At 67.2% G+C, this 57,671-nt stretch carries 44 protein-coding genes and 4 pseudogenes (1 of these 48 only partly in view); 21 read left to right on the top strand and 27 right to left on the bottom strand.

Annotated features, from left to right (window positions below; translation table 11 throughout):
• The 7 genes from E5671_RS01840 to E5671_RS01810 all read right to left on the bottom strand — a co-directional run.
• On the bottom strand, positions 1 to 596 hold the 5' portion of the coding sequence (locus tag E5671_RS01840; protein ID WP_160502233.1) for a type III polyketide synthase. The gene continues 475 nt to the left of window position 1, outside the view; 596 of the gene's 1,071 nt are visible here — the first part of the coding sequence; its start codon is at positions 594 to 596; its stop codon lies off the left edge, out of view.
• A gap of 502 nt (positions 597 to 1,098) precedes the next feature.
• Positions 1,099 to 3,201 (bottom strand): condensation domain-containing protein, encoded by a 2,103-nt coding sequence (locus E5671_RS01835; protein WP_160502073.1) that lies wholly within the window; start codon positions 3,199 to 3,201, stop codon positions 1,099 to 1,101.
• A 235-nt stretch (positions 3,202 to 3,436) separates the two neighbouring features.
• Positions 3,437 to 4,393, bottom strand: coding sequence for an SRPBCC family protein (locus E5671_RS01830; RefSeq protein ID WP_160502072.1), 957 nt, complete (start codon positions 4,391 to 4,393; stop codon positions 3,437 to 3,439).
• A 146-nt stretch (positions 4,394 to 4,539) separates the two neighbouring features.
• The gene (locus E5671_RS01825) at positions 4,540 to 5,361 is read right to left on the bottom strand and encodes a BTAD domain-containing putative transcriptional regulator (protein WP_160502071.1); all 822 of its coding nucleotides are present in this window, start codon (positions 5,359 to 5,361) and stop codon (positions 4,540 to 4,542) included.
• A gap of 123 nt (positions 5,362 to 5,484) precedes the next feature.
• Complete coding sequence (locus E5671_RS01820; protein ID WP_160502070.1) at positions 5,485 to 6,324, bottom strand: BTAD domain-containing putative transcriptional regulator; 840 nt, start codon at positions 6,322 to 6,324, stop codon at positions 5,485 to 5,487.
• A gap of 298 nt (positions 6,325 to 6,622) precedes the next feature.
• Complete coding sequence (locus E5671_RS01815; protein WP_160502069.1) at positions 6,623 to 8,215, bottom strand: acyl-CoA carboxylase subunit beta; 1,593 nt, start codon at positions 8,213 to 8,215, stop codon at positions 6,623 to 6,625.
• A 139-nt stretch (positions 8,216 to 8,354) separates the two neighbouring features.
• Positions 8,355 to 8,564 (bottom strand): acyl-CoA carboxylase epsilon subunit, encoded by a 210-nt coding sequence (locus tag E5671_RS01810; protein ID WP_160502068.1) that lies wholly within the window; start codon positions 8,562 to 8,564, stop codon positions 8,355 to 8,357.
• 223 nt (positions 8,565 to 8,787) lie between these two features.
• On the opposite strand from E5671_RS01810, the gene sigJ reads away from it, so the two are divergent.
• On the top strand, positions 8,788 to 9,717 hold the full coding sequence (gene sigJ, locus E5671_RS01805; protein ID WP_160502067.1) for an RNA polymerase sigma factor SigJ: 930 nt from the start codon (positions 8,788 to 8,790) through the stop codon (positions 9,715 to 9,717).
• Positions 9,718 to 9,817: 100 nt separating this feature from the next.
• Here the strand turns inward: sigJ and E5671_RS01800 are convergent, their stop codons facing one another.
• Positions 9,818 to 10,294, bottom strand: a complete 477-nt coding sequence (locus E5671_RS01800) for a carboxymuconolactone decarboxylase family protein (protein ID WP_160502066.1) — start codon at positions 10,292 to 10,294, stop codon at positions 9,818 to 9,820.
• Positions 10,295 to 10,794: 500 nt separating this feature from the next.
• On the opposite strand from E5671_RS01800, the gene E5671_RS01795 reads away from it, so the two are divergent.
• A complete protein-coding gene (locus tag E5671_RS01795; RefSeq protein ID WP_336605626.1) occupies positions 10,795 to 11,667 on the top strand; it encodes a ScbA/BarX family gamma-butyrolactone biosynthesis protein in 873 nt (290 codons plus the stop codon).
• Between the two features lie 96 nt (positions 11,668 to 11,763).
• On the opposite strand, the gene E5671_RS01790 is transcribed toward E5671_RS01795, so the two are convergent.
• The 4 genes from E5671_RS01790 to E5671_RS01775 form a co-directional block, all read right to left on the bottom strand.
• Positions 11,764 to 12,183, bottom strand: coding sequence for a GAF domain-containing protein (locus E5671_RS01790; RefSeq protein ID WP_160502064.1), 420 nt, complete (start codon positions 12,181 to 12,183; stop codon positions 11,764 to 11,766).
• Positions 12,180 to 13,499 (bottom strand): MFS transporter, encoded by a 1,320-nt coding sequence (locus E5671_RS01785; protein ID WP_160502063.1) that lies wholly within the window; start codon positions 13,497 to 13,499, stop codon positions 12,180 to 12,182. The genes E5671_RS01790 and E5671_RS01785 overlap by 4 nt, the downstream gene beginning before the upstream one ends.
• 157 nt (positions 13,500 to 13,656) lie before the next feature.
• The gene (locus E5671_RS01780) at positions 13,657 to 14,058 is read right to left on the bottom strand and encodes a DUF6009 family protein (RefSeq protein WP_160502062.1); all 402 of its coding nucleotides are present in this window, start codon (positions 14,056 to 14,058) and stop codon (positions 13,657 to 13,659) included.
• 127 nt (positions 14,059 to 14,185) lie between these two features.
• The gene (locus E5671_RS01775; protein ID WP_160502061.1) at positions 14,186 to 15,649 is read right to left on the bottom strand and encodes a DNA primase family protein; all 1,464 of its coding nucleotides are present in this window, start codon (positions 15,647 to 15,649) and stop codon (positions 14,186 to 14,188) included.
• A gap of 1,302 nt (positions 15,650 to 16,951) precedes the next feature.
• Between E5671_RS01775 and E5671_RS45885 the strand changes: the two genes are divergently transcribed.
• The 6 genes and pseudogenes from E5671_RS45885 (at position 16,952) to E5671_RS01750 (ending at position 26,561) form a co-directional block, all read left to right on the top strand.
• A complete protein-coding gene (locus E5671_RS45885) occupies positions 16,952 to 17,485 on the top strand; it encodes a hypothetical protein (protein ID WP_237329994.1) in 534 nt (177 codons plus the stop codon).
• A complete protein-coding gene (locus E5671_RS01770) occupies positions 17,449 to 19,605 on the top strand; it encodes a DNRLRE domain-containing protein (protein WP_336605625.1) in 2,157 nt (718 codons plus the stop codon). The genes E5671_RS45885 and E5671_RS01770 overlap by 37 nt, the downstream gene beginning before the upstream one ends.
• A 9-nt stretch (positions 19,606 to 19,614) precedes the next feature.
• Complete coding sequence (locus E5671_RS01765) at positions 19,615 to 19,962, top strand: hypothetical protein (RefSeq protein WP_160502060.1); 348 nt, start codon at positions 19,615 to 19,617, stop codon at positions 19,960 to 19,962.
• A 1,545-nt stretch (positions 19,963 to 21,507) separates the two neighbouring features.
• Positions 21,508 to 22,070: pseudogene (locus E5671_RS45880) on the top strand (hypothetical protein); the annotation flags it as partial.
• 148 nt (positions 22,071 to 22,218) lie between these two features.
• Positions 22,219 to 24,723: an alpha-L-rhamnosidase-related protein gene (locus E5671_RS01755; RefSeq protein ID WP_160502058.1), complete on the top strand. Its 2,505-nt coding sequence runs from the start codon at positions 22,219 to 22,221 to the stop codon at positions 24,721 to 24,723.
• Between the two features lie 377 nt (positions 24,724 to 25,100).
• Positions 25,101 to 26,561 (top strand): alpha/beta fold hydrolase, encoded by a 1,461-nt coding sequence (locus tag E5671_RS01750; RefSeq protein WP_160502057.1) that lies wholly within the window; start codon positions 25,101 to 25,103, stop codon positions 26,559 to 26,561.
• Positions 26,562 to 26,666: 105 nt separating this feature from the next.
• Here the strand turns inward: E5671_RS01750 and E5671_RS01745 are convergent, their stop codons facing one another.
• From E5671_RS01745 to E5671_RS01735, 3 genes are all read right to left on the bottom strand, one after another.
• On the bottom strand, positions 26,667 to 27,554 hold the full coding sequence (locus tag E5671_RS01745) for a hypothetical protein (RefSeq protein WP_160502056.1): 888 nt from the start codon (positions 27,552 to 27,554) through the stop codon (positions 26,667 to 26,669).
• Between the two features lie 71 nt (positions 27,555 to 27,625).
• Entirely contained in the window at positions 27,626 to 29,059 is a 1,434-nt protein-coding gene (locus tag E5671_RS01740; protein WP_160502055.1) for a hypothetical protein, read from the bottom strand.
• Positions 29,060 to 29,257: 198 nt separating this feature from the next.
• Positions 29,258 to 29,545 carry a hypothetical protein gene (locus E5671_RS01735; protein ID WP_160502054.1) on the bottom strand — a complete coding sequence of 96 codons (288 nt, stop codon included), beginning with the start codon at positions 29,543 to 29,545 and terminating at the stop codon, positions 29,258 to 29,260.
• Between the two features lie 352 nt (positions 29,546 to 29,897).
• On the opposite strand from E5671_RS01735, the pseudogene E5671_RS47665 reads away from it, so the two are divergent.
• A pseudogene (locus E5671_RS47665) lies at positions 29,898 to 30,008 on the top strand (IS630 family transposase); the annotation flags it as partial.
• A gap of 260 nt (positions 30,009 to 30,268) precedes the next feature.
• Here E5671_RS47665 and E5671_RS01730 read toward each other — a convergent pair.
• A complete protein-coding gene (locus E5671_RS01730) occupies positions 30,269 to 31,393 on the bottom strand; it encodes a Vgb family protein (RefSeq protein WP_160502053.1) in 1,125 nt (374 codons plus the stop codon).
• A 652-nt stretch (positions 31,394 to 32,045) separates the two neighbouring features.
• Between E5671_RS01730 and E5671_RS45875 the strand changes: the two are divergent.
• Positions 32,046 to 32,521, top strand: a pseudogene (locus tag E5671_RS45875) (site-specific integrase); the annotation flags it as partial.
• Here the strand turns inward: E5671_RS45875 and E5671_RS01720 are convergent.
• Positions 32,423 to 33,061 (bottom strand): S1 family peptidase, encoded by a 639-nt coding sequence (locus E5671_RS01720; RefSeq protein WP_443032552.1) that lies wholly within the window; start codon positions 33,059 to 33,061, stop codon positions 32,423 to 32,425. The pseudogene E5671_RS45875 and the gene E5671_RS01720 overlap by 99 nt on opposite strands.
• Before the next feature lie 711 nt (positions 33,062 to 33,772).
• Here E5671_RS01720 and E5671_RS01715 point away from each other — a divergent pair.
• The 7 genes from E5671_RS01715 (at position 33,773) to E5671_RS01680 (ending at position 41,931) form a co-directional block, all read left to right on the top strand.
• Positions 33,773 to 34,159 carry an ectoine synthase gene (locus E5671_RS01715; protein WP_160502051.1) on the top strand — a complete coding sequence of 129 codons (387 nt, stop codon included), beginning with the start codon at positions 33,773 to 33,775 and terminating at the stop codon, positions 34,157 to 34,159.
• A gap of 51 nt (positions 34,160 to 34,210) precedes the next feature.
• Positions 34,211 to 34,780 carry a nucleoside 2-deoxyribosyltransferase gene (locus tag E5671_RS01710; protein WP_202120930.1) on the top strand — a complete coding sequence of 190 codons (570 nt, stop codon included), beginning with the start codon at positions 34,211 to 34,213 and terminating at the stop codon, positions 34,778 to 34,780.
• Positions 34,777 to 35,778: a dihydroorotate dehydrogenase gene (locus E5671_RS01705; RefSeq protein ID WP_336605624.1), complete on the top strand. Its 1,002-nt coding sequence runs from the start codon at positions 34,777 to 34,779 to the stop codon at positions 35,776 to 35,778. The genes E5671_RS01710 and E5671_RS01705 overlap by 4 nt, the downstream gene beginning before the upstream one ends.
• Complete coding sequence (locus E5671_RS45870; protein WP_237329993.1) at positions 35,760 to 37,919, top strand: creatininase family protein; 2,160 nt, start codon at positions 35,760 to 35,762, stop codon at positions 37,917 to 37,919. The genes E5671_RS01705 and E5671_RS45870 overlap by 19 nt, the downstream gene beginning before the upstream one ends.
• Before the next feature lie 7 nt (positions 37,920 to 37,926).
• On the top strand, positions 37,927 to 39,498 hold the full coding sequence (locus E5671_RS01690) for an MFS transporter (protein ID WP_160502050.1): 1,572 nt from the start codon (positions 37,927 to 37,929) through the stop codon (positions 39,496 to 39,498).
• Positions 39,499 to 40,571: 1,073 nt separating this feature from the next.
• Positions 40,572 to 41,567 (top strand): hypothetical protein, encoded by a 996-nt coding sequence (locus E5671_RS01685; RefSeq protein ID WP_160502049.1) that lies wholly within the window; start codon positions 40,572 to 40,574, stop codon positions 41,565 to 41,567.
• Positions 41,568 to 41,619: 52 nt separating this feature from the next.
• The gene (locus tag E5671_RS01680; protein ID WP_336605623.1) at positions 41,620 to 41,931 is read left to right on the top strand and encodes a hypothetical protein; all 312 of its coding nucleotides are present in this window, start codon (positions 41,620 to 41,622) and stop codon (positions 41,929 to 41,931) included.
• Between the two features lie 440 nt (positions 41,932 to 42,371).
• On the opposite strand, the gene E5671_RS01675 is transcribed toward E5671_RS01680, so the two are convergent.
• From E5671_RS01675 to E5671_RS01665, 3 genes are all read right to left on the bottom strand, one after another.
• A complete protein-coding gene (locus tag E5671_RS01675; protein ID WP_160502047.1) occupies positions 42,372 to 43,178 on the bottom strand; it encodes an IS5 family transposase in 807 nt (268 codons plus the stop codon).
• A 2-nt stretch (positions 43,179 to 43,180) separates the two neighbouring features.
• Positions 43,181 to 43,411, bottom strand: a complete 231-nt coding sequence (locus tag E5671_RS01670) for a hypothetical protein (RefSeq protein WP_160502046.1) — start codon at positions 43,409 to 43,411, stop codon at positions 43,181 to 43,183.
• 188 nt (positions 43,412 to 43,599) lie between these two features.
• On the bottom strand, positions 43,600 to 44,337 hold the full coding sequence (locus E5671_RS01665) for a DUF6192 family protein (RefSeq protein WP_336605622.1): 738 nt from the start codon (positions 44,335 to 44,337) through the stop codon (positions 43,600 to 43,602).
• Positions 44,338 to 44,906: 569 nt separating this feature from the next.
• On the opposite strand from E5671_RS01665, the gene E5671_RS01660 reads away from it, so the two are divergent.
• Positions 44,907 to 45,353: a hypothetical protein gene (locus E5671_RS01660; protein WP_160502044.1), complete on the top strand. Its 447-nt coding sequence runs from the start codon at positions 44,907 to 44,909 to the stop codon at positions 45,351 to 45,353.
• A 208-nt stretch (positions 45,354 to 45,561) separates the two neighbouring features.
• On the opposite strand, the gene E5671_RS01655 is transcribed toward E5671_RS01660, so the two are convergent.
• Both E5671_RS01655 and E5671_RS01650 read right to left on the bottom strand, forming a co-directional pair.
• A complete protein-coding gene (locus tag E5671_RS01655; protein WP_160502043.1) occupies positions 45,562 to 45,933 on the bottom strand; it encodes a fic family toxin-antitoxin system, toxin component in 372 nt (123 codons plus the stop codon).
• Positions 45,930 to 46,193 carry a hypothetical protein gene (locus E5671_RS01650; RefSeq protein ID WP_160502042.1) on the bottom strand — a complete coding sequence of 88 codons (264 nt, stop codon included), beginning with the start codon at positions 46,191 to 46,193 and terminating at the stop codon, positions 45,930 to 45,932. The genes E5671_RS01655 and E5671_RS01650 overlap by 4 nt, the downstream gene beginning before the upstream one ends.
• Before the next feature lie 876 nt (positions 46,194 to 47,069).
• On the opposite strand from E5671_RS01650, the gene E5671_RS01645 reads away from it, so the two are divergent.
• The gene (locus E5671_RS01645) at positions 47,070 to 48,845 is read left to right on the top strand and encodes a TerD family protein (RefSeq protein ID WP_237329992.1); all 1,776 of its coding nucleotides are present in this window, start codon (positions 47,070 to 47,072) and stop codon (positions 48,843 to 48,845) included.
• 269 nt (positions 48,846 to 49,114) lie between these two features.
• On the opposite strand, the gene E5671_RS01640 is transcribed toward E5671_RS01645, so the two are convergent.
• The 5 genes from E5671_RS01640 to E5671_RS01620 form a co-directional block, all read right to left on the bottom strand.
• Complete coding sequence (locus E5671_RS01640) at positions 49,115 to 49,672, bottom strand: GerMN domain-containing protein (RefSeq protein WP_160502040.1); 558 nt, start codon at positions 49,670 to 49,672, stop codon at positions 49,115 to 49,117.
• Positions 49,669 to 51,120 (bottom strand): sensor histidine kinase, encoded by a 1,452-nt coding sequence (locus E5671_RS01635; protein ID WP_160502039.1) that lies wholly within the window; start codon positions 51,118 to 51,120, stop codon positions 49,669 to 49,671. The genes E5671_RS01640 and E5671_RS01635 overlap by 4 nt, the downstream gene beginning before the upstream one ends.
• Positions 51,117 to 51,809, bottom strand: a complete 693-nt coding sequence (locus E5671_RS01630) for a response regulator transcription factor (RefSeq protein ID WP_160502038.1) — start codon at positions 51,807 to 51,809, stop codon at positions 51,117 to 51,119. Before E5671_RS01630 ends, E5671_RS01635 begins: the two co-directional genes overlap by 4 nt.
• Before the next feature lie 110 nt (positions 51,810 to 51,919).
• Complete coding sequence (locus tag E5671_RS01625; RefSeq protein WP_443032542.1) at positions 51,920 to 53,161, bottom strand: acyltransferase family protein; 1,242 nt, start codon at positions 53,159 to 53,161, stop codon at positions 51,920 to 51,922.
• 52 nt (positions 53,162 to 53,213) lie between these two features.
• Positions 53,214 to 54,038: an SGNH/GDSL hydrolase family protein gene (locus E5671_RS01620; protein ID WP_160502037.1), complete on the bottom strand. Its 825-nt coding sequence runs from the start codon at positions 54,036 to 54,038 to the stop codon at positions 53,214 to 53,216.
• A gap of 229 nt (positions 54,039 to 54,267) precedes the next feature.
• Between E5671_RS01620 and E5671_RS45865 the strand changes: the two are divergent.
• A pseudogene (locus E5671_RS45865) lies at positions 54,268 to 54,841 on the top strand (ABC transporter ATP-binding protein); the annotation flags it as partial.
• Positions 54,842 to 54,872: 31 nt separating this feature from the next.
• A complete protein-coding gene (locus tag E5671_RS01615; protein ID WP_160502036.1) occupies positions 54,873 to 57,407 on the top strand; it encodes an ABC transporter permease in 2,535 nt (844 codons plus the stop codon).
• Positions 57,408 to 57,671: the final 264 nt, after the last annotated feature.

The raw sequence follows: 57,671 nt of genomic DNA, 5'->3' as shown, positions 1-57,671 counted from the left end.
CCCCGGACCACGGCGGCCGCGACCGCGTCACCGAACAGCCCGTCGGACAGCAGCGAACCGATGTCGTCCTCGTCGGGCTGATAGCACAGCGAGCACAGCTCGCACGAGACGATCAGGACGTTGGTGCCGGGGTGCGCCGTGCAGAAGTCGTGGGCCCTGTTGATCGCTGCGCCACCCGCGGCGCATCCCAACTGCGCGATGGGTATCTGCCGGGTGTCGCTCCTGAATCCCATGCGGTTGATCAGCCACGCGGTCAGCGACGGCATGAGGAATCCGGTGCACGACACGTAGATGATGGCGTCGATGTCGTTCGCCGTCACTTCGGCGTTTTCCAGGGCTTGTTCGATGACTTCGGGGCACCGCTTCTTGGATTCGATCTCGTAGATGCGGTTGCGCTCGGTCAGTCCCGGGTGCTGGAGCGTCTTCTCGATGGGCTGTACGATATGCCGCTTCAACACCCCCGTGTTCCGAATCAGGCGAAGCGCCAGAGGGAGCTGCGGCTTCCCGGCGTGGACCCTTTCAGCGAATGCGAGGGTCTCTTCCGCTGTGATGACGTATTCCGGCACTCTCACCGAGGGCTTGCAAAGCCTTGGCATATCGGAGTCCACTTTCTCTAGAGTCCGGCTTCGGACCCGTTCCGTTGTGCGGATCAGGGCACGGATGCCGGTGGAGGTGTCGCGCGGATGGACTGCCAGGTCTGGGGTGGGCACGTTGCAGCCGGCGCCGACCTGTCCAGTACGGCGGAAGTGGTGTGAGTCGACGATCGTCGGACACAGCCCCGGATCGGGGGTTCCCTGCCGAAACGGTGGGCTGTGGAGCGCGCCTGGGCGCTCATGCTTCACCGCCGCCCGGGGGAAGCATCGAAAAACAGAACAACCCCGCTGCCGTTTTCGGGCAGGGGGGAAGTGCGGAAATCGTGACACGGCAGATGCCGCCGAGCCAAGAACTCTTCGAAGTGACTTGGGTCACGTTACGCAGCGTCGCGCAGGGTTGAGCCTCTGACGTGGCCATCTACCGCACAGGCGGGCCGGGTTCGGCTCGGAGTCAGTGAACTCGCGTACAGGGGGCGGGAGTTGGAGCGTAGTGAGCCGCTCGGCCCTAGGCCTGCCGGGCCGCGGTGGCGAGCGCACGTGCCAAGTCGTGCACCCTGCCGTCACCGCCATCACCGCCATCACCGCCGTCACCGCCCGCGCCACCCGCGCCGAGTACCACCAGCGGCGCTCTGCCCCCGTGCGCCGCGACGTGCCGGGCGAGTTGGCAGGCGAGGGCTCCGGCCCCGGAGAATCCGCCCAGGACCAGGCGCCCGCCCGCGGCGAGCAGGGGCCGCAGAGCCGCCGCGGCCCCAGACATCCTGGCCGGGTCCACCCGCAGCACGGTGACCGCCTCGGGCCCCGGGAACCACCGGGCCAGCGCGGCATGGCTTCGGTCAGGTGCCCCGGGCGGTGCGATCAGGCACACGGCCCCGGCACCGGGGCGAGCCGGCTCGCGCAACCACACCAGGCGTTGGGCGTCCTGGCCCGCGGGGTGCTCGTGCAGGCGCGGTACATCGGCGCCTGCAAGGCCCCCCAGCACCTCGGCGACGGTGGTCGAGCGCTCGACGCCGTCGGGCAGTTCGCGCAGCAGCCGGGCGCTGTGGGCGAGCATCCCCCTCGCGTGGTCGTCGCGCAGCCGCCCGCGGTCGTGGACCGCGGTCAGGACGAGTCCGCCACGGCTGTCGAACCGGGCGACGACACTCATCGCGAACGCGGTGCCCCCGCCCGCCGGGTCGACGTCCGCCACATCGACGCCCTGCGCGGCGAGTTCCGTGCTCAGTCCCTTCAGAGGGCTCAGCCGGCGCTCGAAGGAGATCAGCGTTTCGGCAGGCGCCGCGTCAGCGTCGTACCCGAGCCACTGCCTGACCTGCCCGGCGGTGACCCACTCGTGCTCGGCCATGCCCAGGTACCGGTCGCGTACCGCCCGCAGCAGACCGGGCACCGTACCCGCCGGGTCCACTTCAAGGGCCATCGGCAGCGGGTTGTCGAAGGGCCCGGGGACGTACGCGATGCTCTCCATCGGGATGCCACGGCCGGACACGCTGACGTTGAAGCTCACCGGGGCCGGGCCACGGGCCGCGATGTCCGAACGGAAGAGGATCATCGCCCAGACCGCCTGCAGCGCGCTGCTCTCGGTGGCCCCCCATTGTGCCGCCCACTGCGCGAGGCGCGTCGTCTCGGTACGGGTGAGCCGCACCTGGGAGCGGCCCGTGCCGTGCCGGCCGGTGACGGTGCCGGGACGGGCGCGGGGCAGGCCTGCGGCCAGGTCGCCGCCCGTGCGGGTCCAGAAGTCCCGGGCCGGTGCCGGGTCTTGTGCGTCCAGCCAGCGTCGGTAGTCCCGCAGGTCGGGGCGGCGCTCGCCGCCGCGTGAGGGTGCCTCGGCGAGATAGCCGCGGTAGAACTCCCGCGCCAGCAGGCCCACGCTCGCGCTGTCGAGCAGGCCACGGTGGTAGGTGAGTACGACGTCTGTGGGCGGGACTTGGCCTGGGGGTGCCTGCTGCGGTGCCCCGTCCAGGAGGGCGAATCGAAGCAGCCCGGGCCGGCTCAGGTCGAAGCCGCGCGCCCGCTCCTGTTCCATGAGGGCCTGTCGGGTGAGGGTGCCGTATGCGTGGCGTACGACGTCGGGGTGAGCACGGGCATGCAGGGCGACCCGGGGCTGGGGGTCCCAGGCGAACGCCGCGCGCAGCACCGCCTCGTGGTCGAAGACGCGTCGCCACGCGGCGGTGAACCGGGCGGTGTCCAGCGGGCCGTGCCACCGCCAGGAGAGCTGCCCGACCTGCTGGTGAGGGCGGTGCGCGGCGCCGGTGAGGAGCTCCCGCTGGAGAGGGGTGAGTGCCAGCGGCTCCGGCAGGTCCGTGACCGACCACCGCCGGGCGAGCCCACCGGCCGGCCCGGGTGCGCAGGCGGCGGCGGTGAGCATGTCGGCGAGGACGCCGACAGGGTAGGGCGCCGCGAGTTCGAGGGAATGGCGACCGGGGCCGTGCCTCTCGATCCGGGGGTGCACCTCGCGCAGCTCGGGCCGGTCGACGGCGACGCGGGCGAGGGCGGCGTCGAGGAGCAACGGGTCGAGCGGGCCGTGCAGTTCGAGAGTGGTCGGGTCCCCCTGCTCGGCGCCGTGGAGGGCGAGCACCGCGGTCACCGAACCGGTCACGTCGCGTGTGACGGTCATCGTCTCTTCGGGGCCCATGCCCTCGCGCGGGACGAAGGCGCGGACCCCACCCCCTCTCCTGCGGGTGCGGCGGTCTCACGACGGCCTGCCGGGAGCGGGCCGGTGGGGATGTCCCATGCAAGAGGCAGCCACCGGAGCCTTGCTCGAAGGATCGCGGGCGGCCGATCGAGTGGCGGCCCTCTCACAAGTCGTTCCCGGGCGCGCATGGGCCAGCTGTCGAGGACGGCTCCGGGCGTCAGAGCACGCGTACGGCCGATTCGGCGTGTTTCCGGGCCGAGTACAGCGTCTGCAGGCTTTCGTCGCCCAGCTCCTGACGCACCCGGCGGCGGGCGTCCTCGAGGGTGGCTCCCGCGCCGAGCACGTGCTCGATGTCCTGCTCCCGCAGCACGACGTGGTGCTGGGACGTCACGGTGACGCCCTCCTCGTCGGAGACGACCGACCACTCGCCGCAGTGCGCCGCGAGCAGCTTCCTGGGCGTCGTCTCCTTGTGCACGATGCGTCCGGCGTGCGGGAAGCACAGCCGCACGGACGCGATGTCGTGGACGGCGCCGTCGGCCGCGTTTAGCTCCATGGCGACCTTCTGTACGCCGACTTGGGGCTCGTCCAGGCTGACCCGGCGCACGTGGGAGAGCTGTCCGGGCCAGCTCTCCACGTCGTAGAGGAAGCTGTGCACCAGCTCGGCGGGCCCTTTGACGCGTATCGACTCCTCGAACGACAGGAGCAGTTCGTCGAGCCGTGTCCAGCGCTCCGCCAGGAACCTCAGGTGCTGCAGGTCGGAGCGGTTGGTTTCGGCGACGTTCCACTCCAGCCACTCCATGTTGTCGCGACGGCCGTCCAGGGGGGTGAACTCGTGGTCCACGATCAGCCGGCAACGGTCGGGGCCAAGGGGCTGCACGGAGAACGTGCCGCCCATCGACGCCGCGGGCTCCATGATCCGGTCCTGGTGGAAGGAGAGCGAGCGCCGCGCGGAGTCCTGCACCCGGGCCGACGTCCAGGACTTGACCTGCCCGTCGGCGAGGGCCCAGACCCGCAGCCGTTCGCGGGGGCCGCAGAAGTCGAGCCGCTCCACGTACACATTCGACGGAAAGTACAACGGGCGGTGCTCGGCATCGACGAGCAATGTGTAGACGACTCCTGCGGGTGCCGCCACATCGACGGTGTGTGAAAGACGGCGTACACGCTCACCCGGCACCGGGACCACCTTCTCTCATCGGACAGGCCGCCCGACTGTGCTGGGTGCGGGGCACGCGGTCGTGCCTGGCAGACGGCGGCAGTCAGCAGAGCCTGTCCGGCGTCACTCGACCCCTGGACGCGTACGGCTCAAGTCCGGCTGGGGCCTCAGGCGGCGTAGAGGTCGAAGGTCGAGCCGCGCCGCGGTCCCGCGGCGACGTCCAGCTTGGGGTCGACGGCGAGTATGGCCTGATGCAGCCGCTGTACCTGCGGCGAGGGCTCGACGCCGAGCCCCTCGATCAGCCGGATGCGCAGCTTGCGGTAGACCTCGAGAGCCGACGCTTGGCGCCCCGACCGGTACAGCGCGACCATGGCCTGCGAATGCAGCCCTTCGTGGTGGGGGTGACGTGCCGTCAGTTCTGTTAATTCCGCGATGAGTTCGGAGTGCCGTCCGAGCCGCAGATCAGCGTCGATCCGCCACTCGACGGTGCCGAGGCGGCTCTCCTCCAGGCGCATGACCTCGATCTCGAGGATCGGACCGACCCGTACGTCGACCAGCGCGGGCCCGCGCCAGAGCGCGAGCGCCTGCCGGAAGCGATCGGCCGCGGTGACGTCGTCCCCGGCGTCGCAGGCTGTCCGCCCCTCCGCGACCATGCGCTCGTACTGGTGCACATCCACGCTCTCGGCCGGTATCTGCATCAGATAGCCGCCGTGCCGAGTGGCGAGCACCTCCTTGGCGGTGTGGGGGGAATCGGGCCCCATCGCGGTACCGAGGTGCCGGCGCAGGTGAAGAATGTAGGTCTGCAAGGTGGTGAGCGCGCTCTGCGGCGGCTCGACCCCCCAGATTTCCTCCATGAGCGTGGAGACGGGCATCGCCCGTCCGGGATAGAGGGAGAGCAGGGAAAGAATCTGCCGCGGCTTACCCGCTGTCGGAACGATCGATTCCCCGTTGACCTCAGCCCTCAACGCACCCAGAACGTGAATCTTCACGAGTCTCCTCACCGGGGCTCGATATGCGGACGACGCAGAAACTACGCATCGGGGCCCGGGACTGCGGGCGAGCGCGCCGACGTATCAGAGAAGGGACTATCAGAGAAGGAAAGGTGTGATCGCTCAACGCACGGGAACGAGCCGGTCCTTGGCGGCATCGGCATCGGACTCCGCTGCCGCGGGCCCCTCGTTGGCCGCGAGAATGGACTGCTGCAGCCGACGCAGCCCTGCGGACGGCTCCAGACCGATGTCACGTACGAGCGTGGCGCGCAGCCGCTGATAGACGTCCAGGGCCTCGCTGCGTCGCCCGGAGCGGTACAGCGCGAGCATGAACTGGGCGTGCAGGCTCTCGTGCGTGCGATAGCGGTTCACCAGAATGGTCAGTTCGGCCAGCACCTCACGATGCCGCCCCAGCCGCAGGTCGGCCTCGATGCGCTGTTCAAGGGCACACAGCCGGCTCTCGTCGAGGCGCTGGATCTCCATCTCCAGCTGCGGCCCGGCCTGCACGTCCGCGAAGGCGGTGCCGAACCACAGCATCAGCGCTTCCCGCAACTGCCGTGCGGCACCGGCGAAGTCGCCCGCGTCCATGGCCCGGTATCCCATGCCCGCAAGACGCTCGAACGTGCGCACGTCGCTGTGCCCGTCGCCGCTGGACAGCAGATAGCCACCGGGCATCGTCACCAGTACGTCCTTGGCGGCGGGGCGCTCACCTTCCCCGCCATCGCCCTTCTCCAGAGCCGCGGCGATGAGTTCACGCAGCTGAAGGACGTAAGTCTGCAGTGTCGTACGGCCGCTGCGCGGCGGCGTGTCGCCCCAGAGCTCCTCCATCAGGGAGGAGACGGGCACCATCCGGTCGGCGTGCAAGGCGAGCAAGGCCAGAACCTGCCGTGGCTTGGGGGCCGTTGGCGTGATGGACGTTCCGTTCTCCCGCACCGACAACGAGCCGAGCACTTCGATGTCCACAGCGTCTCTCCCCTGTACCTGGACGGTGCCGCTGGCGGGGCGGCCCCCCTACCGCACACAGATTCAATGGGCTCCAGGGCGTCCTGTCAATACAAAACCGGATAGCTGGTTTCTATTCACGAACCAGCCACTCGGCGGCACCCGTGCACCCATGAGCGCGGCCCCAGGGGATGAACCCCTGCCCAGGGTGCCTGCGGGGAGAGGAGGGCACCCCTTTCCAGCCGCCCCCAAGCCTCCATCTGGCCCGAAAAACAGCGAAGTTGGATTGTTTCCGGGGAGTGTCGGGTGCCCGGTGGGTCTACTGCGGGGGGTTGCCGTGCTTGCGGGACGGCAGATCCGCGTGCTTGTTGCGCAGCATCTCCAGAGTGGAGGCGAGGACCCGGCGGGTCTCGGCGGGGTCGATGACGTCGTCGACCAGGCCTCGCTCGGCGGCGTAGTAGGGGTGCATCAGCTCGGCCTTGTACTCCTTGACCATCTTCTGCCGCATGGCCTCGGGGTCCTCGGCCGCCGCGATCTGCCGGCGGAAGATGACGTTGGCGGCGCCCTCGGCGCCCATCACCGCGATCTCGTTCGTCGGCCACGCATAGGTCAGGTCCGCGCCGATGGACTGGCTGTCCATGACGATGTACGCGCCGCCGTACGCCTTGCGCAGGATGAGGGAGATGCGGGGCACCGTGGCGTTGCAGTACGCGTACAGGAGCTTCGCGCCGTGCCGGATGATCCCGCCGTGCTCCTGGTCCACGCCCGGCAGGAAGCCGGGCACGTCGAGGAGCGTGATGATCGGGATGTTGAAGGCGTCGCACATCTGGACGAAGCGGGCCGCCTTCTCGGAGGCCTCGATGTCCAGGACCCCGGCCAGCGACTGCGGCTGGTTCGCCACGATGCCGACGACCCGCCCGTCGAGACGGGCCAGGGCGCAGACGATGTTGCGGGCCCAGCGCTCGTGGACCTCCAGGTAGTCGCCGTCGTCGACGAGCTCCTCGATCACCTTGGCCATGTCGTACGGGCGGTTGCCGTCCGCCGGCACCAGGTCGAGCAGGACGTCCGAGCGACGGTCCGCCGGGTCTCCCGACCGCGCGACGGGCGGATTCTCGCGGTTGTTCTGCGGAAGCATCGACAGCAGATAGCGGACCTCGGCGAGGCAGGTCTCCTCGTCCTCGTACGCGAAGTGGCAGACACCGCTCGTCTCCGCATGGACGTCGGCGCCGCCGAGCCCGTTCTGGGAGATCTCCTCGCCCGTGACCGCCTTGACCACGTCCGGGCCGGTGATGAACATCTGCGAGGTCTCGCGGACCATGAATACGAAGTCCGTCAGGGCCGGGCTGTAGGCCGCTCCCCCGGCGCACGGGCCGAGCATCACGCTGATCTGCGGGATGACGCCCGAAGCCTTGGTGTTGCGCTGGAAGATCCCGCCGTATCCGGCGAGCGCCGAGACGCCCTCCTGGATACGGGCACCGGCACCGTCGTTCAGGGACACCAGCGGGGCACCGGCCGCGATGGCCATGTCCATGATCTTGTGGATCTTCGTCGCGTGCGCCTCGCCCAGCGCGCCGCCGAAGATGCGGAAGTCATGGGCGTACACGAAGACCGTGCGCCCCTCGACCGTGCCCCAGCCGGTGATCACACCATCCGTGTACGGCTTCTTCGCCTCCAGGCCGAAACCGGTCGCCCGGTGCCGACGCAACTGCTCGACCTCCTGAAACGAACCCGCGTCCAAAAGCAGCTCGATCCGCTCACGAGCGGTCAGCTTGCCCTTGGCGTGCTGGGCCTCGGTCGCCTTCTCACTGGGCCCCGCCTCGGCGCGCGCACGGAGTGCCTCCAACTCGGCCACGCGGCCCCGCGCGCCGGCCTCCCCCGCTTCGAGCGCAGAGGGCTCCACCACCATCGTCATGACAGTCACCTTCCTGTGGGCGGCGCGGGCCGGGCCGGAGGGACCGTATGCGCCGACAACCAACCGCCTGTACGGTTTTCTTCGTGGGCGTGAGGCGTGAGAGGAGGCCGGTCAACCCGTTCGCCAGCCGCAGGACGGGTCATCTCCAGCTGTGCGGGGCCTGGTAGGCGCTGGTCCGTTCCCGTCGGCGCCAGAGGGCGACGGATCGTCCCCCGCTCTCCTCTTCCTCGGTCTCCCTTTGCCCGGCGGCCAGGGAAAGGAGGGTCACGGCGACCGCGGCCAGTTCTTCTTCAGTTGCCTGACCACGCTCGATTCTGAGCAGAGCGTCCTTGCTTTCGGCACCGTCCACGAGATCTCCCTCCCTTTACTCTCCGGATCACCGTCGGCCTCAGCACTCAACTCGGACTCGGCTTTTCCTGGAGCTCCAGGGCGGTAGACGCAGAAATCGACCAGAACGCGGTGTGCAACGTCGGAACTCCGATGTTGCACACCGGTCCCAGCGGTGAGAATCAGGAGGTTTTCGGAACTGTGCGCAGGTCAGGGCGTGATGGCAAGAAAGGGAAAGGGCGACAGTGAGCACACAGTCAGAGCAGGAAGAGAATCAGATCGACGCGGGGCTGAGTGCGGTCCTGAGTGAACGGCGTCAACTGATCAACCTCGCCTACCGACTGCTCGGATCCGTGGCCGATGCCGAGGACGTCGTGCAGGAGACGTACGTGCGCTGGTACGCCATGTCACGACAGCAGCAGGAGGAAATCGCGTCCCCCGGCGCCTGGCTGACCAAGGTCGCCGGCCGTATCTGCCTCGACCTGCTCGGCTCCGCGCGAGCCAAGCGGGAACGGTACGTGGGCGAATGGGTACCGGAGCCCCTGCCCGACCGCATGGAGTGGATCAGCGGCCGGTCGGGCAGCGCCGCCGACCCGGCCGACCGGGTCACCCTCGACGAGTCGGTCAGCATGGCCTTCCTCGTCGTGCTCGACTCGATGACCCCTGCCGAGCGCGTCGTGTTCGTCCTTCACGACGTCTTCCACTACTCGTTCGTGGAAGTGGCGGAGATCGTCGGCCGTACGCCGGCGGCGTGCCGCAAGCTGGCCTCCTCAGCCCGCCACCGCGTGCACGCGCAGCGTGCCCCAGCGACCGCGACCCCTCAACGCGCGGGCATGGTCAGGGACTTCAGGCAGGCGTGGGAGGCCCAGGACATCGAGGCCCTCATCGGCCTCCTCGACCCCGACGCCACGACGATCACCGACGGCGGCGGCGTCGTCGGCGCCCATCTCCAGCCCATCGAGGGCGGCGAGCAGGTCGCCCGCTTCTTCGTCAACGCCGCCGAGAACGCCCCCGACCTGACGATCGTGGAGTCCCACGTCAACGGCCAGCCCGGGTTGGTGCTTCAACGCGGGGGCGTCACCGTGTCCGTGTTGGCGTTCGACATGGCAGGAGATCGGATCAAGCACATCTGGGCGGTGCTCAACCCCGACAAGCTCCGGCCGTGGACAGGCTGACGAGCGACAGAGCGATGCCCTGGGCTCCGGTGTGTGGTGCCCAGGGCATCGGGGGTGCTGGTGTCCGCCGACGTCACCAGCGGGTGGGGTGCGGTGTGGGTCAGCCGAACTGGCCGGGCTGGTAGTTGCCGCCGGGCTGGCCGGTGATGACGCCGAGCCGGTTGCTGGCGTTGATCAGGGAGATGAGGCAGGTCAGCGCGGCCAGCTGCTCCTCGTCGTAGTGCTTGGCGGCATTGGTCCACACATCGTCGGGGACACCACCGGCAGCATCGGCGATCCGGGTGCCCTGCTCGGCCACCTCCAGCGCGGCCCGCTCGGCCTCGGTGAACACCGTTGCCTCACGCCACACCGCGACCAGGTTGACCCGTGCGGCATCCTCACCGGCGTGCGCCAGGTCCTTGCTGTGGATGTCCGTGCAAAAGCCACAGCCATTGATCTGACTCGCCCGCAGCAGCACCAGGTCGATCGTCGCCTTCGGCAGCAGCCCACTGTTGATGACGGCCATGCTCGCCGTGTTGATCCCCTTCATGGCCTTGCCGGCGATCTCACTGCCGAAAAGATTCAGACGAACACTCATAACGAACTCCCTAATGCGTGGTGGATACCGCTACACCCTTCCGACGACACAGCCCCCCAAAGTGTGAGGTCGGCCCGATCTGACGTCCCCGCGCAGGCACCTGAGGAGGGTCGTCCGACAGACCGGGACAGCCCCCGTGGCCGCGCGGGCACAACATCGACTCCGAGCGCCCAATAACCGCACGCCCGGTCTCGCAACAGCCAACTTCCGTTCGGAAGAAAACCACATCAGGGTGCCCTGGCGTCACTCAATGAAGTCGCACAGCGAATCTGGCTACCCGGTGTCACGGAATTCGTGCCTGAACTAAGGCGGCGACAGAACCTCTTGAAAATGAAACCGGTGAGTATGTATCTTTGCAACGCTTCTAATCGCTTCCCGGGGGGAAAAGGTTCATGAGCAGTGCGGTAGCGCCTCAGACGAAAGATCACCGGGGCCTCAGTGGAACCCGTCGTAGATCCAACCGGAACGAACCGAGTGAACTTCCCAGGCTCACCACCACCGTGCCCAAGGAATACGTGCACCGCGCTTCGCTAGCAGAGGTATTCCTCACCAGCTGTGAGAATTCGGGCGGACACATCTTCTCGCTCACCGGACAGTGGCCGCGCGCCCATACCTTCTTCAACAGCCCTGACGGTCGGAGCCACGACCACCTGCAAGCCGTCGAGACGGTCCGTCAGATCGGCCTGTATCTCGCCCACACCGAGTTCGGTGTCCCCCTCGGAAATCACTTCGTGATGCGGGACATATCCGCCACCACCTACCCCGAGCACATGGGGATAGGGCACACACCCAGTGACCTCAAGATCGAGACGATCTGGACCTCGGAGCGGCGCGACCTGCTGTCCGGCGTGAACGTCACCATCCGCCGCGGCGACCACGTAGTGGCGGTGGGCGAAGGGCATTTCACCTGCGTCTCCCCCGCCGCCTACCGCCGTCTGCGCGGCACCGCCGCCGAAGCGGCGATCGACTACCGCCCCACCGGCCAGGTGCCGGCCGACTTCGGCCGGACGCTCCCCAACGACCTGGTCCTCGCCCCGACCGACCAGCCCACCATCTGGCGGCTGAACCCCGACCCCACCCACCCCGTGATGTTCGACCACGGCGGCGATCACATCCCCGGCATGGTCCTGCTCGAGGCCGCACGTCAGGGCGCGTGCGCCCTGCTGGGACCGGGTACCACGATGGTCCCCACTCAGACGGTCAACCGCTTCCAGCGGTACGTCGAGTTCGGCACCCCTTGCTGGATCGAGGCCGTCCCCCTGCCCGTACAGCAACCGGGCATGTTCAGCGTCGTGGTGACGGGCCACCAAGACGGCCACCAGGCCTTCAGCACCGAGCTCTCCGGCTTCGTACAGCACCAAGTAGCCGTATAGCCCCAGCAGTTGAACGGATGACCCGGCGCGCGGGCGCACGCCGGCCACAGCCTCCCCCGAGTGCCGCTCGGGGGAGGCTTTCGCGTGCCCGGTCCGCTATGCCGACGGCAGCGCTTCGGCTTCACGCGTCAGCAGGGCGAGCTCGCTGTCGTCCATGGCACGCTCCCCCTGGTAGGCGATCCCGACGACGCCTCGGATCTCACCGGCCTCGTCGTGGACGGGAATCGCCACCGCGGCGCTCGCGTCCACGGCTCTGGCTCCCGGCCGTACATCACCGGTCGTGTCGGTCTTCAGGTTGCAGGTGGAAACCGCCGCGTCGCGTTCGAAGGCCAGGCCCGCCATGCCTTTGCCCTTCGGTACGACGCCCACCACCGCGACGACGGGCGGGGGGATGTTCACCGCGGCGGCGAGAACCATGTCGTCGCCCCGCCGCGCATGAACGGTGCCGGCCACCCCGCCATGTGCAGTGATCCAGCGCCGGAGCCAGGCGCCGGTCCTGTCTGCTGCTTCGTTCATGATCGGAGTGTGGCACCCAAGCGCCGACAGCCGGTCGAGCGCGGGTCGAGCAGCCCGGCGTCCGAAGCCCGGCGGCGGCGCACCGCCTCCGCGGCGAGCACCGCGAGGGCGAAGGCGACGGTGCCCGCGCCGCCCACCAGGAGCCCGGCGCGGGCGCCCGCGCGCTCGCTGAGCCACCCGATGAGGAGGGCGCCCAGGGGCGTGGTGCCCTGGAAGGCCAGCGTGTAGAGGGCCAGGACACGGCCTCGGTAGGCGGGTTCGGTGCCCAGCTGGATCCGGTGGTTGGCGGCCTGCGAGAACGAGATGGAGCCGAAGCCGGTGAGGAACAACAAGACTGCGGCAGCAGGGTAGTTGGGGGCGAGCCCGGCCAGGGCCTCCACAAGCCCGAAGCCCACAGCCGCCACGACGACCAGGCTGAACGAGGGCCGCCCACGCCGCCGCGTGTTGAGGAACGCGGCGGCCAGGGAACCCGCCGCGAGCGCCGTCGTCAGCAGCCCGAACGATGCGGCGTCCGTATGGAACACGGTCTTGGCGAGCAGCGGCAGCGTGAGCTGGAAGTTGAACGCCAGCATGCCGGTGACAGCGACGAGCAGCATCGGCAGCACCAGGTCGGGCCGGGAGGCGAGATGACGCAGACCGTCCATGACAGGCGCCCGTTCGGGCCGCTTCGCCGCTCGGTGCAGCTCGCGTGGCCGCATCATCCGAAGACCGACGACCGTACCCAGGTAGCTCGCCACGTTGAGCAGCATCACCGGCCCGGTGCCCCACCAGCCGATCAGTAGTCCGGCGAGCGCCGGGCCGACGACGCGTGCGGTGCTGAAGTAGGCGGCGCTCAGGGCGGACGCGTTCGGCAGCAGATCGGTGCCGACGAGTTCGCTGACGAAGGACATCCGTGTGGGTACCTCGACGGCGTTGACGGTGCCGAGACCGAGAGCGAACAGGAACACGTGCCACAGGCCCACCTGCCCGGTGAGCACGAGCAGGGCAAGCAGGAGGGCCAGGGCAGCCGAGATGAGGTTGCAGACGATCAGCAGGCGTCGCTTGTCGTACCGGTCCGCGAGCCCGCCGGCGTGCAGAGTGAGCAGCAGCATCGGGGCGAACTGGAGGGCGGTGACGATACCGAGGGCGGTGCCGGAGTCGCCGGTCAGGGAGAGCACCAGCCAGTCCTGGGCGACGACCATCATCCACGTGCCGGCGACGGACACCAGCTGACCACCGGCGAAGAGGCGGAAGTTGCGCACGGACAGCGCGGCGAACGTCCGGCGAGCGGGCGGCGTGTGCTTGGCGCGGGGGCTGGCCCCGGGGGCGGAGGTCATCGCGGCTCTGGGCCTTCGGTCGGGGGCGGTGGACGCAGTGCATCGCACCCCGGTCGAGCGGCGGCGGAGTCTCCTTCTCGGCTGCCCCGCGACTTCTCGGCTGTCCCGCAACCGAGTTCACCGGCCCCCTGTGGCGTGGCGTCGCCGGCCCCACGTCCTACAGCGGCAGCGTGATCCCGAGCTCCCGCATCGCCGAGGACGGCGGCCCGCCCTCCGACCGCTCCGTCTTGTACCCCTTGGTGCCGGGGGCGAGGGTGCGGGGGTCGACGGCCTCGGCAGGGGCCCCGGTCGCGTACAGACCGCTCGGATCGGTGTCACGGTCGTGCGGAAGGAGCCAGAAGACCCGGCGGCGGAAAGTACCCGACGAGCGGGACGCCTTGGCGCCGGGGCCGAGCACCGCGTACCCGACCATGCGGCCGTCGCGGTGGTAGGCCGGCTTGCCCTTGCGGGTCGGCAGCCGGTCGAGGTTCTGACGGACGTAGTCCAGCGCGGTGGAGTCTTCGAGCCAGACGATATCCGTCTCCTCACGGATCTCATCCTGGTCGATGAGCGCGCTCATTCTGTCCTACCTTCTCGTGCCCTGTCCGACGCCGCCTGGTGGAGTTCATGGGCCGGATACCCATCAGGATGCAAAAGTATGGCAATCGGTGCCACGGGCGGCCGGCTGTCCTGGCTCGATACCGTCATCAGGCATCCTCCTCCTCGGCAAGCAGTCCGATGCCCGGGTAGTGCTTGCGCTGGTTCGACAGGATCATCTGCTTGGGCGACGCGAGCCCGACCGTCTCGCGCACACGAGCCGCGAAGGAGCGGGACGTCATCGCCGGCACGCCCTCGTGGTGGCACCACGCCTTGTACGCCGCGTACAGCTGTGCCTGTTCTGCCCGTTGATCCGGGTGAAGCACACAGCTCTCGCCGAGGAAACGGCCGATGTGGTCCTCGGTCTCCGCGTACGCACTGGTGGCGATGCGCACGCGCTCGGGCCCGGTGAGGTCCTTGTCGCCGGCGAGGTAGCGGCGTGCGCCTTCGATCAGCCAGTTGAGGATGCCGGGGCCTTCCTCGGTGACGAGGATGTCGGCGAGATTGTCGATCTTCCGGTCGTCGGAGACTGTCCGCTCGAACGGGATGAGCCGCATGCGGCGCCAGAACGCGAAGCCCCCGGTGCCCACTTCGGGCCGGTGATTTCCGAGCAGCCACAGCTTGTGGGTCGGGGCGAAGCTGAAGAAGTCCTGCCGCATCCGGCGGGCCTTGATCCGGTCGCCGCCGGTGAGAAGCTTCACCCGCGCCTCGTCGAACTTGTCCCCCGGCTTGACCTCGGAGCACACGATGACCCGGCGGCCGTGCAGCTCGGCCAGATCGGTGGGGTGCCCCTCGAAGGGACGGGCCATCAGGAAACCGGGCGGAGCGGCATCCGCGTAATCACCCAGCAGCTTCATCAGGACGTCCAGGAGGACGGACTTGCCGTTCTTGCCGACGCCGAACAAGAACGGCATGACCTGGCCACCGACATCACCGGTGACCGAATAGCCGAGCAGCAGCTGCAGGAAGCCGATCATCTCGGTGCCCTCGTCGTCGTCCCCGAAGGTGTCGGCGAGGAACCGGTTCCAGCGCGGGGTCGGCATCGGGCGGGGGCCGACCGCGGTCGAGCGCGAGTGGAAGTCCTTGTTGGAGTCCGGGGTGCGCGCGAGCCCGGTGCGCAGATCCACGATGCCCGTGGGGGTGCACAGGACGTAGGGGTCGGCGTCCAGGAGTGCCGCGTTGAGCACCATGCCCGGCGCGGACTTGGCCTGGCTGAGCATCGCGTTCATGCCGGAGGTGCTCAGCGCCCGCCTGCGGTGCTGCTGCAGCGCCGTGGTGGTGTGCGTGCCGCGCGGGTCGTTCACGGCGATGGCCTCGGCGAGGTCGCCTGCCGCCCAGATCACGGTGTCGTCCTCGTCGATCTGCCAGCGCGTGCTGTCCCAGCGGTACCAGCCAAGGCCGGGCACATGCCGGTAGTCGGCGGCGTAGAGCTTCACGAAGAGCTTGGCGTTGCCACGATCGGTGAGGCTGTCCGGGAGCAGTCCGTCAGGCGTGGCGACGCTTTCCGGTAACGCCGTGGCCACATCCGCGTCGAAGTCGACCAGTACGTTGCTCCGGTCCGGCCTCGGCGTCATCAGCGGCCCCCGGGGCTCTGCTGTGAGTCGCTGCACGGAAACCGCAGATCAGCACACACCTAGCCCCCCATCAGCGACCGAAGCGACTCAACGACCGACATAGATTAGCGAAGTCCTGGCCGCCGGGGGGCGCCTAAGGCCAAAGCTTGTGCCGCATCACTGACGAGTACGCGCACGCGCCGGCACGCACAAATGCCTTGTCATACCCAGAAGTTGAGTCGCTTCAGTCGCTGTTCTCCGAGCAAATACCCTCTGAACTGCGGTTCTTTCGAGCTGCGCGCAGGTAATGAAGCAGCTCCAGTCGCTGTCTCTCAGTCGCTTTCGTCTCCACCGCTTCTTGAGCGGATCTCAGTCCGGCCTGGACAGCGACTGAAGCGACCCAGAACCATAGTCCCCCAACGGGCTGCCAGATGGGGGGTGTTGTGCCCCGTACCCGCATCGCGGGAGACCGGGGGCCCGCCTTCGGAACGCGTCCAGCGCCCGCCCGGACGGCACCCCGCTCGGCGTCCTGGCCCTCGACGAGCAGGACGCCGAGATCCTGACCGTCCGCATCCACACGATGTCAGCCGACCGCTACGGCCAGCTCTTCGCCAAGGACGTGGAGCGCCTGATGCGTGAGTACCGGCAATGAGCCCGAGCACGGACCGCCGCGCCCTCACCGGGCAGAGCCTTCCCGACTCGCTCGTTCCCCGGGCTCGCGCCTGGATCGCGGTCCTGTTCACGCCCCGATGGTGGCGCCTGTCTTGGGACGACCTCCGCAACTGGAGGTTTCGGTCGGCGTCCGCGGTGAGGCCGGAGAGTCTGAGCGGCAGGTGATCCGCGCTATCGGCGGTGCCGTTCAGGACCCGCGACAGCTCGTCGCGTCAGGTACGGGTGAAAGTGAGGCGCTCGGCCACGGATCATTTCCCCCAACGTACTTACCTTTGCGGTGTGCTGATGGCGCGTCAATTGCACGTCGGTGCCCCTCGCCGAGCAGACCGGCGCCTCAGCTGCAGGTGTGGCGAGGGCTGCCATGGCTCAGCACCGCGCAACCGCTCATCGCGGAACTTCGGTGCGCTGAGACCGGATTGAGGAGATCCAATATGTTGCGTGGCGCTATGCCCGTTGCGGGTCGTCTAGTGGTCAGGTGGTGACCAAAGTCCCTATTTCGAATGTCGTACATCAGTTTGTATAGGGCGCGTAAGTTGATCACGGTGATGCGCGGCTGCCTCCCGGGACCTCGGAGGCAGCTGAACTGTTATGCCTTGTACCTGGAGTTACTACGTGAATCGCAGTTGGCGTGCCCGGACGACGGCCATAGCCATGATGACCGCGGGGGCAGTCCTCATCTCGACCTCTAGCGTCATTGCAAACCCCGCGGCCCCAGACAAGAAGGACGAGGCCGAGTTCGAGCAGATATTGGATGACCTTGCGCGAGAGTTGGAGTACAAGGGCAGTCCGATCAAGGAGGCCGAGAGCGTTGAAGCCGCTCAGGCCGCGGCAGCCGCACAGGACCGCAAGGTTGAGGTGCTGCAGATGCGTACCGAGACCGACACCGTGTACGCCAATCCTGACGGCACCCTGACCCGGGAGTTGGCATCCGGTCCGGTCCGGATGGTGCGGGACGGCAAGTGGGTCGACGTCAACGTCGACTTCAAGACTGGCAAGGACGGAACGGTCACGACCGAGGCGCACCCCAAGCAACTGAGACTGGCGGGTAGGGGCGGCACGTTGCCGAAGTCGATCGAGGGCGCGGCCCGGCCCCGTCGTCGAAAGCGCGGGACCTCATCACCATCGGCACGGGTGAGGATCAGTTGGCGGTGCAGTGGAAGGCGGCTTTGCCGACGCCGAGTTTGAAGGGCAACGTCGCCACCTACAAGAACGCTGTCCCCGGCGGTGATCTGATCGTCGAGGCTACCCGGACGGGGTTCGAGCAGTTCCTGCGCCTGAGCGAGGCACCCAAGGACGGGGCGCCGATTGTCCTCCCGATGACGGTGCCGGGTGGGGTGACGGCAAAGCAGAACGCCGACGGATCAGTGACCTTCTCCGATGCCGAGGGCGAGCAGCAGATGCTCAGGCCCGCGCCAGTGATGTGGGACGCGGCAGTGGATGAAAAGTCCCTGGAGCACACCAACAGAAAGCCCGTCGCGATGAAGGTCACGCAGCGCGGCAACACGGTGGAATTGACCCTTACCCCGGACGCCGCGAGGCTGGCCGATCCCAAGACCCAGTATCCGGTGACGATCGACCCGGCCGCAGAGGCCTTGGATGTTCTGTTCGACACCTTTGTGCAGGGCGGTGATGCGACGGACCAGTCGGCGAACACCGATCTCAAACTCGGCTGGCCCGGTGATTCCTCGGGTTCCGTCAAGCGGATCGCCCGCTCGTTCCTGACCTTCCGTACCTCGGACTTCGCCGACTCGCTGGTCTCCAAGGCGACGTTGAAGATGTGGAACTACCACTCCTGGTCCTGCGAGAAGCGCGACTGGGAGGTCTGGGCCGCGGACCCGGCCGACAAGAGCACGCGCTGGACCAAGCAGCCGGCCATGAAGGAAAAGATCGCGACATCCAGCGAGACGAAGTCCGCCACCTGCTCGAAAGCCGGCTGGGTGAACGCGGACATCACCAAGCTCGCGCAGACCTGGTCGTCCGCAAAGGCCGAGACCGGTTCCATCGCGCTCAAGGCGGCGAGCGAGTCCGACACGTACGCCTGGAAGCGGTTCTACTCCTCCGAAGCCGCTAACCAGGACCAGATCCCCACCCTCGAGGTGACGTACAACTACCGGCCCTACAAAGGCACTAACCTTCAGGCCGGTACACCTTTCCTGTCCCAGGGTGGCATCTTCAAGGTGAACTCGACCACCCCGACGCTGCGGTCCTCCACAGTGGACGCCAATGGTGAGGACCAGATCGTAGACACCTACGAGATCACCGACACCTCTACCAACAAGGTTGTCGCCACGATCAACGCAGCCGCGGTGCCGGCCAACTCGACATCCCAAGTCATGGTGCCGGCCGGGAAACTCGTCTCAGGCAAGACCTACAGCTTCCGCACCACCACCTATGACGGCACGCACTACGCCAATGGCTGGTCCGACCCGGTCCGGTTCACGGTGGACACCTCGTGGAAGCCCACAGCTGCCGAGAACGCGCTGGGCCTGGCGAACCTGTACTCCGACGCCGCGGACGTCACCGCCGCCACCTCCTCGGACTCCACGTACGCCGCCATCGCGCCGACCGAGGAGAACACTGTCTCCATCCCCTGGGACGGCAAGAACAACGGCATCGCCATCAAGAATGGGCAGATGCCTAACAAACTGTCTGTCCCCCAGGACAGCACGAAGGGCACCCAGGTCGGCGGCAACGTCGTCTACATCTCCACCGGCGCCGTCGACACGGTTGCCCAGCCGACCGCTGATGGCGGCTCGCGCACGCTGAACATCCTCAAGAACAGCTCCGCTCCCAAGGACTACGAAACCGGCTTCACCTTTCCCGCTGGGATGAAGGCCGTGCAGCACGACGACGGTTCGGTCTCCCTGTGCTCCGAGGGCGATGAGAACGCGGAACAGGCGCCGCAGAAGGAACCGGCCGGGTTCTTCGAGGCTCCTTGGGCCAAGGACGCCAACGGCAAGGACCTCCCCACCAGTTACAAGGTGGTCGGCAACAAACTCGTCCAGCACGTTGAGTTCGACGCGAACACGGCCTTCCCCATCGTGATCGACCCGTCCTGGTGGTCCACCACCAAGAAGATCCTTAAGTGCGCGGGCGCAATCGCCACCTTCATTTGGCAGTTCACGCCCCAGGGGTCCACCAAGCGGGTCATCACCGCCGTCAAGCTGGTCAAGAAGCTTGGCGTCAAGAAGACCGCCAACCTCATCATGACGTACGCCAAGCGCCGCAAGCTCACCTCCGCCCACCGGAAGGCCGTACAAGCCCTGATGGGCATTCCGGTGCTCAAGGCAGCCTGCAAGTTCTAGGAGGCACGCATGCTGATTGCTCTTGCGGCCATCGCAGCCGAAGTGGCCGTATTGATCCTCTACGCCGTTCGCAGGGCCAACGGAGCGGTTCTCTCACCCCTGGACGCCATCGACGCACGCAATCTCATCCTTGCCGCCATGGCGACAACGTCCGGCTACTGGTTCACCCAGAACCAGGACGCGGGTGAAAGTGACCTCCTGATGTTCGTGCTCTTCGGCTGTGTGCTTCCCGCGCAGGCTGGAGCCGCTACGAGCCGTCTCTTCACACGATTGTCCTCGTCTGCCTGGTTGATCGCCTGTATGGGAGGCCTGGCGGTAGGAACTCTCAACCAGGACGCCGCCTGGCCCTGGAGTTAATCGAGACTCACGACCGCGGCAACAACGGGCAAGCAGGGCAAGCCACAGCCTGCCCTGCTTGCCCGTCGTACAACAGGAGAGACCTACCGTGAAGGTGTGAAGCCCCAGTAGCAGTCCGCGAACAGCCCCTCGGGCAGACCGAGCCCGCGCACGTCGTTGAGCTTTGTGATCTCCGTGAGCAGGAGTCCAGGCCCACCGCGCCAGGGTCGCGCTTGAGCGCGGCCCACAGGGCGGTACCCGCCTCGTTGTCCTCAGCCACCGACAGCAGCCGAGCCGTGCCCGCCTCGCCCAGACGGCCGCTCGTGCGGGCGCAGAACGTCTTCTCCCACTTGCCCCGCCCCGCAACGAGGACCTTCTCGACCGGGGTCCGGCCGGTGGATCGATCTTCCGGACCCGGCACTCGACCAGGGCCTCGCGCTGCCGGCCCTCCACCAGCTCGACCGAACAGACCTCTACGGCCAGCCATTCCGCCAGCGGCTTCTCGCCGTCCACCAGAGTCCAGCTCGCCAACAGCTCCTCTGGCGACCACTCTTGCGCACGCCCGCCCCTTTGGCCTCGATCACTCAATCAGGCCAACTACGGCGCCCCAGAACGGGAAACGGGACTCGTCCCGCTACCCACGACCTACTTTGCTGCTGGTGTCTGAGCTAGACACCGGGGCCATATCGAGAGCCACGCAGCTTCGCCCTCGACAGGCTGGTGATCCTGCACCACCTGATGGATCAGCGGTTCGGTCTGAGCCCGCAGGAGCGGCGGGACTACCGGCTGCTGTACTGGGATCCGTGGCCGATGGCGCAGGGGCCATTGGGTCATGTATGCCTGGAGACGACCCGCGAGCGGTATCTGGCTCCGGTCGCCGACCTGCAGCTGCCCTCGCTGCTGGCCCCTCGCTGCCGCGCCACCGCGCCCCTGTGCCGCGAGGGGGAAGGGCCAACGCGGGAGATGGCGCCGACGCGGAAACGGCCATTTACCCGTCGCCCACAATGATCTCCGTGGCCAGCCTCGGGGCGCCAGCATAAGCGGGACGGGTCCGCCGGAGGTCCCCCGAGTCAAGCTGTCGCGCATCGCAACTGCTTCGAGTTACTAACGACCGAGAGCTCTCTCCGAAGTCATTCCTTCACTCTCCGTTGACGTGACACGGAGGAGAATCTAAGTTTCAGGCACTGTCGACGGGGCGATCGAGGACGAGCAATGCGGTTGGGGATCCATGCGGCTTGCTCGTTAGCAGTTCACCGCCCCGCGTGGCCCACTTCACCCGGCCGGAAGCTGGTTCTTCAACGCCACAGACCGGACTCGGCGCCCGCCGCCACGAGAGACACCATACGTTTACAGCTTGTATGCGAGAACTCTCTGGGGCAACCCACTCCATGTCGAGCCTCCTGCAAGGGGCTTGAGAGCTGGCGCCCCTGCACGCCTCCGAATACCGCCCGGCAGCGCCAAGGAGAAACCTTGAGCACCACCCCGTGCACCCCCCCGGCGGCCGAGAACCGCAAGGCCGCGCCCGGGCACCTCGGCCGGGGCCTGTCCATTACGGCTACCGCAGCGATGGACAGCTTCCTCTTTCCACGACAGCTCTGTGATCAACGGTGCCGTCGAGGTCATCCGGGGCCGCTGCGAGGTCGGTTCGTCGGCGCTCACCCAGAGCATCGCAGCTGCCCTCATCGGCTGTCGTGCTGGTGCCGCGACCGCGACCGCCCGGCCGACAGGATTCGCCTGATGCAGACAGCCGCTGTGCTGTGGCCAGCTCGCGTCCTTCCAGCAGGTGGCGGTCGTCATCGGCATCGCCGTCCCGCCGCTGGTCAACTGGGGCAATGACAACGTGGCCGACGGCAATCAGCGCGGTGCGCCGGCGGGCTTGCAAGCCTGGCAGTGGATGCATGATCTTCTCCCCCCTCGGCGTCGCTGTGGCAGTCCGTCAGCATCGACCCGGGCAGCTCGTTCTTCTGCTCCTTCACCACCTCGATCATCAACATCGGCGACACCGTCATCCCGATGGCGTTTGCCAACCGGATCAACCGCAAGCCGCCCGCGCTCATGGGCTCCTCGGTATGGCTGTGTCGCTCGGTGTCGCCGCCTGCCAGGGAGCGGTGGCGTTGTCTGCCGCCCACCCCATCTGACTACACCCCGCCTCACTACAAGGAGCATGATGTGAGCAGCAGCCCGAGGAGCCGCACCCGGCGTGCCTCACTTCTTCGTGGCAGATCGATGCCCAGGAGCGTTCTGACAGCGTCTGTCGCCGCAGCACTGGCGGCCACCATGCCGTCCGCGCTGGCCGCCCCGGCACCAGCATCCGGACGCCCCACAGCCGCCACCGACGTGCGCTGCGCCGTCCCTGAGAAGCCAGGCCGCTTCAACCACGGCACCGATTCGGCCACGGTCACCGTGACGGACGTCAACGAGGGCTGCCTGCGCACGTACAAGCTGGTCAGCTCGGTGTCCGGGAAGCGGGTCTTCAAGGAGGCGCCCGGTAAGCCGACCCTGCGGTCCGGGTCGGTGCTGCTGGACGGCCTGTACGCGATGGCCCAAGACGACGCCCAGTTAAACAAGACGGACCAGCTGACCGACGACTCGTACAACGATGGCAAGCCGATCGACTGCCCGGGCGGCTGCTATCAGACCGGTAAGTCATGGAGGTACGTGTGGACGCGGGATGTGGCGTACTCAGCGGACCTCGGCCTGACCGCGGTCGATGCCGAACGGATGCGCAATACCCTCGCGTTCAAGCTGAGCGAGCGGCGCGACGGGTCCGGTGACACCCAGATCATTCAGGACACGGGCACCGGCGGCAGCTACCCCAACTCCACCGACCGGGTCGTGTGGGCGCTCGGCGCGAGCGAGATCGTCAACTGGCTTCCCGACGGCGAACGGCAGGCGTTTGCGACCAAGTCGTACGAGGCGATACGCAACACCGTCGAGCACGACCGCAAGGCCGTCTTCGACCAGGGAGACGGCCTCTACCTGGGAGAGCACTCCTTCCTGGACTGGCGCGAGCAGAGTTACGCAGACTGGACCAAGGACGACGTGGGCGCCATCGCCACCTCCCGCGCCCTGTCGACGAACGTCGCCCACTGGGCAGCGATCGACGCAGCGTCCCATCTCGCGGCTGACGCCGGTGACAAGACCACAGCTGCCAAGTACCGCCGCTGGGCGGACGACTTGATGCGGGCCATCCGCAAGAAATTCTGGCTGCCCCAGAAGGGCCAGTTCTCCCAGATGCTCACCACCGAGAAGGACACCGCCTCGGCCGACCGCTACGACGCCCTGGGCACTTCATTGGCCGTACTCACCGGCGTCGCCACACCGGAGCAGGCCAAGCAGGCCATTGCCAACTACCCGCAGACCGCGTACGGACCGCCGGTGTTGTGGCCGCAGCAGCAGGGCGCGCCGTCGTATCACAACAACAGCGTCTGGCCGTTCGTCACCGCCTACATGATGCGAGCCGCCGCCCAGACCGGCAACGACGGCGTGGCGACACAGCAGGCTCACTCCCTGATCCGGGGCGCGGTGCTGTTCGCCACCAACAAGGAGAACATCAACATCCTGGACGGCAGCACCAAGACGGAGCTCAACTCCGACCGTCAGCTGTGGAGTGTCGCCGGCATGATGTCGATGGTCCAGCAGAGCACCTTCGGAATCGACGCCCGCGAAGACGGCCTGCACATCAAGCCGTTCCTGCCCGCGCAGCTGCGCGACACCTATTTCCCCCTCGGCGAGCGGGCGGCTCTGAACGGCCTCGACTACCGGGGCCACAAGCTGAACATCCAGCTCGACATCCCGGTGGGCAAGACGACCCGGGGCGCCTACCAGGTACAGTCGCTGACCCTCGACGGCGAGCAGCTTCCGGCCGGTTCGCCGATCACCGAGGGGATGCTCGGCGACAGTGAGTCCACCGTGATCGTCAAACTCGCCAAGCCCGGGACCGGCCCGGGGCAGAAGGCGCGGAAGCCGGTGGACCTCTCCTCCAAGGAAGCCCTCTACGGGCCCACCACCCCAGATGTCACGAACGTCACCGCCGAGAACGGCCGGACACAGCTGGCTCTCGACATCGGCGACGAAAACCCCTCCAAGGCCACCATGGACGTCCTGCGCGACGGCAAGGTGATTGCCGAGAACGTCCCGGTCACCGCCGGCGCACAGACGTGGACCGACAAGACCGCGCGGCCGGCAGATGTCTCCCACTGCTACAGCGTCCGCCTCACCTACACCTCCAGCGGCAACACCTCCCAGCATGCCAAGCCCGAGTGCTACTGGGGACCGGACGCCGAGCGCGTCCATGAGATCACAGGCGAGGACTTCGACGTGACCGGCGGCAAGCGGACCAGCGACGGGAACGGCGTGTACTACGCGGGCTGGGGCACCGCGCCGGGCGACAAGGTCGCCGCCCGCCTCACTCCGAAGACCAGCGGTGAGTATCTCCTGCAGGCCGATGCCGCCGTCGGCGGTCCGATCAACACCGGTGTCTCCAGCGGCATGAAGATGCTGCGTGTGTACGACGATGCCACCAGCGAACTCGTCACCGAACACGTCATCGCCATGCCCAACACCGGCAGCTGGTCGGCCGTGCGCGGCTCTACTTCCGCCAAGGCCATGCTTACCGAAGGCAGGACCTACCGCATTGAACTCGTGCAAGACCCACTCGCGGTCAACATGAGCTACTTCCAGCACAACGCGCTCTACAAGGACACCCGCAGCGGGCCGGCCAACTACAGCAACGTCTACGCCATCAAAGCCCTGCTGAAGGAGCGGGGCTGCCCGCTCTGAGCCGCCTCGAAGTTCTCGGACATCAGGAACGCGCTCGCCTGCGAGAGCTGGAACGCGAGAGCCGGGAACATCGGTTGAGACCGAGTTCCTGGGCGGCGGCCTTCTTCGCCCGGGAACACCGGCCCGAGAACCGCAGGACGCCTCAACCGGGCCTACGGTGCTCCCGATCCAGCGAACGGGGATCGGTGCGGTCGCGTTGGAGGGAAAGTGTGGGTCTCCGGAAACCGGATTGATGCACACCTGACGCATGTCCGGATCACGTTGGTTTCAGATCCACTTCCCACAGAGAAAGGACGGATTTCACCATGGAACCGGCAGTCCGGACAGCACGAACAGGCACTTCACCGCGTGGGAGGCGCAGGGCAGCCGCAGCGTCGATGGTCATCGCGTACCTCGGGATCGCGGTGCCCCCCGTAGCCCACGCCACCGACGTCGATGCGATACCCGAAGCGGCTGGACTTACCTGGGAGCGCTGCGCTGAGGTAGCAGCGGAGTGGGACAAGGCGGATAAGGCCACCGAGTGCGCGATGCTGACGGTGCCGCTCGACTACGCCAAGCCGCAGGGCCGGAAGGTCCAGCTCGCGGTCAGCCGGATCAAGGCCACCGACCCCGCGCAACGAAAAGGAACCCTGCTGATCAATCCCGGCGGACCGGGTGTCGAGGGACTCTCCGAGCCCGAGCAACTGACCTCCAGCGAGATGGGCGAGTTGGGGAAGCACTTCGACCTCGTCGGCTTCGACATCCGGGGTACAGGCCACAGCGACAAGCCGGGATGCCCCGAGTTTGACCCGGATAATTTCCCCCATCCGCCGCCGGGCCAGGCGGGCGAATCCGAGGCAAAACACCGTAATGACGCATACGCTGCAGCGCTGAAGACATGCGCTCTGAAGGACCCCGAGTTCTCTCGGGCCATGACCACGACCTACGCGGCCAAAGACATGGACCGGATCCGTGCCGCCCTGGGCGAAGAGAAGATCAGCTACCTCGGCAACTCGTGGGGCGCGTCGCTGGGCGCTGTGTATCGCGGCCTGTTCGACGAGCATGTCGACCGCATGGTCCTTGACTCCGTCATCGCGCCGGGGCAGTCGACCGACGACAAGGGCGGCGAGGCGCAGCTGGCTGCGCAGGAGAAGCTGTACCAGGACTTCACCACCTGGATGGCTGACCGTGATCCCACTCTTCATCTGGGAAGCACCGCCTCGGACGTGTCCCGCAAGCTGCTGGCCCTTCGGAAAGAACTCGAGGCCAAACCGCGGGGGGAGATCACGGCGGAGGAGCTGAACGACTATCTGGAGTCGCCTCGAGCCCAGTGGGCACCGGCCGCGCAGGCACTGCGCGACATCGCAGCGGGGAAGGCGCCGGAGACACCCACGCAGGATACGGCCGAACGCACGTCAGGGAACGGGTTCGGCAAGGAAATGGTGGACGGCGACCTTGAATTCGTACTCCGGGCAGTCGGCTGCAACGAGTCCGAAGGCTCCCGGGACTTCGAAGTCTCGGATAAGGAAGCACAGAAGCAAACGTTTCCTGTGGCCGGCTACAGAGGCGGAAGCATGGCGATTTGCTCGGGCTGGCCTTTCCCCGCGCAGCCCCCGAAACTGAGTGCAGGCAAGAGTCCGCTGCAAATGTTCGGCCACGCCTATGAGACAAACACGCCCCTGCCGTGGGCCAAGGATATGCATCGCATCACGGGTGGTTCGCTGAGTGTCATCAACGACGACGTCCATTCCTCGCTCCGGGACTTGGTAGAGCCGGCCAAGGATGCCGTTGCGTTCCTCCTGGGCGGCGCCTCGTTCGAACGCACCTATGAAGGCATGCCGATTGACGATCCGTCATGAGGAGTTTCATCGTGGTTCGTGCACCCATGAGGGCTGGGGCCTGTCGGCGTTCCGGTGTCGGGCGGGCGTCCGGGCCTTCCCCGGCGACTCTTCTTTTGTTCCACCCTATTCCAGGGGCAAAGGATTCTCGAACCAGTCATCAACTGGTATCACGCGGGGAATTTTTATTTCCAGCTCCTGGAAATATTCTTGAATCTGGACAGCGAGTTTCCTGCCCCGCGAGTTCGGGTTTCCTGGGTCGGCAAGGTCATTGCCTGCACTTATTACCTTTTGGACGTAGTCGCCACCCAGAGACTCCTTGGTGTCGCGAAGCACCGTCGAAAGCGCCGCCGATACTATGCTGGTCGCCTTTGCCCTGAATAAAGGAGGGCAGACCGGCCCCGCCAACCCTTCGCCCCATTTCATTTCTATTTGCTCCTTGGCTTTTTTCGCTGTAGTGATCGTCGAATCGAAATGGTTGAGAAAGTCGGCCGAGCACCAGCAGTACTCAATAGAATCCTCATCAATTGTAGTGTACCAAGCGCATTCCAGCGGCATGATTCTGTATGCAGGTTGATCGTGGATGGAAAGAGTAGAGAACACGAATTTCTGATTACCGAAGTAGCACCAATCCTCAACACCAGTGTTGCCGCCGCCTCTGTAGTCAATCCTATTCACAAGATCCCAAGATGAGAGAATCTGTGTAAAACTCGGCTTCCGGGTCGGCCCCATATCGCCATTGGTGTAGTGTCTGATCGTGATAGGAACTTGGTCGCGTACGGCTTTAATATCGGCTTTGAACGGATCGCGGTCGGCGTCATATCTCACGCACGCCTCTTCGAAACGGAAAGGTGAATCCAACAGAAATCTATAGTCATAGTAGTTGTCATTGCTCACCTTCATAATCCCCCATGCACTGTCGGCCTTTCCTGTCTTCTTCAGTAAAGGTACGAGATTTTCGAACCTAGTCGTACGATTGCTGCAGGCCGACTTGAAATCACTCTTAAAACTCATGGCTGATTCCTTAATGAATCGAGTCCCGTCTGATGTGGCTGGCGTTCACCATCAGGTGCATTTTTGCGTCGTCACGTAACCCCCATGTTGACCACGACGATCTGAAGGGGGGGCAGATTCGCGCCAAGGACGAGAAGCTTCTGGCTTGGGCGGTATACAGCACCAAGGCTGGTTAGGGAAATATCCCCGAACGGTACGTCTGCATTCTCATCGACCCCAAGAAGGTGAAAGAGGTCGGCTACGGACGCCTCAAAGGTCTTGTCGCCGTCCCAGGCAAGAGAAAAAGTGAGGCCGTCGTTCGCTCGGACGACGGATCCTTGAAAGACAATGCGCTGACCAGGGTATTTGGCCGTAGGAATGGGGATCTCGAGCGCACCCCTTACCGTGACGGATTCTTGTTTAATTGCCGTCAGCGATAGGTAGGCATTCCCGTGACCACCGGGCACTTGAATTTCAACCACGAAGCCCGCAGTGAGAGCAGCCGTGCCCGAGGGCGGCACATTGGTCTCGACGAACATCGTCTCTACCGTTGAGCCGAGAAGGATCTGCCCTACGTCCGCACCGACAGCATTATTGAGCCACTCATGGATACTTCCGTCCAAGGAGACATCCTTCACGGATCCCAGGAGGCGTATCTGACCGCCACTGGCGTACGCTCCCGAGACAGTAGCCTCGGTCCCGCCAATAGTTCCAGTGTATTCCGCTCCTATCAGGAACTCGGATCCCATCAACTCCAGGCTGATGGTGAGCGCGCGTGCGGTGAAGAGTTCGGGAATTACTTCTACGTCATGATCAAGCTCACCAATCTCTACGGAAATGCTAGCCCCTACGATGCTCTCGCTATCCTGATCGAGTGTCACCTGGACAGAAGATAAATAGAGAGGCGAGCCGCCGATAATGCTTTGCATTTCTGACGGTACGTTAACGGAGGATGGCAGTTTTCCAGCGAAAGGCAGGGAGCTGAGCAGGCTGTTAAAGTCGGTGTGACGTTGTTGAACGCCCAAGCGGGAGTAGATGTCGAGATAACCCGCACCGGAGTCCTCTACGCAGAAACGTCGCGGTAGACGTCCATCCGGTTGACCGTACTGGGCCGCACCCTCAATATAAGGGTATTCGTAAGGGTGATCCGGGTCCACGATCAGTGCAGCCTCAGGATGCTGGAAGCCGAACGGCTTGAGGGCACCGACGTTAAGGTCCGGAAAGATGCTGGATTCCCAGTCCTCGTTCAGGTCGACATAGATAGCAATGCCAGTAATATTAGGCTCTCCTTGCGAAGTCCCCAGAAAATGCACCTCGACCTTACGCTTCACCCCCTTCACAAGAGCGGTACCCCAACCTACTAGAGCATCGGGATCACTCTGCTCGATCTCGACGGACCAACTCGAACCAAGAAGGTCATCGCTGAAGAGAATGTCTGTCGGACTTCCGAGGCCGAGAAGAGGCCCAGTCAGTGTGAACCCGCCGCTGGTGAAGTGATCGCGAACCCAGTCAATCGAAATGGTCATGTCGGCTCATCGCCTCGCAGTTGGACGTCCGTGTCGGACGCGGGTGGACGTGTGGACTCGGCGTACCTATCTCGGTCCAACGTCACCGAACGTCAGGCCGATCCGCAATCGAAATGAAACCCAAAGACTCGATCATTTGGACACGCCAACCAGGTGGCCCTCCCCGATCATCATCAATTCCCTGCCGCTACGATCACCTCAGAGAGGATCACTCACCAAGACAAACGACTCACCTTTTCGGTCCACCGTCGCCGTCACCGACATCTGCTCCCCGGGGAACTGCTGCACCGGAAGATGCGGCAACGCACCGTCGGATATCTGGTTGAATGCATCAATCGCCGCATTAATCTGACTCACCTGTTCTCCCGACAAGGCGCCGTTTGCCCACAAGACCCCCACACTCTGAACCTCCACATCCTCGTCCGCCGACACCCCACCCCCCACCAGCGGAAGCTGAGAGAGTCGGTAATCGATCACTGCGTCCACCTGCGCCACCCATACCGAACCCATAACACCTCACCAGCCCAATCGTGGGAACTACGTGCCTATACCTCACCTGATATGTGCACGCACCGTCGATCCCCCTCTGCGTGCCTGCCAGCGAGTCAGACCCGGGAAGGGACTGCAAATGGAACGGCTCTTCAAGATTTTCGTAGGCGGTGCTCGAAGCTCGAGTTCGTGACAGGGCGTCAGCAGCCAACTCCTTGCTAAGCACTCCAGGGGTGCCGGGTGGAATCGTTCCGCTGAGGGACAGGAAGGAACGCAGTCGAGCGTCCAGTGCTACTGTCCTGCGCCAGTAGTTGGTCGTTAGCTGGAACCCCTACTGCTATCCCCTGAAGTGCGCCGGATCTGGCGGCAGTTCCAGCTCAAGCCGCACCTGGCGGACCCGCTATGCGTGGAGAAGGTCTACGACGTGGTGAAGTCGCAGATCCAGGCCCTGGCCCGAGCCGCATAGACGTGTTCAAGATCCGGGGTCAAGGCCCGTGGTCGGCCTCGGTGCACCAGATGCCCCAGTGCCGCAGTATTCGCGGCACGGTCCGTTGCTGTATGCCGTGACCGCGGCGAGGCTGTCAGACTTCGTGCGTGGCTGGCCCGGCCCGACTCAGGGCAGACGGACCGCCCAATCCACTGAAGAGCCGACGCGAGGGCCGCGGCGCCCACCCCCCTGGTGTCCGTGGCGGGTACTGCGACGTAGGGGGTGGAGGTGGGTCAGGTTTGGGGAGTGGTGAAGGTGATGGGGGTGGGGGCGGAGTATCCGAGGTTGTTGTGGGTGACGAATTGGATGGTGTGCTGGCCCGGGTCCCAGGGCAGGCCCCGGTCTGAGGCCGGAGCGTGCGAGGCTTCGGGTGTGGCTACGTGCAAGGCGTCCTCGCCCAGCGCCCAGGCCCAGTAGCCGTCCTTGGCCACGATCTGGGAGCCGATGTTGGTGCCGTCGGGCTTCTGCGCAATGATCGCCGTAGCTGTGGTGGTGTGGGGCGGAGCTGAATCCAGGGGAGCCGCGCCCTTGAACTTGATGTACGGCCCGGCCTGCGCATCGGGGAGGGGAGCTGCGATCGTGGGTGCGCCGATCGGCGCCGACTTCGCCGCCTCGGCAAACAGCTTCAAGGTACCCTCGCCGGCCAGGACCCAGAGGTTACGGTACCCATCGATTGCCACTCCCTGGGCGTTGGACAGGCCGGTGGCGAGAGTGGAGACGGGCGGGGCGCCATCCGTGCGCACGCTGGCCAGCGTCCCCGCGTAGCCCGTGACGATGTAGGCGTAGCCATCCGCATCCAACGCCAGGTTCGCGCCCCGCGGGAGGCCAGTGGCGAACGGGCTGTCGTAGTGGCCATCGCTCAGTTTGACCTTGTACAGATTTCCGTTCTCGTAGTTGGTGACATACGCGTAGCCGTGTCCGTCCAAGGCCACTCCCGTGGCGTTGCCAAAGCCAGTGGCCACGCGCTCCGGCTGCCCGCCTGCCAGCGGTACCCGTAACAGCCCGCTGGAGGAGGTGACGTAGGCGTTGCCGTTCCCGTCCAGTGCCACGCTGTGGGATCCGCTGCCCAGGCTCGTGGCGATCGGAGGATCCTGGACCGCACCTGCCGGGCTCACCCGGTACAGAGCCGCCGCGCTATGGCTGACGACGTAGAGGGAGCCGTCAAGGTCCACCGCCAGCCCACGGGAGCCGGGGACTGTGGCCAATGGCCCTCCGCCGTTGCTGCCTGTTTCCAGATTGACCTTGTACACGGCGCCGGCGACGTCGCCAACGACGTAGGCGTACCCGGACCCGTCGAGCGCCACGCAGTTGCTGCTCGAGAGGCCGGTGCTGATCGGTGATGTCCACTGCTTCGCCATTGCTGTGCTCCTTTGCCTTGCGTTCGCCCGGGGCTCCGGGTGGTGAGGGCCCATGCCCTTATATGTCGGTGCGGCGCTCCGGCCCTCGGCCGCCGACGGCCGGAGGTGTTCCACAAGCCGCACGGGCCGCTGCGGCACCTGCACCGCGCATGCCCCAGAAGTCAGAGGAAGCGAAATGATCGACATCGACGGCCTTGTCGTACACCGTGGTGACGTCGAAGGTCCTCAGCGGAGCCCTGCCTTCCTCGGCCCCAACGGTGCAGACAAGTCCGCCACCCTGCGCATGAGCCCTGGTCGGCCCAACTCCGGGACCACGCCAGCTGGGCGTGCCTTGGGGGTTGAGACTGGTGGGCTCGCATGTTGAGGTGTCGCGTATTCCTCGGAGAGGTCGGTCCTGACGTCACCGTGAGTGGTCGCCGGGGGCGTATCGGGCCCAGGTTCCTCCGGCTTCGGTGACCCGGCGGGTGGCGGTCTTGTCGTGGTAGCCGAGCGCCTTCGCGATGACGGGGGCCGGGGCCTGGCGGGGGACGGCGGGATCTCCCCAGCCGTACGGCGACGGTGGCCCGGTCGTCGAGGCCGTCGTCGACTGCGAGGCGGGCGATGCAGGTGACGGGTTGCGCGTAGAGGAGGACCAGCGCGGCGGTGGCCCGGGCCCGCTGGGACACTGGCGGTGCCGGACTCCGAGACCCCGGCCCGCTCGCGCATGGCCATCGACCGGCGGATCGCGCGCGGCGCGAGGTGCGCCTTCGGGAGAAGACGCGGTGACGGATGCTGTACGAGGCCGCGGGACGCTCGGAGGGAAATCCTGGGCGTGGACATCGAGGACCTGGACTTCGCCGACCGCTGGTGCCCGGTCAGAGCCCAAGGGGCGAAGTCGAGGTCCCGCCGCCGGGGTCAGGTGCGCGAGGACTTCGTGCTGGTGACCGTCTACTGGGACGCCGGCGCCTGCTGCCCCGGCTACTCAAGGGCCGCACCCGCGGGCCGGTGTTCGTCACCCACCGCCGCCCCGGCCAACCCTTCCGGGTCAGTTCACTTGTTGGCCGCCATGGTCTCCTTGACCCACATACGGAACGCGGTGACGTCGGTGTAGCCGACGGCTCTTTCAGTCCAGCTTGGGCCGCTGGTGACACCGGCCACCCGCCATGTTCCGTCGTCCTCCTTGTTGAGGGCGGGCCCACCCGAATCCATGTCGGAGGGCATCTTCTCGCCCACAGAGCCTACGCAGATCTCCTCCCCGAGGGTCCCCTCGCAGTCCTCGTGCTCGGCGGGAAGCCTCTTGGTGTCGAGTTCACGCAGGTCCTTGGGCCAGCACGTGTCATCCGTGCATTCCAAGGAGGTCTCTCCCCAACCCAGCACGCGCAGCGGTGCGTTCGCGGCGGGGGCGTGGTCCGCGATCGTGACGGGTTTGGCCTCCACCGGGTTCTTCAGCTTGATGAGGCCAACGTCGCTGCCGAACGTGACCGTGAGATGCAGCGGGAAGGTCTTCTCGATCTCTACGAGTTCGCCGCCCCGGTCTGTGTGGGAGGATCCGATCCGCACCTGCTTGGGGTCGCGGCCGCCGATCAGGCAGTGGCCGGCGGTCACCATCCACTGATCGCTGATGAGGGTGGCGCCGCACCCGTGCATGTCACTCCGGGGCGACTGGCCGGGGTACTGCACGGAGCCCATGAACGCATATGTCTCGGACGCCGGGTCACCGTTGGTGATGGCGTGCGCCGGAGTGGTCACGGCCAGGGCGCACAACGCGCTGACGGCAGAAGCAACGGGAATAGTCAAGACTCGTCTCATTTTGTTCATGACTCCTCAACAGAGCAGGCAGTGCAGCACGGATCTGGGACGTGTCTGCGGTATCGGCGACTGCTCGGGTGGTCTGCTCCGGTTGTCCGCAGTGCCTCGGACGCTATGAACCGCACGTCGCGAGGGAACAGCAACTCTGCAGCTGGGCACACTCGGCTCTGTTTCATTCCTGTATCTGTCGCCCTGCCAGGGACCGTTCGATGCCGGACGATCTTGGCCCAGGAGAACTTGGCGCGGTTGCGGCCGCTGCCGTGGTCACCGAGGGCCGACCGATCCCGCCTGGCCAGCCAGCGGTATGGCTCTCCTCGATGCCCGGGTGACAGCCATTCAACCAGGACGTTGGTCCTTGCTGTTCAGGACGTTGGCCCCCTGTTTCGGCGTCTCATCTCCGAAATGCTTCTGTCCTACCTGGCGTTCTTCCTCCGGTTTACGCGTAATGACGGCGCAACAGCTCTCTGGCCCTGGAGGAGGGCTGACGTGACGTCATGAGCACTGATCGCTGAGGGTCAGTCCACAGTCCCATCGGAACTGAGATGCCTGGTACAGATCACATCCGCCTTGGCCTGCGCTGAAAGGGGTTTGATGCAGTTACGAAGCCTTGATGACGTCAAAGGGACCGATCGCGATGTCGACTGGGGCAACGGCCGCAGTTACCGGCTCCTCATCGAAGACGACGGCATGGGATACAGCGTGTGCCACACGGTCGTGAAGGCCGGCACCTCATCCCTCCTCCAGTACCGCAATCACCGGGAAGCCTGCTACTGCATAGCCGGGGAGGGCGAGGTCGAGGACATGGACGGGAACGTCTACCCCCTCCGGCCCGGCGACATCTACGTACTTGACCAGCATGACCAGCACTACCTCCGCGGCGGCCGCGACCGCGATCTGGTCCTGGTGAGTGTCTTCAATCCGCCGCTGAAAGGCACCGAGCGGCACGATCTCGTCCAATCCGGCGCCTCCAGCTACTGACGGCCGACGGGGGCCCTCCTCCTCTTCTCCGCATTTTCAGCATTTCCCGGCATGTTCAAGAATGAGGTAAATGACATGGCAACTCCCGCGCCCACTGGCACTGTTGAGGAACCCGCTTTTCCCGACCTCACGGGCGTCAACGTCTTCGTCGGCGGGCCGATCCAGCACGCCATTGAGGAGGACGGCTTCTACTCACCGCTGCAACATGCGCTGCACAGCGTCATCGACGCGGTCAAGGACACGGGCGGCACCGTATTCTCAGCCCATGTCGCCGAGAAGTTCGGGGCCGATACGCCGCTCTTCTCGCCCCGCCAAGTCTCCGTCCGGGACTTCGACTGGATGCAGCGCTGCGATGTGTTCATACCGGTCCTCCCAGTGCGTGGCGACACACTGCTGCGCACGGACGGCACGCACGTCGAGCTGGGCTGGGCATCAGCGCTGCGCAAGCCCATCATGCTGGTGACCCAGCAGCCGTTGGCCCCCAGCGCCAGCCACCTGCTGCGAGGGCTGCCCGCCATCGCTGACGTCTCGTTGTTCGACGTCGCCGCGGTGGCTCAGAGCCCGGCAGAGCTGCTGGCATCCGTCTCCCGTGCCGCGCGCCCTGCGGTCGCCGCCTCGTGAGCGCCGCCGACGCCCACCAAGAGGCCTCCACCGCCCTGGAAGGCGAGCACATGGCGGCCGCCATCTTGGGCCTGTCCCTGTCCTCCCCCCTGGTCATCGGCTCCGGCCTGCTCACCGATCAGGAGCGCAACATCCGGCGCCTGCTGGCCGCCGGAGCGGGCGCGGTGGTCACCAAGACGATCCACCCCGCCCCGCCCCGTTCGGGCAACGAGCGCCTTTCCCGGCTCCCCACCGGCATGCTCAACAGCACCATGTACTCGCACCGCAGCGTCGAGGAATGGTGCACGATGCTCCGCGGCTTCGACCGCGACGGCCTCCCGGTAATCGCCTCCATCCACGCCGACTCCCCCGAGGAACTCGGCATCCTGGCCGATCGGATCACCGAATCCGGCTGCCGCGCCCTGGAGTTGGGCATCTCGTGCATGAACGAGGAGGACGGCCTGGAAGACACCGCCGAGCGAGTGAGCGCCTACGCTGCCGCCGTCCGGGCCCGCACTCCCCTCCCCTTCAGCGTGAAGCTGGCGGCGGGCGAGGGCACCGCCGTGCGGGCCGCGGCGGCGGCGGGCGCGGGAGCTGACGCCATCACACTCAGTGACACCATCGCCGGACTCGCGGTCGACCCCGACACCGGCCAGGTCCAGCTGGGCGGCGTGTATGGCTACTCAGGCCCCGGCATCAAACCACTCGTCCTCGCCGAGATCTACGAACTGCGCCGCAGCGGCATGACCATCCCCGTCATGGGCGGCGGCGGTGTCCAAGCGGCCCGCGACGTCGTGGAGTACCTCAGCGTGGGGGCGGACGTGGTCCAGATCTACACCGCGCTGCACAAGAACATGCACAACACCTTCGCCGCCATCCACCGCACCACCCAGTCCTGGCTGCACGTCCACGACACCTCGGTCAAGGAGTTGGTGGGGCGCAGCGTGTCCGGGAAACCCCACGACACTGCGCTGTCAGGCGCGCAACGAAAGGAGAGGACATGCGCCACCGCACCGTAGACGTCAGGCACTATGGCGACCTGACCAGCGCCGACGTGGCCGCAGCGGTCGAAGGGGCCACACTGGTCTGGCCGATCGGCGGGCTGGAACAACACGGGCCGCACCTGCCGCTGTCCGTGGACCTCGACATCCCGCAGGCGCTGGGCGCCGAGATCGCCACCGCGACCGACGGCCTGCTGCTGCCCGCGCTACCCATCTCGGCGCGCTCCCTGCCCCAGAGCGGCGGCGGACTGCACTTATCCGGCACCGTGTTCCTGCGCGGCAACACCCTGATCGACACCATCTCGGACACCCTCACGACCCTGGCCAGACTGAGGCCCGGCCGTCTGATCATCGTCAACGGGCACTACGAGAACGAGGGGCTGCTCTTCGAAGCGATCGACGGCTGCAGCCCCACCAAGACGTTCCCCGACACCGAGATCCTGGCGTTCAGCTGGTGGAGCCTGGTGGCCGACGGCTGGATCGCCGAGCACCTCCCCGACTTCCCCGGATGGCACGCCGAGCACGCCGGGGTCACCGAGACCAGCCTGATGATGTACTTGCGGCCGCAGACGGTACGCCCCGAACGCCCGGAGCACGACACACCGCCCCGGCCCGGGGTGTACGTCCACCCCCTGGATGTGGCGAGGATGTCGAACCGCGGGGTGCTCTCGTCCGCTGCCGGCGCCTCCCGGAGGCTGGGCCAGAAGCTGTTCCGCCATCTGACCGACAGCGTGTGTGACCTGGTGCGATCGGGAGGCGGGGTGGCATGCATCGTGACTGACCCCCTGACAGCAGCCATGGCGCCCCAACAGCCCACCATCCGCGATGAGTTGCCCACCATCATCGTGTGCAACGCCGTGGACACCCTGCGCGGCATCGCCGAGCGCGCCCCGGCGCCGGAGGCGGCCCACCGTATTATCGCGGAATGCTTCTCCCAGCAGGACCAGGCCCTCTTCTGGGGGCCGGACGAGAAGCTCGTCATCACCTCCCGCCCGATCCAGGACCTGACCTGGCAAACGCGGTTCCTCGGACTGCCGGACATCGTCAACCTCAGCCCGGCCACCGATTCAGGCTCGCTGTTCGCGGACCTCATCGGCGACGACCAGCTGCTGGCGAGCCTGCTGGAGTACGTCGGCCCCGGGCGACGATTCCAGCTCATCCCGCACACCACCACACCCGACCTGTGGGCCTTCGCCGACCTGCTCCGGCTGAAGTACGGCGTCATCGCCGAACTTCCGGAGAGCTGCCGCGACCAGGGCCTGCGGGACCTGCTCGACACCAAGAGCGGATTGCGGACGCTGGTCGCCGAGACCGGCCTGACCGGCGCCGCGTGCACCGTGGCACGCGGCCGGAACTGCGCCGACCGCGACGAGGCGCTGGCCGCCGTCGATGAACTGCTGAGCGACGAAACACCCTGCATCGTCAAGGCCGACAAGGGCGAAGCCGGCGTCGGCCTGCTGATCTTCCAGCCCGGGGATGACACAAGCACCATCGTCCAGGCCCTCAAGGAGAGCACCTTCTACGGCGAGGACCCCATCGTCGTCGAGGAGTACATCGACCGCACCGACAGCAGCGACCGCCGGCCCATCGCCTTCCCCTCGGTGGAATACGTCGTCCCCGACGACCCGTCCCACGAGCCCGTACTCACTCACGTCTGCGACATGCTCTTCGACGGCGCGACCGTGCTCCGCGGCAACGTCACCTCCGCTTCCCTGGCCGAGGCCGCTTGGTACGAGCCCTTCGTCGCGGGAAGCAGGAAAGTCGCTCAGGAACTCCAACGCCGCGGCTACCGAGGGCACTTCGGGATCGACGCGGTCGCCAGGGGCGGCGAGGTGTACATGCTGGACCTCAACGCCCGGCGCACCGGCTCCACCCATGTACACGACTTCGGCGTACGGCTCCTTGGACCGGACTACCTCAAGCGCCACACCGTGGGCAATTACGACTTCTACGGCCTGCCCAAGGGCAGCACGCTCACCGACGTGCTGGAGCGGCTGGGCCCCTTGGTCTGCGCCCCCGGACAGGCCGACAGCGGCGTGGTGCCCTGCGAACTGACCGGACTGGACGCCGGGCGGCTCAGCTGTCTGATCCACGCACCGTCACTGGCGGCATTCCACGAGCTGGTCCAGCAGGTCCACGACACCATTCAGCGAGATTGAGAAACCCGTGACCACAGGCACGACGACGGCGCAAGGCAACCGCTGGCTGATCCTGGCGGTGGTGGCGGGCTGCTTTTTGCCGGTGGCGGCAGACGCGACGATCCTGAACGTGGCCGTCCCCTCCCTCACCGAGACACTGGGGGCATCGGCACGCGACGTGCTGTGGATCGCCGACATCTACCCCTTGATGATGGTGGGCCTGGTGCTGGCAACCGGTCCGCTCGGTGACCGCGTCGGGCACAAACGGCTCCTGCTGACCGGCCTTGTCGTCTTCGGCGCCGCCTCCGCCGCCTGCGCGCTGGCCCTCTCCCCGATCGCTCTGATCGGCGCGCGGGCGGCGCTGGCCGTGGGCGCCTCCATGATCATTCCAGCTACTCTGGCCATCATCCGGCAGGTCTTCGACGTCGCCCGCGAACGCGCCATCGCCATCGGCGTGTGGAGCGCGGTCGCCGCCGGCGGTGCCGCGATCGGCCCCGTGGCAGGCGGCCTGATTCTCGAACACTTCTGGTGGGGAGCGGTCTTCCTCATCAACCTTCCGCTGGCCGCCGCGGCGATCATCCTGGTCTCCGTCCTGCTCACCAACCAGCCGGCCCAGCACAAGGAGCCCTGGGAACCCCTCTCTCCCCTCCTTGGCATCACCGGCATAATCGGCGTGGTCTACGCCGTCAAGTCCCTCGCGCACCGCGGAGCCCCCTGGTGGGAGGCGTGGCTTCCCGGCATGGCGGGTCTCGCGGCTCTCATCTGGTTCACCCGGCGCCAACTCGCCTCCGCCCACCCCATGCTGGACCTCTCCCTCTTCCGTGCACGGTCCTTCCGGGTGGGCACGGTGGCAGCCACCGTGCCCGTCCTGGTCCTGGTCGGCTTCGAGCTGCAGCTCGCCCAGGATCTCCAATTCGTGCACGGCATGTCCCCAAAGGAAGCGGGCCTCTTTCTCCTGCCGATGCCCCTGGCCACCTTCGCCGCCGGACCGCTCGCTGGCCTGCTCGCCACCCGTCACGGCCTGCGGGTAGTCATCCCCGTCGGCCTGACCGCGGCCGCCATCGGTTACGCCGGCATCGCCACCTCCGCAGAGCGGCCCGCCTCACTGCTCCTCACCACGTCATTGATCCTGATCGGTGCCGGCCACGGAGCCGTCCAGACCGTCGCCTCCGACGTCATCATGACCGGCGCCCCGCCCCAGCAGGCAGGCGCCGCCGCCTCCATCGAATCCGTCTCCTACGAGGTCGGCGCCGGCCTAGGCATCGCCCTTCTCGGCAGCCTCATGGCCAGCCTCTACACCAGCAACTTCACCCCGCCCGCAGCCGTCGCCGCCCAGCTCCCGCCCACCGCGTCGGACTCCATAGGCGAGGCCCTGACCGCGACGCAGGGACTGTCCGGCCCCACCGCCCAGGCAGTGACCTCGGCAGCGCGTGACGCCTTCACAGCGGGATACCGCATCACAGCCATCGTGGCGGCCGCCGTCGTCACAGCCATCGCCGTGGGCACCGCCGTAGCCATGCACCGAGGCCGGCCCCGGCCCCCCGAGCCGGCCTCAGAACAACCGGACCAACAACCGGCGGTTGACGTGCCCCGAGCCTGATGGACGCCAGTGGTTCGTTGACGGCGGGCAGATCGGGAGTACGCCGGGATTGGAGATTTTCGCCTGCCGTACGGGCGCCGCAGTGCCCAAACGCGCACCCCGCCCGCACCCTCCTCAGCGGCGCCACCTCCTGAACAACCACCCGCCCGACCTCATCAACGAACAGACGAAAGGGGCCTGTTCACCGGTCCTTCTTGCGCGTTGATCATCGAGCGCTCCCGGCATTTCCCTACTGCGTCCAGGACAGACCGCCCGGGCCAGTATCCGGCTTCACTGCTACTACGAACCGGTCCCTCTTACCACCCTTACCACCGCAGTGCGGCGGACGGTATCGAGGCAGGTCTTCTCCAGTTCCGTACCGAAGCCGCAGTCCGGGCTCACGTCGCATGCATGCCGAACCCGCCTGGCCGATAAGCGGGCGCCCGCCAGGCTCATCGCCCAGCGAGCCGTGGCCCCCGCCCCTGGCTGAACGAGGCCCGACGCCACACAGCCTTGCGATGAGCGTCATCGAGTACAGCGCCACGGGCTCTCCACCTGAGTAGCCCTGCATGACGGGTGGCCGCCAGCCGGACATGGACCACGCAGAGGGCTGGCGGGTGCCGACTTCGGCGAGGGCGACTCCCCAACCGAAGCGAACGGCGACCCTCTCCGCGCCGAGCACCAGAAAAAGGGGACAGGACGAGGCGCTTCACCCACCCGCCCCTTTGGCGAGGCCGGTGTCGCGGGCGAATGCGAACGGCGCGGAGCGGCTGCCAGGGAGGCGAGGGCAACCGGCGGGTGGCGCACCCATACCAGGAATAGGCCAGGACCAGAACTAGGGCCGGAAGCTTGAGCGGCCAATCGGTGAAGGGAACCGCTATTGAGTCAGTAGCTGTGTCATATCCCATGATTCGTGACGCTGCGTGAGACCACGCGGGCGGAACCAGATGTGCCCGGGCCGTCCGGCAAACGCCGACAAAAGTTGATCACGTCTGGGACTTCGCGGGACCTAAGTCCTGTTTCCGCATGGACACGCCGCTGACAGTTTCAACTGATCCATTCCTTATGTCGGGGTCGCGATCAAGGTCATCCCGATGCAAGCGACTTCCTCCTGTTGGCGCCCGCACCAGGGTGACTTCGCCATTGACAGGGGAGGGTTCATGCCAGTTCTTCACGGCACATCTGCCAGTTCCATAGCCGCCGTAGCCGTCGGCGCGCTCATCCTTGGCATCGCGCCCACGGCGTCCGCAGCTGATGAGCAGTCGAAGGCCGAACGGACCGCGGCAGCCGTAGAGAGGATTGCCGGCACGGAGGACATCGCCGGCAGCGCCCTGCAGTCGGATGGGACCCTGAAGTCCGTGACGGCAACCGAAGCCGGGCAGCCCATCACCGTTACCACCCCGGCAACCGCCAGCGGCACGATCAGCACCACCGCCAATGGCGCGACAGTCGGCATAGGTCTGTCCAATGCCAGCCAGGCCAAGGGGATCAAGTCACCGAACGGCACGGTCGTCTACCCCGACGTGGCCAAGGACGCAGATCTCGCCGTGCAACCGACAGTTGCGGGCGGCGTCCGTGCACTGACCACCGTCAACAACGCCAACGCAGCCAAGGAATACCGTTTCGATCTCGCCCTTCCGGCGGGCGCCGTCACCGACCATTTGGAGGACGGCAGGATTCTTGTCCTGACCGGAACTGACGAGGACGCCGACATCCTCGGCTCGTTCGACGCCCCGTGGGCCAAGGACGCCAACGGCAATGCGGTACCGACCTCCTACCGCGTTCAAGACGGATCCCTCATCCAGAGCATCGACTTCGACAAGAACACCGCCTTCCCCGTTGTTGCCGACCCGTTGTGGAGCACTGCGTGGAAGTGGACCAAGTGTGCCGCCTCCGTCGTCGTCGCGTTCTTCCCGGCAGCCAAGGCCTACAAAGCAATCAAGGCGCTCGGCGGCGCCAAGGCAACGGCACGGCTCCTGTGGGGAGCGCGCACCAAGGGCGACTTCATTCGCTACGCCAAGAAGGCAGGCAAGAACGGCGCTGTCCAGATCCTCGGCATCGCCGGGGTGCAGAGTTACTGCTTCGGCTGACCAGCAGCCCAGCCCAGCAGACCCCCACACCGCCTAGATGGGAGTACACCCCGTGGCCAGCAAGAACGAGCCGCCCATTGTTGTCCTGCATGATCTCGAAGATGTCCGATCGGAGATCAATGCTGCGCTGGAGACAGCCAGTGACAACCGGCGGCCGGGACTCCAAGCAGCCCTGGACATCCTGAACCGCCATGCCACCGCCACCGACGACCAGCGCATCCGACAATGGGTCCGCAGGACCCTCTCCGAAGCCGGCGTGGAACCAGACGAGCATGTGCGCGCCGTGAAGGCCCTGCGCGATGCGGTACCCGGACTCGGGCTCATCGCCGCAAACGACCTGGTGAAATCGACCCTCCCGCACTGACCCACCACGACCTCGCGCGTACGAAAGGACCGGATGACGGGCTCGTCGGTGCACCGTTCGGTTTCCTAAGTGCTTGCCTGTTGGGAACGATCGGACGACTGGACCACCCGCTGGCGCGACGCGCGGAATATATCCTGAAGGGCTGGCCGCTGCCCCAGAAGCGCATTGAGGGCCCGCACCGCACTCGGTGTGCGGGCCCTTAGCCGATCTGACGCACCGTGAGGCTTGCCGAGAGCGCGCTGGATCACGTCACGGGGGGCGGTGTGGATTTCGGGGCTGGTCAGGCAAGGGCGGTGGGGCGAGGCGGATGGTGTGCGGCCGGTGCTGGGTTCGGATGCGGATTGGCCTGGGCGTGGTGGCGGCATCGGGCCGTTCGACGGGGTGGGGTTCGGTGTGCGGGGGCCGGGGCGGTCGGGTGAGTCGGCGGACCATTAGCGTGATCATGGTCCAGGTGAGGCGGGCTTGGCTGTGGGAGATGAGCCGCTCGTAGTCGCGGACGTTCCTGCGGGCTCGCATGATCCAGCTGATGGCGCGCTCGACCCGCCACCGTTTCGCCAGGACGGCGAAGCCCTCCTGGTCCTTGCGTCGGGGGACGTGTGGAGGGTGATGCCGAGGAAGGATTTCGACCAGCGCACGAGTTCGCCGCCGTAGGCGGAGTCGGCCCAGGCGACGGTGACTTCGGGGTGAGCGAGGCGGAGGCGGAAGAGGAGGTCGCGGGCGGGGTGGTCGTCGCGGTTGGTGGCGGGGGCGACCATGAGTTTCAGCGGCATGCTGCGCATGTCGACGGCCGGGTGCCGCTTGCGGCCGTTGATCTTCTTCCCGGCGTCGAAGCCGCGGGTGGCGGCGCCCACCGTTTCGGCTCCTTTGACGGACTGGGAGTCCAGGATCACCGTGACGGTGCGGGGGTTGAGCCCGTCGTGAAGGCGGACTCTTCGGTGGAGCTCGCTGTGGATGCGGGCGAGGACTCCGCTGTTGCGCCAGCGCTGGAAGAACCCGAACACGGTCCGCCAGGGGACACCGAAGTCGACCGGGACGGATCTCCCTTTGCAGCCGTTGTCGTTGACATAGCGAATGGCATCCACGATGTTGCGCTGCGGGTGGACCTCGGGTCGTCCGCCCGTCGGGAGGGTGCAGGCCGGCGGCGGCAGTAGCGACTCCAGGACCGCCCATTCGGCATCCGTGGTGTCGCTCGGGTAGTGGCGCGGCCGGACAGCCGGAGCTGCCAGAACCTCGGTAGTACAGATCATGGTCAGCGTTCCATGCGGGTGAGGACTTCCAGGGTGGCTTTGACGCCGCCGAGCTGGTCCAGGACGAGGCGGGCCCACTCGTCCTCGGGGGCGCGTTTGGCGTGCGGGGCGACGATTCCGGCGATGAAGTTCGTGATGCGGTGCAGCTCGGCCTTGAAGACCGCTCGTCCATAAGCGATCCAGACTTCGGGCTGGTCCGACAGCTGAAGGCCGTCGACGCGGCTATAGGTCACGGGCGGGATATCGGACTTGACCGCGACCTTCCGCAAAAACCGGATACCCGTCCAAAACTGCGCCGGAGTCCGCCGGGTGGCCTTCGCCAGCTGCTTCAACGTGAGCCCGGCCGGGCGTGCCTCCTGCAGAGCCCTGCGGACCGCCTTCCCGTGCTCAAGAGCGGGCTGTCCCGCCCGCCGCTTCATGGCTACTGGCCCCGCAGCAACTCGGCCAGGGCCTCGTCCAGGTCCACCCTGCCCGTGGAAACCGCGGTCTCGATCCAGTCGGCCGTCGCCCTGATTTTCTCCAACTGCCGCGTCACGAGACCAAGCTGCGACTCGGTGAGCTCCCGGCCCCGCAGCTTCGGCACCAGCCGGCTCGCCCCGGCAACAAAGCCCTGACAGACCCCGATCAAGTCGGTGAACTCCATCGCCCGGTGGAAGCCCCGCACGATCCGGGCCGGATCACTGTCGTCCCTGCCGTCCTCGGCGTCGGGCGCATCCCACCAGTCCTCCTCGCCCTCCTCTTCGACAAGCTCGGCCTGATCGTACTGGGCCTGGTTCACCAGTTCCCTGGCCTGCCGGTCCCGCATCGCGCGGAAGGCGACATCCGGCCGACGCAGCAGATCGCAGGCCGCCAGGGCCGCCACCGTCTCATCGGCCGCGAGGTCCCGGATGGCTTCGACCTTCTCCTCCACCGTGACCGGCGTCGCGCTCGCCCAGCCCGCAGCCCGTTTCGCCGCATCCCCGCTCCACTCGCTGCGGCCCGTCCGCTCGTTGACCGGCGGGCTCTGGATGAGCTCGTACGCGTCCGGCGCCGAGGCCCAGGATCCGGTGCACCTCGAAGGGAACCCCCTGCTGCCGCTGGTCCTTCGGCCATCGCGCGGCCACCCACCGATACGTGCGCACAGTATGGAAGGACAGCCCGATCGACTCGGCGAACCCACGCAGGGTGCCCTCCACCCCCAGCTCGTCCTCACCCAGCGTCATGTCCCCGCCGTGGGAGCGCAACGGAGCTATCTCCAGCGCGATGTCCCCCAGCGCGAACTGACATCACGTCATCACCCCGACCAGCTCCACCGACTGATCCACCAGAGCCTCGAACCGCTCACCCGGCGCACTGCCGATCACCTCGGACACGGCGCCCTCACCAAGGGGGCCGGAGAGGCCGATGCCCTCCCAGCCAAAGGGACTCCGGCCCGCGCTACCTCGCAGAGTCCGCCGCCCACCCCAAGGCCACCACGAACGACCCGAAAACCGTCGCTTCGCAACCGAACCAACCAGTCCCGCCCGAACACGAATCCAGACCGGCACGCCCCTGAACGACTCTGCCAACCATCACCGAACGTCACAGATCAGGGGATTGAGCACAGCTACTCACTCTCCCCTCCCTCACGAAAACGGCCTCACCTGGGCCGCACCCACCCTCAACACAGCCGGCGAAGTACAAGACAGCGCACACCTGGTCACCGGCACCACCTGGTACCCCGTCACCCCCAGCACCCAAACCCCCCGCATGCAGACCTACACTGACCCCGGCAACAACGCCTACGGTGGCAGCGGCGGTTGGGGCGGCTACGGCGACGACGGCAACTACGGCGGCGGTTACGGCGGCGGCGCGGGCGGGTCCCCTGGCGTCTGCGCCGCCCACAGCAGCGGCACTGGCGCCCCCGGGAACGGCTCCGGAGGCGGCGCCGGGCAAGCTGGCAGCGGCGGCTACGGAGGCTTCGGAGGCGGAGGCGGAAGCGGGTCCGCTGCCCTCTACAGCGGCGGCGGGGGCGGTGGCGGTGGCGGTGGCGCCCAGGGACCAAGCCTGTATCCCGCACCAGCCCATTTCGAATCCTCCGACACCGGCGTGCGCGGCGCTCCCTCCGCCCCCGCCGGCAGCCCTCCCCTCGGCATCGCCGCTGGAGGCACCCCAAACGGCCCCGCAGGCAACGGCGGCGTCCGCATCACCTGGTGATCCCGACAGGGCCCGCGGCCTCTCGCCTGCGAACCCGCAGGCCGAGAGGCCGCCTTACCGAACTGATCGGCAAGAGAGGCGCTCGACGGCCACACCCGCATCGAGTTCAGGGTGCCCGTCGATCCGCCGGGCTGGTGGCGCACTTCGTTTCGCGCGAACCCCTGACCAAAGGAGAGGCGGTTCTGCTGGCGACGAGGACAGCCAGATCTCATGGTTTCCAGGTGCGCAGGAACTCCGCGACGCGGGTGACAGTGCAGCGGGGGCTGCGGAGTTCGTGGGCGAGCGCGGTGAGTTGCTCGCGAGTGGGATTGACGGGGATGTTGCTCGCCTCGAGATACATGACGGCGACTGCGCAGGCCACGGTCAGGTTCGAGCCTTCCAGCCAGTGGCAGCGCCCCAGCGTGTGCACCAGGGCCGCGGCGCGCGCGTAAGGGCCGTCGTAGACGGGGTGGTCCATCAGCTCACCGCGGTGGCGGGCGACGGCGGCGATAGGTACGCCGTAGTCGTCGACGGCGGGATCGCGGCTGGCGGCGCGCTGAGCGGCCTCGAGGATCCAGGACTCGTCGATGTGCAGGATCACGCGGCTGCACCCGGCCGGGCTGCGGGCTGCGGCTGCGGCTGGTCCAGCTGGCGCTCCAGTTCGTCAAGGAACGCACCGTGGTCGTCGACAAGCTTCTGCGCGGCGGCCATGCCGGCGGCGCGTGCGCCGGTGGTGTCCTCAACGATGAGGGTCGCGACATACTTGTTAAAGTCCAGGCCGCGGGCGGCGGCGGCACCCTTTCCCGCGGCGAGCACGTCGGCTTCGAGCCGGAGCTGGGTCTGCTTCTTCGCTGACGTCATACACCGAAGGTAGCAGGGTGGTAGCCGCAGCGGGGAGATGGGTGCCAGAGAGGCCCGGCGTGACGACGACCGACCGTTCCTGTCCTTCCGGGCGTCAGCGTCCAGGCAGAAGCCGTAACCGTCCTTCGATGGCCACACCAGCGTCGGCTGGCACCGTTTTAGGCCGGAGGGGGCCCTCGGCCCCGCCATCGCGCTCCACCCGTCCGCACCGGCCCGTCCGGACACAACAACGCGTCGCAAACTCGAACAGCGCGTCGCCCGGCGCGGTCATGCATGCGTACAACTCCCTCCGGAAGCGTGACGCTTCCGCGTACGCATCCCGAAGGGCGCCCAGATGATCCAGGCTCACGACTACGGCCTTCGCGCCGATCCACTCCGGACGGATCACAGGATCAGACGAAGGCCGCTCTAAAGTCCCCTGAACTGCGAAAACACTGATCAAGTGCGAACCGCGTTCGACGCCAGACCTTAAACGACAAGCTGAGCGCTGGGCAGTTGTCGTGAGTGTGTCGTGTGCCCGCGTTGTTTGTAGTGGCTGATGCGCGCTTGGTGCTGTCGTCTGCGGCGCCAGAGCGACCAGGAAAGAACGTCGTCGGCCGGGGTGGGACGGCAGTCGGTGAGGCGATTGATCAGGCATCTGATCTCGGCGAGGCTGAGGGGGATGAGCTGGGAGTATCCGTTTCTGCACTCTCCGTGTCCAGCCCCCGCGCGTCGCCATGCCCCTTGGGCTGCCGCGGTTCCACGCGTCAAAGCCCGGTTACTGACAGACTCGTCGCCGTAGAAGGGAGGCCCATGGGCTTCGGATTTCGCGTCGGTGTGCCCGGCATGAGCGTGCGTGTCTCGACCCGAGGGGTACGAACATCCATCGGGCCGAGGATGGCCAGGGTGAATGTGGGTGGTGGGCGGACCACACTCTCGTCCGGGATGGGCCCGTTCTACGCCTCCAGCGCTCTGGGCAGCGGGCGCCGCACCAGTACGAGTCGCACGACGCGCTCCGGCTCACGTCCGCGGTCCGCCGCGCCTTCGGGTGAGCAGCTGGAAAGGGCTCGCCAGCAGGCCGAGCGGGCCCAGCAGGAGGCGGAACGCGACGCGGCCATCGCGCACTTACGGGAGGTACGTCAGCAGATGACCAGCGTGCATCTGCAGTCCTTCTCCCCCGTGCTCCCACCGGTCGTGCCTGAGCCCCCACAACTCGGGTTGCCATGGGCCCTGGCCGAAGCGAAAACGTTCCACCTAGCAGGTCTCGGCGTGTTCGCGCGCGCTGAGCGCACGGAGGCGAAACGACAGGCAGAGCAGGATGCGCCGGGCTACCTGGCCGCTGAGCTCTCCAGGTTGGAGGGCGTCCACGGCGAGTTGACGACCGAAGCACATCAGTGGTGGCAGTCCCTCCTCGCGAACGACGAGGTGACCGTGTGCGAGACGGTCAACTATGCCTTCTCCGACAACCCCGCGGCAGGCTGTGCGGTCGGGGTTAACGGCTCCGTCATGTCGGTGGTGATGCGGCAGCACGACATCGACTCGCTGCCCGATCAGGCGCCGGGCCTCACCTCCGGCGGGCGCCCCACGCTGAAGACGCTGACCAAGCGGGACCGGACCCTTTGGTGGCTCACGTCCATGGGGTCCAACGTCATCGCCACGCTCAAGGAGGGCTTCGCAGTCGCCCCTGGGATCAACGCTATCGACCTTGCGGTGATCACTCGCATGCCGGACACCCAGCGGCTGGGGTTCGTGGCGTACGGCCGGTGGACCCGCCCGGCTATCGAGTCAGGTCCCTGGCGGCAACCCGAGGACTCACTGCGCTTCCTGGACATCGGCCAGGACGTCGCCTGCGCCGTCGCCACGACCGCCTCCGGAAACCTGTCGAGCACCATCAAGCCGCTGGACATCAGCCGGCTGCCCGGTCTGCAGAGCCTGCTCGACCATGCCCAGGACGAGGCCGCCTCGGTCGACTCCACGCTGGCCGGTCTGGACGGCGACCTGCGGGCCAACGTCCCCGCCACCCCCGATGTGCCTGCCTCGGACCACTACCGGATCCGTACGTTCGCCGAATGGAAGACCCAGGCATCCTCCACGGTCCAGCCGCCTGCGCTCGGCGAGCCCATGCCCGCTGTCCCGACGGCACTCACGCCAGGGCAGAACCTCACGCTGCCCGATGAGGCATGGGAAAGACTGACCATCGCGTTCAGGTTCGGCGGTGCAGATGCCGACCTCTCTCTGTTCCTCACCGACGCACAGAGCCGGGTCGCCTCCGACGCAGACTTCGTCTTCTACAACCAGCCGTCCGCCGCCCAAGGGGCCGCCAGGCTACTGGGCAAGCAGAACGATGGCGCGCACACCGTCGAACGCGCCGCCGTCCACCTCACAGCTCTACCCGAGCATGTCCAGCGGATGACGATCGCGATCAACATGGACGTCGACACCGGACTGACGTGCGGCTCCCTCACCCACGCTGAACTGTCCATGGACTGCGCCACGGCCACCTGGACCTTCCAGCCGTCAGCCGACCCCGCCATCCGCGCAATGGTCGTCGCGGAGCTCTACCGGCACAGATCCGGCAACGGCCGCCCAGTGTGGAAGCTCCGCGCAGTCGGACAGGGTTGGGCCGACGGACTCGACGGCTTGGCCCGTGCCCACGGAGTTGACGTGGGGTAGCCCATCGTGTGCAGACCCACCAAGGACAGAAGCCTCCACGGGCCAAGAAGCATGGCAGCTGGCAGCTCAACGCCTCGTCGGTGGCCCTGCCCTCCCACCCTCCCTGTAAGCAACGGCCGCCCACGGCTTCGACCGGCCACAAACATGCGCCCGGCATGTCCTGGAACTTGCACGGCGGTCATCGCCACGGTCACCACCGAGGACGGCGGCCGCGAAGTCCTCCGTCTGGTCAAAGCCGTCCGCAAGATCGTGCTCGGCGCAAGCTATCCTCACTCCCTTGTGGCACCCCGGCTCGGGACACGTTCGGGCACGGGAACGACGATTCCCGCCGCGTTGCAGCGGACGGCCCACGGCGTCCCGTAGCCCTCCTCGTAGACCCGTACGTCCACGTCGGGGAGTTGTGTGCCGTTGGTCGCCTCGGCGTAGGCCGCGGTACAGATGATCTGGCTGAGCCCGAGGCCGTCGCGGGCCATGCTCGCCACCCGCATCGGAAGGTGCACATCCACGGCGCCGCCGGCGCCCTGCGCGACCAGCCGCCCGTGGATCGGGGGCACCTCGGTGACCAGGCCGCGGGCGCGTTCGGCGGCGTCGGGGCCTTCGAGGAGCAGGTCGAGTGCCTGTTGCGGCGTTGCGGCGGTGTCGACCTCGCGGGCGACGGCTTGGATGCCGTGCGGGCTGACGAAGTAGAGCTGGGCATGGTGGGTCGCGGATCCCGGTTCGCGCAGGCCGGACGCCGGGGCGCCGGCCCGGACCGGGCCGGTGGAGCCAATGCTGCAGCCTGCCGAAAGTACCCCCAGCACGGTTACGAGGGTGACCTGGCGCTTCATGACTGGTCCTCCTGCCGGAGCGTGCGCGGGAGTGTGATGGTGAACACCGCGCCGCCGTCGGGGGCGTTGGCGGCGGTGAGGGTTCCGTGGTGCAGTCGTACGTTCGCCATCGCGATGGCGAGTCCGAGGCCGCTGCCCTCGGAGCGGGCCCGCGCGGCGTCCGCCTTGTAGAAGCGGTCGAAGATATGCGGCAGGGCCTCGTCGGGGATGCCGGGGCCGTCGTCGGCGACGTCGATCACAAGGGAGTCCTGCGTGGCAGTCGCCCGGACCGTGACGGGGGCGGCGCCGTGGCGCAGGGCGTTGCCGATCAGGTTGGCGAGGACGACGTCGAGGCGCCGCGCGTCGACCCGTATGCGCAGGTCATCCTCGGCAAGCTCGGTGATCACCTCGTCCGGCTCGCGCCAGCCGCGCAGGTGAAGCGTCTTGTGGAGGACGGTGCGCAGACTCACGTCGTCCAGGTGCAACACCGCCGCTCCCGCGTCGAAGCGGGAGATCTCCATCAACTCCTCGACCATGCCGGTCAGCTTGCGGGTCTCGTCGCTGATGAGGAGGACCGCGTCGGCTGTGTCCGGAGGCAGCGTGCCGGAGCGGGCGTCCTCGTCGAGGGCGTCGGTGACGGCGGCCATCGCGGCGAGCGGGGTCCGCAGTTCGTGCGAGACGTCTGCGGCGAACCGGCGGGCGTTGGCCTCCATGTGCCGCAGCTCGGCGTCGTTGTGCTCCAGGGCGGCCGTCATGGTGTTGAACGTGCCGGTCAGCGCGGCGAGTTCGTCCTTGCCGACGACATCCAGGCGGGTGTCCAGGGCGCCCGAGGTGATCTTCTCGGCGGCCGTACGCAGCTGCCGTACGGGCCGCAGCACCCGGCGGGCCGCGAACAAGGCGGGCACGACGGCGAAGGCGAGCACCGGGACGGCGCCTGCCCAGGCCGCGGTGATCAGGGCGGAGATGTCGGCCCGTTCGCCGTCCAGCGACAGAACGGCGAAGGCGACAAGACCCGACGGTTCTTCCGCTGCTTTGCGCCGGTCGGTGTAGCTGATCGGCATGCCGATCAGCAGTCGGGGGCCGTCGGCGTGCTCCGCACGCTCGTAGAAGGTGGTGTCGCCGTTCTTGGTCGCGTCGCGCAGGGAGCTGCTGACGTGACGCGCGGTGCCGATGAGCGGCCCGCCATTGCGGGAGACGGCCGTGTGCCAGCCGTGCGAGCCCGAGGCACGGTCCAGCTGGCGCACGAAGGCGCGCAGGTCCGTGTCGGTGGGGTCGGCAGGAAGGTTGGGAGCGAGCGAGTCGATCTGGAGGCGCAGATCGTGGACGGCGCCGTTCTGGGTGCGGTCCAGGATCGCGCTGCGGGCCTGTCGGAAGGTCAGCGCGGCGGTGATCAGCGCGCTGAGCGCGGCGACGAGGACGAAGGCGACGACCAGGCGCGGGCGCAGGCCGCGGCGCAATGCGAGGTTCATGCGGGCAGTGGGCCGAAGCGGTAGCCGAAGCCGCGTACGGTCTGGACGTACACCGGGTGGCGCGGGTCCTCTTCGATCCTGGCTCGCAGCCGCATCACGCAGGCGTCGACCAGGCGGGCGTCCCCGTAGTAGCTGTGTTCCCAGACGTCCTCGAGTAACTGCTGGCGGCTGAAGGTCCGCCCCGGTGCGGCGCTGAGAAAGAGCAGCAGCTTCAACTCGGAAGGGGCGAGCGGGAGTTCCTCGCCGCGCTTGCGGACGATGAGTGCTCCGCGGTCGATCTCCAGATTGCCCACCTGGGTCTGCCCGGCGCCTGTGGCAGCCTGGGCGGGGGCGACGCGGCGCAGCACCGCCCGCATCCGGGCCTCGATGACCGCGGCGCCTGCGGGTTTGACGACGTAGTCGTCGGCGCCCGCCTCAAGGCCGATCACGACGTCGAGGTCGTCGCCGCGCGCGGACAGGATCACGATGGGAACCCGGCTGGTCTCGCGGATGCGGCCGCATACTTCCAGGCCGCTCATGCCGGGGAGCATCAGATCGAGGAGTACGAGGTCGGGCTTGATGGCAACCAGGGCCTCAAGACCGTCCTCGCCGGTGCCGACCGCCTCGGTCTCGTGCCCGTTGCGGGATAAGCCCAGGACGACACCGCGGCGCACGGCCGGATCGTCCTCGATCAGCAGGACACGGGGCATGTTGGGGGCCCTTCCACGGTGCGCGTATTGTTCCGGCATTATGTGAGTTATCAGGTGGATCGCCCACTTTACGGGCGCGCAGCGGTGTGGCGTGCACGGCTTGTCCTGGGTCACCTCAACTGGTCGACATCGACCGTGCCTGCCCCCGGCACCGGCTCGGGCACCGCCGCCCACAGGGCGGCTCCCGCCAGGGCTACCGCGATTACCGCGATCACACCGCGCCTGCCACGCGCCCACCCCGCCCGGCACCGCACCGGATCCTCGACGAACCGCTTCGTCAGCGCGGCGGCCGCCAGTGAAACCCCGATCGCGACGACGGTCCCGCCCCAGTCCCCGAGCACCGACAGTCGCGGCAACAACAGCAGGTACACCGGCCAGTGCCACAGGTACAGGCTGTATGACAGGTTTCCCAGGCCACGCGGCAGGTGGCTGCCCGCAATCCGTGCCGCCCAGGTGCCCGGCACCTGGGCCATCAGAACGATCAGCACGGCCGCGGTCGCGGAGTGCAGGAAGAGCCCGCCCTGGAAGAGCAGCGGCGCCTTCTCACCCTCGGTCACCGCCCACGCCACCGCCAGCCCGCACCCCAGGGCGAGGCACACCAGGTCGGCGGCGCGGCGCGGCACCCGGCGCACGAGGTTCCGCACCGGCGCGGCGGCCACGAGCGCCCCGAGCAGCAGGGCGGCGCCCCGGGTGTCAGTGCCCTCGTAGGCGCGAGTGGTGTCCACCGCGGCACCGAGCGAGACGGTCAGGGCGAGGGAGATGAGGGCACCCACCCCGGCCAGTGAGGCCACGATCCGCTCACCGCACCGCCACCGGGCGGCCACCGCCACCACCAGTGGCCAGGCCAGGTAGAACTGCCACTCCACGCCGATGCTCCACAGGTGGGCGAAGACGCGGGTGTCGGAGGCGTTCCAGTAGCCGATCTGCTCGGTGATGTAATGCCAGTTGACCGTCTGCGTCCCGACCCAGGGCATGTCGTCGAGCGCAAAACGCAGTTGCTCCGTGCTCCCCCACGCCCACGTGGCCACCACGGTCACGACCACCACACAGCAGAGAGCGGGCAGCAGCCGGCGGGCACGGCGGCTCCAGAACGCGGCCAGGGCGATCTGGCCGCGCTCACTCGCCTCGCCGAGCAGTAGCCCGGTGATCAGGAACCCGGAGAGCGCGAAGAACAGGTCGACCCCGAGAAACCCGCCGGGCAGATGCCCGGCGTGGAAGAGCAGCACGGCCGCGACCGCGAACCCGCGCAGCCCGTCGAGGGCGGCTATGTGCGCACGGCTCACGCCGCCGGGGCGCGCCGCGCGGTGCCGGGCCGGCGTCGGGCCGCCGCGCGCAGGCGCAGCCACAGGCACAGGCGCAGGCGCAGGCGACGGGAGATGCGGAGGCATCAAGTCGGCCGCTTCGTCACGCGGCACAGCGGAGCTTGCTGTAGCGCTCGTTGCCGGTCCAGGACTTCTGGGCCCAGGTGTCCACCGACGCCGGCTTGAAGCGCTCCTGCTCGCCGAGTTTCCCGGTGAACCACTGGGCGAAGGCGGCGGCCCCCTGCTGGCAGTTGTGGATCCCGTCCGCGGCGCGCTGCGCCTGCCCCGCCGAGGCATCGGTTCCCCACAGCTGCGAGGCATCGAAGAACGCCGCCGTGCCGCCGCTCTTCCCGGCGACTTCTGAGGCCACCTTGGGAGCGGTACGCAACTGCGCCTCGTGCTGCTTGTAGAACCCGTCGATCTTGATGGGCGGGGACGAAACGAACACCACCTTGGCTCCGGCGCCCTTGGCCGTGTCGACGACCTTCTTGTAGGCAGCCCGCTGCTGATCCTGGCTTCCCCAGTCGTATGTCGTGACTTGGTAGGCGACCACGGTGGGACGGAACGCCTCGATGTCCTTGGTCAGTTGCTTCCAGGTGTCGCCGGAGATCATCCGCGTGATCTCCTCACCGCCGTCGACGAGCGTGCCCCCACCGTCCGAAGAGGAATCCTTGAACTCCACACCGCTGGACTTCAGGGCCGCGCCCAGGGCGGGAGCCTCGGCACCCGCGATGGAGTCGCCCAGCCAGAGGACCTTCGTGCCGGTGCTCTTCGGCGTCTGCTTCTTCCCCTCGTCCGTGGCGCCGGAGCCCTTCCCGCCGCATCCGACCAGGGTGAGGCCGAGCGCGGCGACTGCGGCGACCGCGCTCAGGGCATAGCGGGCCGGGCGGTGAGGAGAACGGGAACGGGACTTGTGCGTGCTGTTCATGCCTCCAGCACAACAGCCCCCGAGCACCCAGCCGCCCGCCGCCATCGTTTGCGCACAGTCTGGGCAAGAAGCGCTCATGAAGACCGCCGCCCCGACTTCGGATACCGGAGCGGCCCCCGCAGGGTCATCCTTGCGTAGCATCCGTCGGCCGTGGCTACCTCTGTGGAATGCCCTGGGACCAGTTATTGGGTCTGACGTGCGTGCGAGCGCGAGCTGCAACGGTATAGATATGTCATTCCGCGCCATGGATCCGCCCAAGGTCTACGCAGGGGGCGAGACCCAGGCGGTCACCCTCGACGAGGTCACCGTGGACTTCCGGCAGGGAGAGTTCACCGCAGTCATGAGACCGTCGGGCCCGGGCAAGTCGACGCTGTGCACTGCGTCGCCGGCCTCGACAGCTTCAGCAGCGGCTCCGCGCGGATCGGCGAGACCGAGCTCGGCTCCCTCAAGGACAAGCAGCTCACACAGCTGCGCCGCAACAAGATCGGCTTCATCCTCCAGGCCGTCAACCCGCTGCCGGCCCTGACACCCCCGGAGAACGCCCTCCCGATGGGCATGGCCGGCGCAAGCTGGACAAGCCCGGCTCCAGCAGGTCATCGACGTGCTGCCTCTCGGGACGGTTTCAGCCGCCGCCCCGCCCAACTGTCCGGCGGCCAGCAGCAGCCCGTTGCCGTAGCCGCACGCTCGCCTTCCGGCCCGAGACAACGTTCGGTGACGAGCCAGCCGGGAAACCTCGACTCCCGCTCCGGCGCGCCGAGGCCCTGGGTTTCCTGCGCAACTCGGTGCGGGAACCGGGCACGACCTTCCCCTCCTCACCTCAGGACCACTCACACTATGTTCCGTACCGCCCTGCGCAATGTGCTCGCCCACAAGGCCAGGCTGCTGATGACCGTACTCGCCGTGATGCTCGGTGTGGCGTTCGTCTCCGGCACCCTGGTCTTCGCCTCGACCATCTCCGAGGCATACCAGAAGAGTTCCCAGAAGGGCTTTGACAACGTCGACGTCGCCATCCAGGCGCACCGACAGGCCGACGACAAGCAGCACCCGGACGCGGCCCCGGAGCTTACCCAGCGAATGCTCGACCAGGCCGAGAAGGCCCCCGGCGCCGCCTTCGCCACCGCCTCGATCAACGGTTTCGCCGCGATAGCTGACAAGAAGGGCAAGCTGATCGGTGAGGGCTTCGGCTCCTCCGGCGCCAACTACTACCCCGGCACCGACGGCAAGGACGCTCGCTACCCGCTCAAGGATGGCCGGGCGCCCAAGAGTTCAGGCGAGATCGCCCTGGACGCCAAGGCCGCCGAGCGCGGGGGGTACCAGGTCGGCGACACCGTCCGGATCTCCGTGGACGGCCCCGTTTTGAAGCAGAGACTCACGGGCGTCTTCACCACCAACGACGGCAATGTCTCCGCAGGTGGCAGCCTCGCCCTCTTCGACACCGCCACCGCGCAGAAGTTCTACGCCAAGCCGGGCAAGTTCAGCGAGATCGGCGTCAAGGCCGCGCCCGGCACATCCCAGGACGCGCTCAAGGCGTCGGTCCAGAAGATCCTTCCGCGCGGGACCGAGGCCGTCACCGGCAAGCAGCTGGCCGACGAACAGGCCAAGCTGATCGCCGAAGAGTCGCAGGGCATGCGCAACGCCCTTCTCGGGTTTGCCGGTGTCGCGCTGGTCGTCGGCATCTTCGTCATTGCCAATACCTTCACGATGCTGGTCGCCCAGCGCACCAAGGAACTGGCACTGCTGCGCGCGGTCGGTGCCAGCCGCCGCCAGGTAACACGCTCGGTGCTCATCGAAGCGCTCGTCGTCGGCACGATCGCCGGCGTGACCGGTCTGCTCGCCGGTATCGGCATCGGCGCGGGGCTGCGTTCCCTGATGAACGGCACAGAGAGCACAGTGCCCGACGGCCCGCTCGTCATCTCCCCGGCTGCGATCCTCACCTCGCTGGCTGTCGGCGTCCTCGTCACTGTGCTGGCCGCCTGGTTGCCCGGCCGCCGCGCCGCGAAGATCCCGCCGGTCGCCGCCATGAACAGCGTCCACGCCGTCGCCACCACCCGCTCCCTGACTGCCCGCAACACCATCGGCGGCCTCCTGTCGGCCGCCGGAGCCGTGTCTGTGCTGGCCGGGACGGGCATGAGAGCCAATGGTGAGGCCCCGACGGGGCTGGGCTTCGTCCTGGTGCTGATCGGTGTATGCGTGTTGACCCCGTTGCTGTCCCGGCTTGTCATCGCCGCCTTCACACCTGCTCTGCGCCTGTTCGGCATCTCCGGCAAACTTGCCCGGCAAAACGCGCTGCGCAACCCGCGCCGCACCGCCGCAACCGCCTCCGCGCTGATGATCGGCCTCACCCTGATCACCGGCATGACGGTGGTCGCTGGCGGCGCCCAGAGAGGTCTCGACAAGCTGGGCGCAGACTCAATGAAGGCGGACTACGCCATCTCCATGGCCGGCGGCTCAGCGCTCTCCCCGGACATCGAGAAGAAGCTCGCCAGGCTCCCGCAGGTCACCGCCACCAGCCCGCTGCGCCAGTCCCCGGCCCGGGCCGACGGCAGCCCGCAAACCCTGACCGGCCTCAACAGCGCGACCGTCACGGACCTGGTCAGGGCCGATTTCACAGCCGGCTCGTTCGCCGGGTTCTCGGATGACAAAGCCATCGTCGATGAGGACACCGCCAAGAGCCGCGGCTGGAAGCTCGGCTCCGCCTTCACCGTCACCTACGAGGACGGCAAGCAGGGCAGGCTCACCGTCTCCGGCATCTACAAGGACAACGACCTGATCCGCGGCATCATGGTCGACGCCCGCACCCTGGCCCCGCACCAGAGCGTCATCTCCGATACGCAGGTCCTGGTCAAGACCAAGGCCGCCGCCGGTGACGCGGCCAAGGACTCGCTGGGCGAAGCGCTCGGAGACAACCCATCGATCCAGATCCGTGACAAGGACGACTTCACCGCCGCCAACGCCCAGTCGTTCAGCCTGCTGCTGAACATGCTCTACGCCCTGCTCGCCATGGCCGTCATCGTCGCGGTGCTCGGCGTCGTCAACACCCTGGCCATGTCCGTCTTCGAACGCTCCCAGGAGATCGGCATGCTGCGCGCCATCGGCCTGGACCGCAAGGACGTCAAGCGCATGGTCCGCCTGGAGTCGCTTGCCCTCTCCCTGTTCGGCGGAGTGCTCGGCATCACCCTCGGCATCTTCTTCGGCTGGGCAACCGGCGAGCTGATCAGCAAGACCCTCGGCACCTACGAACTGGTCCTCCCGTGGGGCAGAATGGCCGTCTTCCTCTTCACCGCCGCCATCGTGGGAGTGCTCGCCGCTCTGTGGCCCGCACGCCGGGCGGCGAAGCTGAACATGCTTGAAGCGGTCAGCAGCCGGTAGCTGTCCCGGCCCACCGAGTCAGCGAGATGTCCCTCATCCTGCCGCCAGGTCCGGCGGCGGCCTTCGAGGCGGGTTGCCCGCGGTACGGCCCGGAGACAGGCCACCCTCCGCAGCTTCGCCATCAACCACCCGCGCGACGCCGGACGCACCCAACATCAGCCCAGGCCTCAGCCGTAGCGTCACAGAGCCATCATCGGCCGGGAATCATCTGAGCACACAGTGCACCTTAGAGTTGTCGCTATGTGCGCCAAAAGGACCTTATAT

The sequence above is a fragment of the Streptomyces sp. BA2 genome, assembly GCF_009769735.1.
Lineage (GTDB): Bacteria > Actinomycetota > Actinomycetes > Streptomycetales > Streptomycetaceae > Streptomyces.
This window is presented reverse-complemented; position numbering and strand designations above follow the sequence as displayed.

Excerpts from the sequence above, each read along its gene's own strand:
- E5671_RS01730 (WP_160502053.1), bottom strand. The coding sequence starts at position 31,393 with ATGGCGAAGCAGTGGACATCACCGATCAGCACCGGCCTCTCGAGCAGC.
- E5671_RS01785 (WP_160502063.1), bottom strand. The coding sequence starts at position 13,499 with ATGACCTCCGCCCCCGGGGCCAGCCCCCGCGCCAAGCACACGCCGCCC.
- E5671_RS01765 (WP_160502060.1), top strand. The coding sequence starts at position 19,615 with ATGCTGATTGCTCTTGCGGCCATCGCAGCCGAAGTGGCCGTATTGATC.
- E5671_RS01740 (WP_160502055.1), bottom strand. The coding sequence starts at position 29,059 with ATGACCATTTCGATTGACTGGGTTCGCGATCACTTCACCAGCGGCGGG.
- E5671_RS01635 (WP_160502039.1), bottom strand. The coding sequence starts at position 51,120 with ATGAACCTCGCATTGCGCCGCGGCCTGCGCCCGCGCCTGGTCGTCGCC.
- E5671_RS01775 (WP_160502061.1), bottom strand. The coding sequence starts at position 15,649 with ATGACGCCGAGGCCGGACCGGAGCAACGTACTGGTCGACTTCGACGCG.
- E5671_RS01645 (WP_237329992.1), top strand. The coding sequence starts at position 47,070 with ATGGCCAGGGTGAATGTGGGTGGTGGGCGGACCACACTCTCGTCCGGG.
- E5671_RS01780 (WP_160502062.1), bottom strand. The coding sequence starts at position 14,058 with ATGAGCGCGCTCATCGACCAGGATGAGATCCGTGAGGAGACGGATATC.
- E5671_RS01615 (WP_160502036.1), top strand. The coding sequence starts at position 54,873 with ATGTTCCGTACCGCCCTGCGCAATGTGCTCGCCCACAAGGCCAGGCTG.
- E5671_RS01675 (WP_160502047.1), bottom strand. The coding sequence starts at position 43,178 with ATGATCTGTACTACCGAGGTTCTGGCAGCTCCGGCTGTCCGGCCGCGC.
- E5671_RS01835 (WP_160502073.1), bottom strand. The coding sequence starts at position 3,201 with ATGACCGTCACACGCGACGTGACCGGTTCGGTGACCGCGGTGCTCGCC.
- E5671_RS01790 (WP_160502064.1), bottom strand. The coding sequence starts at position 12,183 with ATGAACGAAGCAGCAGACAGGACCGGCGCCTGGCTCCGGCGCTGGATC.
- E5671_RS45885 (WP_237329994.1), top strand. The coding sequence starts at position 16,952 with ATGATGACCGCGGGGGCAGTCCTCATCTCGACCTCTAGCGTCATTGCA.
- E5671_RS01800 (WP_160502066.1), bottom strand. The coding sequence starts at position 10,294 with ATGAGTGTTCGTCTGAATCTTTTCGGCAGTGAGATCGCCGGCAAGGCC.
- E5671_RS01755 (WP_160502058.1), top strand. The coding sequence starts at position 22,219 with ATGCCGTCCGCGCTGGCCGCCCCGGCACCAGCATCCGGACGCCCCACA.
- E5671_RS01720 (WP_443032552.1), bottom strand. The coding sequence starts at position 33,061 with ATGGGCTCCGTGCAGTACCCCGGCCAGTCGCCCCGGAGTGACATGCAC.
- E5671_RS01660 (WP_160502044.1), top strand. The coding sequence starts at position 44,907 with ATGCAGACCTACACTGACCCCGGCAACAACGCCTACGGTGGCAGCGGC.
- E5671_RS01650 (WP_160502042.1), bottom strand. The coding sequence starts at position 46,193 with ATGACGTCAGCGAAGAAGCAGACCCAGCTCCGGCTCGAAGCCGACGTG.
- E5671_RS01815 (WP_160502069.1), bottom strand. The coding sequence starts at position 8,215 with ATGACGATGGTGGTGGAGCCCTCTGCGCTCGAAGCGGGGGAGGCCGGC.
- E5671_RS01620 (WP_160502037.1), bottom strand. The coding sequence starts at position 54,038 with ATGAACAGCACGCACAAGTCCCGTTCCCGTTCTCCTCACCGCCCGGCC.
- E5671_RS01710 (WP_202120930.1), top strand. The coding sequence starts at position 34,211 with ATGTTCAAGAATGAGGTAAATGACATGGCAACTCCCGCGCCCACTGGC.
- E5671_RS01745 (WP_160502056.1), bottom strand. The coding sequence starts at position 27,554 with ATGAGTTTTAAGAGTGATTTCAAGTCGGCCTGCAGCAATCGTACGACT.
- E5671_RS01715 (WP_160502051.1), top strand. The coding sequence starts at position 33,773 with ATGCAGTTACGAAGCCTTGATGACGTCAAAGGGACCGATCGCGATGTC.
- E5671_RS01640 (WP_160502040.1), bottom strand. The coding sequence starts at position 49,672 with ATGAAGCGCCAGGTCACCCTCGTAACCGTGCTGGGGGTACTTTCGGCA.
- E5671_RS01685 (WP_160502049.1), top strand. The coding sequence starts at position 40,572 with ATGCAAGCGACTTCCTCCTGTTGGCGCCCGCACCAGGGTGACTTCGCC.
- E5671_RS45870 (WP_237329993.1), top strand. The coding sequence starts at position 35,760 with ATGCGCCACCGCACCGTAGACGTCAGGCACTATGGCGACCTGACCAGC.
- E5671_RS01630 (WP_160502038.1), bottom strand. The coding sequence starts at position 51,809 with ATGCCCCGTGTCCTGCTGATCGAGGACGATCCGGCCGTGCGCCGCGGT.
- E5671_RS01750 (WP_160502057.1), top strand. The coding sequence starts at position 25,101 with ATGGTCATCGCGTACCTCGGGATCGCGGTGCCCCCCGTAGCCCACGCC.